The organism is Streptomyces sp. NPDC021749 (genome assembly GCF_040640655.1).
In the GTDB taxonomy this organism is placed as follows: domain Bacteria; phylum Actinomycetota; class Actinomycetes; order Streptomycetales; family Streptomycetaceae; genus Streptomyces.
In genome coordinates, this window is record NZ_JBFACE010000034.1 from 1 (window position 1) to 57,361 (window position 57,361).

49 protein-coding genes and 4 pseudogenes (1 of these 53 cut by a window edge) are annotated in these 57,361 nt (G+C 71.5%); 34 read left to right on the plus strand and 19 right to left on the minus strand.

Going from position 1 to position 57,361, the window contains the following annotated elements; all coding sequences use genetic code 11:
- Window positions 1-84: pseudogene (locus AB0G35_RS27760) on the minus strand (hydroxypyruvate isomerase); the annotation flags it as partial.
- 134 nt (window positions 85-218) lie between these two features.
- Between AB0G35_RS27760 and AB0G35_RS27765 the strand changes: the two are divergent.
- The 8 genes and pseudogenes from AB0G35_RS27765 to AB0G35_RS27800 all read left to right on the plus strand — a co-directional run bounded on the left by AB0G35_RS27765 (window position 219) and on the right by AB0G35_RS27800 (window position 6,593).
- Window positions 219-488, plus strand: a complete 270-nt coding sequence (locus AB0G35_RS27765) for a hypothetical protein (RefSeq protein ID WP_360955119.1) — start codon at window positions 219-221, stop codon at window positions 486-488.
- Complete coding sequence (locus AB0G35_RS27770; protein WP_360955122.1) at window positions 485-865, plus strand: helix-turn-helix domain-containing protein; 381 nt, start codon at window positions 485-487, stop codon at window positions 863-865. Before AB0G35_RS27765 ends, AB0G35_RS27770 begins: the two co-directional genes overlap by 4 nt.
- Window positions 866-1,036: 171 nt before the next feature.
- On the plus strand, window positions 1,037-1,561 hold the full coding sequence (gene uraD, locus AB0G35_RS27775; RefSeq protein ID WP_360955125.1) for a 2-oxo-4-hydroxy-4-carboxy-5-ureidoimidazoline decarboxylase: 525 nt from the start codon (window positions 1,037-1,039) through the stop codon (window positions 1,559-1,561).
- Window positions 1,558-1,971, plus strand: coding sequence for a hydroxyisourate hydrolase (uraH, locus tag AB0G35_RS27780; protein ID WP_360955128.1), 414 nt, complete (start codon window positions 1,558-1,560; stop codon window positions 1,969-1,971). Before uraD ends, uraH begins: the two co-directional genes overlap by 4 nt.
- Window positions 1,972-1,978: 7 nt before the next feature.
- A complete protein-coding gene (gene pucL / locus AB0G35_RS27785; protein WP_360955131.1) occupies window positions 1,979-2,911 on the plus strand; it encodes a factor-independent urate hydroxylase in 933 nt (310 codons plus the stop codon).
- 84 nt (window positions 2,912-2,995) lie between these two features.
- A pseudogene (locus AB0G35_RS27790) lies at window positions 2,996-3,299 on the plus strand (solute carrier family 23 protein); the annotation flags it as partial.
- A 151-nt stretch (window positions 3,300-3,450) separates the two neighbouring features.
- On the plus strand, window positions 3,451-4,854 hold the full coding sequence (locus AB0G35_RS27795) for an 8-oxoguanine deaminase (RefSeq protein ID WP_360955134.1): 1,404 nt from the start codon (window positions 3,451-3,453) through the stop codon (window positions 4,852-4,854).
- A gap of 287 nt (window positions 4,855-5,141) precedes the next feature.
- The gene (locus AB0G35_RS27800; RefSeq protein ID WP_360955137.1) at window positions 5,142-6,593 is read left to right on the plus strand and encodes a nucleobase:cation symporter-2 family protein; all 1,452 of its coding nucleotides are present in this window, start codon (window positions 5,142-5,144) and stop codon (window positions 6,591-6,593) included.
- A gap of 119 nt (window positions 6,594-6,712) precedes the next feature.
- Here the strand turns inward: AB0G35_RS27800 and AB0G35_RS27805 are convergent, their stop codons facing one another.
- Window positions 6,713-7,600, minus strand: coding sequence for a chitosanase (locus tag AB0G35_RS27805; protein ID WP_360955140.1), 888 nt, complete (start codon window positions 7,598-7,600; stop codon window positions 6,713-6,715).
- Between the two features lie 313 nt (window positions 7,601-7,913).
- On the opposite strand from AB0G35_RS27805, the gene AB0G35_RS27810 reads away from it, so the two are divergent.
- Entirely contained in the window at window positions 7,914-9,299 is a 1,386-nt protein-coding gene (locus AB0G35_RS27810; protein ID WP_360955143.1) for a M20/M25/M40 family metallo-hydrolase, read from the plus strand.
- Between the two features lie 9 nt (window positions 9,300-9,308).
- Here AB0G35_RS27810 and AB0G35_RS27815 read toward each other — a convergent pair whose 3' ends face one another.
- Complete coding sequence (locus AB0G35_RS27815) at window positions 9,309-9,728, minus strand: MarR family transcriptional regulator (protein WP_360955146.1); 420 nt, start codon at window positions 9,726-9,728, stop codon at window positions 9,309-9,311.
- Between AB0G35_RS27815 and AB0G35_RS27820 the strand changes: the two genes are divergently transcribed.
- Entirely contained in the window at window positions 9,703-9,936 is a 234-nt protein-coding gene (locus AB0G35_RS27820; RefSeq protein ID WP_360955149.1) for an SDR family oxidoreductase, read from the plus strand. The genes AB0G35_RS27815 and AB0G35_RS27820 overlap by 26 nt on opposite strands.
- A gap of 122 nt (window positions 9,937-10,058) precedes the next feature.
- Here AB0G35_RS27820 and AB0G35_RS27825 read toward each other — a convergent pair whose 3' ends face one another.
- Window positions 10,059-11,174 carry a M20 family metallopeptidase gene (locus AB0G35_RS27825; protein ID WP_360955152.1) on the minus strand — a complete coding sequence of 372 codons (1,116 nt, stop codon included), beginning with the start codon at window positions 11,172-11,174 and terminating at the stop codon, window positions 10,059-10,061.
- 172 nt (window positions 11,175-11,346) lie between these two features.
- Here AB0G35_RS27825 and AB0G35_RS27830 point away from each other — a divergent pair, with 172 nt between their 5' ends.
- On the plus strand, window positions 11,347-13,590 hold the full coding sequence (locus tag AB0G35_RS27830) for an AAA family ATPase (protein ID WP_360955155.1): 2,244 nt from the start codon (window positions 11,347-11,349) through the stop codon (window positions 13,588-13,590).
- Here AB0G35_RS27830 and AB0G35_RS27835 read toward each other — a convergent pair.
- The 4 genes from AB0G35_RS27835 to AB0G35_RS27850 all read right to left on the minus strand — a co-directional run bounded on the left by AB0G35_RS27835 (window position 13,578) and on the right by AB0G35_RS27850 (window position 18,368).
- Window positions 13,578-15,326 carry a translation initiation factor 2 gene (locus AB0G35_RS27835; RefSeq protein ID WP_360955158.1) on the minus strand — a complete coding sequence of 583 codons (1,749 nt, stop codon included), beginning with the start codon at window positions 15,324-15,326 and terminating at the stop codon, window positions 13,578-13,580. The two genes, AB0G35_RS27830 and AB0G35_RS27835, sit on opposite strands and share 13 nt — an antisense overlap.
- A gap of 153 nt (window positions 15,327-15,479) precedes the next feature.
- Window positions 15,480-17,108 (minus strand): malate synthase A, encoded by a 1,629-nt coding sequence (aceB, locus tag AB0G35_RS27840; RefSeq protein WP_360955161.1) that lies wholly within the window; start codon window positions 17,106-17,108, stop codon window positions 15,480-15,482.
- 284 nt (window positions 17,109-17,392) lie between these two features.
- Complete coding sequence (locus AB0G35_RS27845; protein ID WP_360955303.1) at window positions 17,393-17,971, minus strand: nucleotidyltransferase family protein; 579 nt, start codon at window positions 17,969-17,971, stop codon at window positions 17,393-17,395.
- Window positions 17,972-18,143: 172 nt separating this feature from the next.
- Complete coding sequence (locus tag AB0G35_RS27850) at window positions 18,144-18,368, minus strand: hypothetical protein (RefSeq protein WP_360955164.1); 225 nt, start codon at window positions 18,366-18,368, stop codon at window positions 18,144-18,146.
- 399 nt (window positions 18,369-18,767) lie between these two features.
- On the opposite strand from AB0G35_RS27850, the gene AB0G35_RS27855 reads away from it, so the two are divergent.
- Window positions 18,768-20,636: a serine/threonine-protein kinase gene (locus AB0G35_RS27855; RefSeq protein WP_360955167.1), complete on the plus strand. Its 1,869-nt coding sequence runs from the start codon at window positions 18,768-18,770 to the stop codon at window positions 20,634-20,636.
- Between the two features lie 442 nt (window positions 20,637-21,078).
- Window positions 21,079-21,369 (plus strand): DUF5955 family protein, encoded by a 291-nt coding sequence (locus AB0G35_RS27860; RefSeq protein ID WP_360955170.1) that lies wholly within the window; start codon window positions 21,079-21,081, stop codon window positions 21,367-21,369.
- 330 nt (window positions 21,370-21,699) lie between these two features.
- Here the strand turns inward: AB0G35_RS27860 and AB0G35_RS27865 are convergent, their stop codons facing one another.
- The gene (locus AB0G35_RS27865) at window positions 21,700-22,503 is read right to left on the minus strand and encodes an IclR family transcriptional regulator (protein ID WP_360955173.1); all 804 of its coding nucleotides are present in this window, start codon (window positions 22,501-22,503) and stop codon (window positions 21,700-21,702) included.
- 268 nt (window positions 22,504-22,771) lie between these two features.
- On the opposite strand from AB0G35_RS27865, the gene AB0G35_RS27870 reads away from it, so the two are divergent.
- From AB0G35_RS27870 to alc, 4 genes are all read left to right on the plus strand, one after another.
- On the plus strand, window positions 22,772-23,560 hold the full coding sequence (locus AB0G35_RS27870) for an aspartate/glutamate racemase family protein (RefSeq protein ID WP_360955176.1): 789 nt from the start codon (window positions 22,772-22,774) through the stop codon (window positions 23,558-23,560).
- 42 nt (window positions 23,561-23,602) lie between these two features.
- A complete protein-coding gene (locus AB0G35_RS27875; RefSeq protein WP_360955179.1) occupies window positions 23,603-25,150 on the plus strand; it encodes an NCS1 family nucleobase:cation symporter-1 in 1,548 nt (515 codons plus the stop codon).
- Window positions 25,151-25,296: 146 nt separating this feature from the next.
- A complete protein-coding gene (gene allB, locus AB0G35_RS27880; RefSeq protein ID WP_360955182.1) occupies window positions 25,297-26,640 on the plus strand; it encodes an allantoinase AllB in 1,344 nt (447 codons plus the stop codon).
- Complete coding sequence (gene alc, locus AB0G35_RS27885) at window positions 26,637-27,761, plus strand: allantoicase (RefSeq protein WP_360955185.1); 1,125 nt, start codon at window positions 26,637-26,639, stop codon at window positions 27,759-27,761. The genes allB and alc overlap by 4 nt, the downstream gene beginning before the upstream one ends.
- Window positions 27,762-27,864: 103 nt before the next feature.
- On the opposite strand, the pseudogene AB0G35_RS27890 reads toward alc, so the two are convergent.
- The 4 genes and pseudogenes from AB0G35_RS27890 to AB0G35_RS27905 form a co-directional block, all read right to left on the minus strand.
- Window positions 27,865-29,796 (minus strand): annotated as a pseudogene (locus tag AB0G35_RS27890) (beta-N-acetylglucosaminidase domain-containing protein); the annotation flags it as partial.
- A 238-nt stretch (window positions 29,797-30,034) separates the two neighbouring features.
- Window positions 30,035-30,214, minus strand: coding sequence for a DUF6126 family protein (locus AB0G35_RS27895; RefSeq protein WP_360955188.1), 180 nt, complete (start codon window positions 30,212-30,214; stop codon window positions 30,035-30,037).
- A 35-nt stretch (window positions 30,215-30,249) separates the two neighbouring features.
- The gene (locus AB0G35_RS27900; protein WP_030415135.1) at window positions 30,250-30,876 is read right to left on the minus strand and encodes an XRE family transcriptional regulator; all 627 of its coding nucleotides are present in this window, start codon (window positions 30,874-30,876) and stop codon (window positions 30,250-30,252) included.
- Between the two features lie 207 nt (window positions 30,877-31,083).
- Window positions 31,084-31,491 (minus strand): VOC family protein, encoded by a 408-nt coding sequence (locus tag AB0G35_RS27905; protein WP_360955192.1) that lies wholly within the window; start codon window positions 31,489-31,491, stop codon window positions 31,084-31,086.
- A 228-nt stretch (window positions 31,492-31,719) separates the two neighbouring features.
- Between AB0G35_RS27905 and AB0G35_RS27910 the strand changes: the two genes are divergently transcribed.
- From AB0G35_RS27910 to AB0G35_RS27930, 5 genes and pseudogenes are all read left to right on the plus strand, one after another.
- Window positions 31,720-32,157, plus strand: a complete 438-nt coding sequence (locus AB0G35_RS27910; protein WP_360955195.1) for a ribonuclease domain-containing protein — start codon at window positions 31,720-31,722, stop codon at window positions 32,155-32,157.
- A 343-nt stretch (window positions 32,158-32,500) separates the two neighbouring features.
- Entirely contained in the window at window positions 32,501-33,169 is a 669-nt protein-coding gene (eda, locus tag AB0G35_RS27915) for a bifunctional 4-hydroxy-2-oxoglutarate aldolase/2-dehydro-3-deoxy-phosphogluconate aldolase (protein WP_360955198.1), read from the plus strand.
- A 177-nt stretch (window positions 33,170-33,346) separates the two neighbouring features.
- Window positions 33,347-34,195, plus strand: a complete 849-nt coding sequence (locus AB0G35_RS27920) for a transporter substrate-binding domain-containing protein (RefSeq protein ID WP_360955201.1) — start codon at window positions 33,347-33,349, stop codon at window positions 34,193-34,195.
- Window positions 34,195-34,380, plus strand: a pseudogene (locus AB0G35_RS27925) (thioesterase); the annotation flags it as partial. The gene AB0G35_RS27920 and the pseudogene AB0G35_RS27925, both read left to right, overlap by 1 nt.
- Window positions 34,381-34,528: 148 nt before the next feature.
- Entirely contained in the window at window positions 34,529-35,710 is a 1,182-nt protein-coding gene (locus AB0G35_RS27930) for a GDSL-type esterase/lipase family protein (RefSeq protein WP_360955204.1), read from the plus strand.
- Here the strand turns inward: AB0G35_RS27930 and AB0G35_RS27935 are convergent.
- Complete coding sequence (locus AB0G35_RS27935; protein WP_360955207.1) at window positions 35,676-36,671, minus strand: LysR substrate-binding domain-containing protein; 996 nt, start codon at window positions 36,669-36,671, stop codon at window positions 35,676-35,678. The two genes, AB0G35_RS27930 and AB0G35_RS27935, sit on opposite strands and share 35 nt — an antisense overlap.
- A gap of 76 nt (window positions 36,672-36,747) precedes the next feature.
- Between AB0G35_RS27935 and AB0G35_RS27940 the strand changes: the two genes are divergently transcribed.
- The 11 genes from AB0G35_RS27940 (at window position 36,748) to AB0G35_RS27990 (ending at window position 50,055) form a co-directional block, all read left to right on the plus strand.
- Window positions 36,748-37,500, plus strand: coding sequence for an SDR family NAD(P)-dependent oxidoreductase (locus tag AB0G35_RS27940; protein ID WP_360955306.1), 753 nt, complete (start codon window positions 36,748-36,750; stop codon window positions 37,498-37,500).
- A gap of 165 nt (window positions 37,501-37,665) precedes the next feature.
- Complete coding sequence (locus tag AB0G35_RS27945) at window positions 37,666-38,442, plus strand: GntR family transcriptional regulator (RefSeq protein WP_315975438.1); 777 nt, start codon at window positions 37,666-37,668, stop codon at window positions 38,440-38,442.
- A gap of 198 nt (window positions 38,443-38,640) precedes the next feature.
- Complete coding sequence (locus tag AB0G35_RS27950; protein ID WP_360955211.1) at window positions 38,641-39,636, plus strand: sugar ABC transporter substrate-binding protein; 996 nt, start codon at window positions 38,641-38,643, stop codon at window positions 39,634-39,636.
- A gap of 224 nt (window positions 39,637-39,860) precedes the next feature.
- On the plus strand, window positions 39,861-40,835 hold the full coding sequence (locus AB0G35_RS27955; protein ID WP_360955309.1) for a sugar ABC transporter substrate-binding protein: 975 nt from the start codon (window positions 39,861-39,863) through the stop codon (window positions 40,833-40,835).
- On the plus strand, window positions 40,832-41,875 hold the full coding sequence (locus tag AB0G35_RS27960; protein ID WP_360955214.1) for an ABC transporter permease: 1,044 nt from the start codon (window positions 40,832-40,834) through the stop codon (window positions 41,873-41,875). Before AB0G35_RS27955 ends, AB0G35_RS27960 begins: the two co-directional genes overlap by 4 nt.
- Window positions 41,872-42,681 (plus strand): ATP-binding cassette domain-containing protein, encoded by an 810-nt coding sequence (locus AB0G35_RS27965; RefSeq protein ID WP_360955217.1) that lies wholly within the window; start codon window positions 41,872-41,874, stop codon window positions 42,679-42,681. The genes AB0G35_RS27960 and AB0G35_RS27965 overlap by 4 nt, the downstream gene beginning before the upstream one ends.
- A 240-nt stretch (window positions 42,682-42,921) precedes the next feature.
- Window positions 42,922-44,043: an ROK family glucokinase gene (locus tag AB0G35_RS27970; protein WP_360955220.1), complete on the plus strand. Its 1,122-nt coding sequence runs from the start codon at window positions 42,922-42,924 to the stop codon at window positions 44,041-44,043.
- Window positions 44,040-44,612, plus strand: coding sequence for a hypothetical protein (locus tag AB0G35_RS27975; protein WP_360955223.1), 573 nt, complete (start codon window positions 44,040-44,042; stop codon window positions 44,610-44,612). The genes AB0G35_RS27970 and AB0G35_RS27975 overlap by 4 nt, the downstream gene beginning before the upstream one ends.
- A gap of 1,193 nt (window positions 44,613-45,805) precedes the next feature.
- Window positions 45,806-46,291 carry a hypothetical protein gene (locus AB0G35_RS27980; protein ID WP_360955226.1) on the plus strand — a complete coding sequence of 162 codons (486 nt, stop codon included), beginning with the start codon at window positions 45,806-45,808 and terminating at the stop codon, window positions 46,289-46,291.
- Window positions 46,288-48,411 (plus strand): bifunctional polysaccharide deacetylase/glycosyltransferase family 2 protein, encoded by a 2,124-nt coding sequence (locus tag AB0G35_RS27985; protein WP_360955229.1) that lies wholly within the window; start codon window positions 46,288-46,290, stop codon window positions 48,409-48,411. The genes AB0G35_RS27980 and AB0G35_RS27985 overlap by 4 nt, the downstream gene beginning before the upstream one ends.
- Window positions 48,412-48,513: 102 nt before the next feature.
- Window positions 48,514-50,055 carry an LCP family protein gene (locus AB0G35_RS27990; protein ID WP_360955232.1) on the plus strand — a complete coding sequence of 514 codons (1,542 nt, stop codon included), beginning with the start codon at window positions 48,514-48,516 and terminating at the stop codon, window positions 50,053-50,055.
- A 349-nt stretch (window positions 50,056-50,404) separates the two neighbouring features.
- On the opposite strand, the gene AB0G35_RS27995 is transcribed toward AB0G35_RS27990, so the two are convergent.
- Window positions 50,405-50,992, minus strand: a complete 588-nt coding sequence (locus AB0G35_RS27995) for an SMI1/KNR4 family protein (protein WP_360955235.1) — start codon at window positions 50,990-50,992, stop codon at window positions 50,405-50,407.
- Between the two features lie 194 nt (window positions 50,993-51,186).
- Between AB0G35_RS27995 and AB0G35_RS28000 the strand changes: the two genes are divergently transcribed.
- Window positions 51,187-51,729, plus strand: coding sequence for a hypothetical protein (locus tag AB0G35_RS28000; protein WP_360955238.1), 543 nt, complete (start codon window positions 51,187-51,189; stop codon window positions 51,727-51,729).
- Window positions 51,730-51,923: 194 nt separating this feature from the next.
- On the opposite strand, the gene hflX is transcribed toward AB0G35_RS28000, so the two are convergent.
- The 4 genes from hflX to desII form a co-directional block, all read right to left on the minus strand.
- Window positions 51,924-53,321, minus strand: a complete 1,398-nt coding sequence (hflX, locus tag AB0G35_RS28005; RefSeq protein ID WP_360955312.1) for a GTPase HflX — start codon at window positions 53,319-53,321, stop codon at window positions 51,924-51,926.
- Window positions 53,322-53,882: 561 nt separating this feature from the next.
- Complete coding sequence (locus AB0G35_RS28010; RefSeq protein ID WP_360955241.1) at window positions 53,883-54,917, minus strand: transketolase C-terminal domain-containing protein; 1,035 nt, start codon at window positions 54,915-54,917, stop codon at window positions 53,883-53,885.
- 17 nt (window positions 54,918-54,934) lie between these two features.
- Window positions 54,935-55,897, minus strand: coding sequence for a thiamine pyrophosphate-dependent dehydrogenase E1 component subunit alpha (locus AB0G35_RS28015; RefSeq protein WP_360955244.1), 963 nt, complete (start codon window positions 55,895-55,897; stop codon window positions 54,935-54,937).
- A gap of 51 nt (window positions 55,898-55,948) precedes the next feature.
- Window positions 55,949-57,361, minus strand: partial view of a dTDP-4-amino-4,6-dideoxy-D-glucose ammonia-lyase gene (gene desII, locus AB0G35_RS28020; protein ID WP_360955247.1) — the 3' portion only. Its footprint extends 42 nt past the window's final position; the window shows 1,413 of its 1,455 coding nt (coding positions 43-1,455); its start codon lies off the right edge, out of view; the stop codon is at window positions 55,949-55,951.

Sequence of the window (57,361 nt, forward strand, 5' to 3'; positions counted from 1 at the left end):
CGCGGCCGCCGGCCGCTCCAGCAACGGAAGCTCGGTGAACAGGATCGACAGATTGACATCGAAGCGCGTGTCCGTGAAAGCCATAAGGCCGGCGCTCCTTCCGGATAGTGGAACTGTTTTTCTGCGTACTGGAACATTGCCCCTCTGCTCCGAGACTGTCAAGGGGGCCCCGAAGCAATTTCTGGTGAGTCGGGCCCGCCGCGCGTAGGTTGAGCGACGTGCGATTGAGAGTTGAGTTCACGACGGAGCCGTTCGACCTGGACGAGGCGCCGGCGCATGCGGTGGTGGCCCGCGAGATCGTCACGGGAGCCGAGCTGGACGCCGTGGACGTCGGCCCGTTCGGCAACACGGCCGAGGGTGATGCGGATCAGGTGCTCGGTGCGGTGACCGCGCTGCTGCGGGAATCCCTGCGGGCCGGGGCCACCCGGGTCTCCCTGCAGGTCAATGTGATCGGGGCTGCCCGGCAGGACGAGGGGGGTGCGTCGTGACCGGGCCCGCGGACCACCCGTTCGTCCAGGCGGTCAAGCCGCTGGTGGACGCGATGGGCGGACAGATGGTCGCGCCGGACCAGGCCCGGGGCGACGACGTCGTGCTGGCCTGGGAGGGGGAGGACCGGGTCGCCGTCCGGCTCCCGCACCTCTCGGATTCGCTCGACCACATCCTCGCCGAGCTCCAGCGCCGGCACGGCATGCCGCTCTCCGAGCTGGACCGCAAGACCAAGCAGTCGGTGGTCCGGATACTGGAATCCCGGGGCGCCTTCTCGGTCCGGCACGGCGTCGAGACCGTGGCGGGGGCGCTTGGTGTCAGCCGTTTCACCGTCTACAACTACTTGAACAGGGAGAACGCCGCGAAGGACGCCGACTGAGGTGAAGGGGGCGTACCCCCCGCCCCGGCTGCCGAAGCCGCCGTCCCGTACCGCCGGACGGCGGCTTTTGTGTCGCCGAGTTTTCAACAAAGTGTTGACGTGTTGTTGCCGGGGGTCTTAGCTGTTTCCAGCCAAGCAGAGCTGTCCAGCACCAGGCCACGGAGGCTTCCCGTGTCTTCGAGTACCACCCCGGCGGGGCTCGCCCGGTTCAACACCTCCGACGACGGTGCGGCCCGGGCCGTACTGCACGAGGTGTGCGCCAGCCGGGCATGGGGGAGCAAGATCCTCGCCCAGCGCCCCTACGCCACCACCGACGCCCTGTTCGCCGCCAGCGACGCCGCCATGGCGGAGCTGACCGCAAAGGACCTGGCCGAGGCGATGGCCGGGCACCCGCCCATCGGCCGGCCGAAGCCGGGCGATCCGACCTCGCACCGCGAGCAGAGCGGGATGGCCGGCGCCTCGGACGAGCTCAAGGCGGACATGCTCGAACTCAACCTGGCCTACCAGGAGAAGTTCGGGCACGTCTTCCTGATCTGCGCCTCCGGCCGTACCGGGGAGCAGATGCGCGACGCGCTCCGTAACCGGATGGACAACTCGCCGGAACAGGAACGGGAGATCGTTCGTGTGGAGCTCGGCAAGATCAACCGCATTCGCCTGACCCGTATCGCGGAACCCGCGGAAGGAGACGCAGCATGAGCAGCGAGACGGCTGCACAGACGTCGGTGTCCACGCACATCCTGGACACCAGCGTGGGCCGCCCCGCGGAGGGCGTCGCCCTCACGCTCTCGGTGCGCTCCGGCGGCGACGGTGCCTGGACCGCCCACGGCGCGTCCACGACCGACGCGGACGGACGCTGCAAGGACCTGCCGGCGCTGCCGGAAGGCGCCACCCATGTACGCCTCGAATTCGAGACCGAGGCGTACTTCCTTTCCCCACAGCACAGTTCCAACAAGCAAGCCGAGGAACAGCAGGACGCCCCCCGCGTAAGGGACAGCGGAGCATTCTTCCCGGAGGTGGCAATCACCTTTGCCGTCAAGCCGGGCGAGCACTACCACGTACCGCTGCTGCTCAACCCGTTCGGCTACTCCGTATACCGAGGGAGCTAGCACCGACATGCCCACGATTCTCGGCCAGAACCAGTACGGCAAGGCGGAAAACCGCGTCGTCAAGATCACCCGCGACGGCGACACGCACCACATCAAGGACCTGAACGTCTCCGTCGCGCTCTCCGGCGACCTGGAGGAGGTCCACCTCTCCGGTTCCAACGCCCACTGCCTGCCCACCGACACGACCAAGAACACCGTGTACGCCTTCGCCAAGGAGTACGGGATCGAGTCGGCCGAGCAGTTCGGCATCCACCTGGCCCGGCACTTCGTGACCAGCCAGGAGCCGATCCACCGGGCCCGGATCCGCATCGAGGAGTACGCCTGGGAGCGGATCGAGACCTCCGACGCCAACTCCAAGTTCATCGGCGCCGACGAGGTCAAGCACTCCTTCGTCCGCCAGGGCCAGGAGACCCGCCTCACCGAGATCACCTATGACGGCGAGCAGTGGCAGGTCATCTCGGGCCTGAAGGACCTCGTGGTGATGAACTCCACCAACTCGGAGTTCTGGGGCTACATCAAGGACAAGTACACGACGCTGAAGGAGGCCTACGACCGCATCCTCGCCACCCAGGTGTCCGCCCGCTGGCGGTTCAACTGGACCGACGACGAGCAGCGGATGCCCAACTGGGAGCGTTCGTACGCGCAGGTGAAGAAGCACATGCTGCACGCCTTCGCCGAGACCTACAGCCTCTCCCTGCAGCAGACCCTGTACCAAATGGGTGCGCGCATCATCAACAACCGCTCCGAGATCGACGAGGTGCGGTTCTCCCTCCCGAACAAGCACCACTTCCTGGTGGACCTGGAGCCGTTCGGGCTCAAGAACGATACCCCCGACGGAGCTGTCTACTACGCGGCGGACCGCCCGTACGGCCTGATCGAAGCCACTGTCCTGCGCGACGGTGTCGAAGCCAAGATCCCGGTGGATCTGACGAACCTCTGACGGCTTCAGACGCAGGCGCCGTGCCTCGCGTCCCCTCCTCGCCCCGCAGCGGGGAGGGGGCGCGGAACCCGAGGGGAACGACCCATGGCACAGCATTCGCACGTCCCGCACCACCCCTCGCCCCCGGTCCATCCGGTGGACGAGAAGCCGGCGGCCAGGCGGCTCGTCCCCGCCGCCCTCCAGCACATCGCCGCCATGTACGCCGGCGTCGTCACCCCTCCGCTCATCATCGGCCAGGCCGTCGGCCTGGACCCCGCGGGCCGGACCCGGCTGATCGCCGCCAGCCTTGCTCATCGCCGGGCTCGCCACGCTCCTGCAGACGCTCGGCCTCCGGACGTTCGCCGGCAACCGGCTGCCGTTCGTCAACGCGGCCAGCTCCGCCGGCATCACCCCGACTCAACCTGTTCTTCCACCATCTCGGCACCCGGAGCACCCCACGGGCGGCGGTACTGTCAGCCGCCTCGCCCGGCTCCGGCACTCAAATCCCGTAGGGCCATGCCGTGCCCAACCGCCATCACCGAAAGTACGAGGACAGCACCATGGCTGCATCGGCATCCCCTGACAGCGCGGTGAAGCAGCGCATCGTCATCGAGAACTGCGCCATCGCCACCGTCGACGCCGACGACACCGAGTACGCCAGCGGCCACGTGGTCGTCGCCGGCAACGTCATCGAGTCGCTGGGCGCCGGCAAGGCCCCCGAGGGCCTGGAGAACGTCGTCCGACGGGTCGACGGCACGGGTCACCTGGTCACGCCCGGCCTGATCAACACCCACCACCACTTCTACCAGTGGATCACCCGCGGTCTGGCCACCGACCACAACCTGTTCAACTGGCTGGTCGCGCTGTACCCGACCTGGGCCCGGATCGACGCGCAGATGCTGGCCGCGGCCACCCAGGGCTCGCTCGGCATGATGGTCAAGGGCGGCGTCACCACCGCCTCCGACCACCACTACGTCTTCCCGCACGGCTCCGGCGACCTGGTCAGCGCCGAACTCGCCGCGGCCGCCGAGATCGGCGCCCGGATCACCCTGGCCCGCGGCTCCATGGACCGCAGCGAGAAGGACGGCGGGCTGCCCCCGGACTTCGCCGTCGAGACCACCGAGGGCGCCCTGCTGGGCACCGAGGAGGCCATCGACACGCACCACGACGCGTCCTTCGGCTCGATGGTGCACATCGCCGCCGCACCCTGTTCGCCGTTCTCCATCTCCACCGAACTCCTGCGGGAGGGCGCCAAGCTGGCCCGCCGCAAGGGCGTGCGCATGCACACCCACGGCTCGGAGACCGTGGAGGAGGAGAAGTTCTGCCACGAGCTGTTCGGCATGGGCCCGACCGACTACTTCGAGTCCACCGGCTGGCTCGGCGAGGACGTGTGGATGGCGCACTGCGTCCACATGACCGACTCGGACATCGCGGCCTTCGCCCGGACGAAGACCGGCGTCGCGCACTGCCCGTCCTCCAACGCCCGCCTGGCGGCCGGTATCGCCCGGGTCCCCGACATGCTCGCGGCCGGCGTCCCGGTCGGCCTCGGCGTCGACGGCACCGCCTCCAACGAGTCCGGCGAACTCCACACCGAGCTGCGCAACGCCCTGCTGATCAACCGCCTCGGCAGCCACCGCGAGGCCGCCCTCAACGCCCGCAAGGCGCTCCGCCTGGGCACCTACGGCGGCGCGCAGGTCCTCGGCCGGACCTCCGAGATCGGCTCGCTGGAGGTCGGCAAGCTCGCCGACCTGGTGCTCTGGAAGCTCGACGGTCTCGGCCACTCCTCCATCGCCGACCCGGTCACCGCGCTGGTCTTCGGCGCCGCCGCACCGGTCACGCTCTCCCTCGTGGGCGGCAAGCCGGTCGTCGAGGACAACCACCTCACCAACGTCGACGAGGACGCCATCGCCCGCACCGCGCGGGCCGAGGCGCAGCGTCTGGCCCGGATCGCCGCCGAGGGCTGACCCCCGGCGCGGCACCCGCCGCCGACGCACACCCCGACTCGGCCGGGAGGGACGGCTCCCGGCCGGGCTTGTGGATCCGAGCGGGATCCGCAAGCGCCGGACCCCGGGGGTGCGGGACCTCCCGTACCCCCGGGCCGTCGGCCGTTTCCGCCCGTTCCTGCGCCACAAGCGCGGCCCACCACCCACGCTCACCAGGCGACTTCTCCACCCCGCACCACATGGCAAGCCCTCCGTGACAGCCTCGCCTCGCCGGCCCCGGCGACGCAGAAATCGACAGGAGGCCCGCAGTGGCCGCAACTACCGGGCAGAAGTCGGAGGAGGACCGGAAGCACCCGGTCGACCAGACCCTCCCGCCCTTCAAAATGTTCACCAGCGGCCTGCAGCACGTGGCCGCGATGTACGCGGGTGTGGTGGCCCCGCCGATGATCGTGGGGCCGGCCTGCGGGCTGAGCGCCACCGAGACCGCGTTCCTGATGGGCGCCAGCCTCTTCACCGCGGGCATCGCCACCCTCCTCCAGACCCTCGGCTTCTGGAAGGTCGGTGCCAAGCTCCCGTTCGTCAACGGCGTCTCGTTCGCCGGCGTCACACCGATGGTCGCCATCGGCAAGGCGCAGAGCCCGGAGCACGCCCTGCCGATCATCTTCGGCGCGGTGATCGTCGCCGGTGTGCTCGGCTTCGTCCTCGCCCCGTACTTCTCCAAACTGGTCCGGTTCTTCCCACCGGTCGTCACCGGCACCGTCATCACCCTGATCGGCGTCTCCCTGCTCCCGGTCGCCTTCAACTGGTCCCAAGGCGGCAACGCCAAGGCGCCCGACTACGGTTCGCTGACGAACATCGGAATGGCCGCGCTGACCTTCCTGATCGTGCTGGTACTGCGCCGGATGCTGCGCGGCTTCCTCCAGCAGATCGCCATCCTGCTCGGCCTGGTGGCCGGCACCCTGATCGCCGTCCCGGTGGGCATCACCCACTTCTCCGCGATCACCAAGGCGAGCCTGATCGGCTTCCCGACGCCGTTCCACTTCGGCGCCCCGGAGTTCGACGTCGCCGCGATCGTCTCCATGTGCATCGTGATGCTGGTCTGCATGACCGAGTCGACGGCCGACATGCTGGCCCTCGGCCGGATCGTCGACCGCCCGGCGGACGAGCGCACCATCGAGGGCGGCCTGCGCGCCGACACCCTCGGCACGGCGATCAGCCCGCTCTTCAACGGCTTCGCCAACAGCGCCTTCGCGCAGAACATCGGCCTGGTCGCGATGACGAAGGTGCGCAGCCGGTTCGTGGTGGCGACCAGCGGTCTGATCCTCATCGTCCTGGGACTGTGCCCGGTGGCCGCATCGGTCATCTCGCTGGTGCCGCTGCCGGTCCTGGGCGGCGCCGGGATCGTGCTCTTCGGCTCGGTGGCGGCCAGCGGCATCCAGACGCTGGCCTCCGCGGCGATGGAGAAGGGGGACAACGCGCTGATCGTCGCGGCCGCCGTCGGCATCGGCCTGATCCCGATCGCCGCGCCGGACTTCTACCACAACCTCCCCAAGGACCTGCTGGTCGTGCTGGACTCCGGCATCAGCACCGGCTGTCTGGTCGCCATCGTCCTCAACCTCGCCTTCAACCACTTCGGGAGGCGGGACACGGACGCGGCGGCCGCGGAGGCCGCGCACGGCGGCGATCCACAGATCCCGCAACAGCCCGACCGCGGCACGGTCGACGAGAGCGGGGAGCCGGCGACCAGCCCGGCCCACTGACGCCCGGTCCCCTGACGTCGGGTCCGGCGGCATGACGGAACCTGTACGGCAACGGCCCGTAGAGAAGCGGCAACTACCGCTCTCCTACGGGCCGTTCGGCTTTCCCCGGCCGTCGTGGCTCAGCCGATGTGGTAGCCGTCCCCGTAGACCTTCCAGTCCAGCGGGGTGTGCAGATCGAGGTTGCCGTTCTTCAGGAACACCCGCTGCTCGGTGTCCACCCGGCTGGTGTCGCTGTGCGCCTCCTCCTGCTTCATGGCCCAGACCCGGGCGTCGAGGAAGGCGTTGAGGTAGGTCTTCTCGTCGCCGCCCCGGGCCGGCGGCTTCGCCTTGGCCAGCGCTCGCTTGCGGATGCTGGAGAAGCTCGTCCGGTCGTCGCCGTCGCCGTGCATCACGATCGCGTCGTAGTACGCGAACTGGCCCAGGGCGCCGAGCCCGTCGGCCTTGCCCTGCTTGACCGCGGGGTTGAAGTACACCCGGTCCCGCTCGTCGTTCTGGGCCTGCTGGAACGCCGGGTCCTGGGCGGCCTTCTTCCAGGCCTTGGTGTAGTCGGGGTCCAGGCCCTCGTGCGAGTCGCTGCCGTCCACCTCGCGCAGCGCGGGGAGGTACTTGGCCAGGACGTTGCCGGGCTTGCGCCGGGTGTAGAGCTCGACGAGTTCGAGCATGTCGTGCGTGCCGGAGCAGAAGCCGATGATGCCGCCGGTGTAGCCGCGGCCGTCGCCGATGTCCTCGATGTACTTGTACTGGGCCTTCCAGTCCAGCGAGGAGTTCTCCGCGCTGGAGACCAGCTGCATGGCGATCTCCTTCTTCGCCGGGTCGTCCAGGCCGGTCGCGGCCCGGGCGGTCCGCGCGGCGTGGTGGGCGGCAGCCGGGCGGTGGTGCTCCGCCGGGGCCACGGTGGTGGCGACGGCGGTGGCGGGTACGGCGACGAGGGCGAGGCCCAGCGCGACCCGGGTGGTGGTCCGGGAGAACAGCGGGCGGGTCCTGTCGGCTGTCGATCGGGTGCGCATGGAGTCAGTCCTCCGGTCAGGCGAGCCGTGGGGGCGGGATTCCCCAATCGTTAGGAAGCTTTCCTACCAGACTTGGCGGGGGTCGTACACCCGTCCGGGCAGACGTAACTCCCTGCCGCCGGACCGCCGTTGCTGACCCGGGCCGCCCGTGCACCGCCCCTCGGAGGCCGGCCCGGGGGTGAACGGCCCGCGCCCGGCGCCGCCCCGCATCCCGCCCCTCACCCCGTTACGGCCGATATGATTCCTTCGCCCTGAAATGACGTCAGCCCGTACGTGCACGCACCGGTCCGGTGGCACGGAGAGGGGGTCCGCGGTGCCTCAGGAAGCCAACGATCCGCAGGTCCGGGGCTCCGGCGTCGCAGCGCTGGAGGACACCGTCGACGCCCTGATGGACGGGGTGTGCGCCGACCTCAAGCGGCTCGCCGCCATCCCCTCGATCGCCTTCCCCGGCTTCTCGCCCGAACCGGTCCTCCAGGCCCGCGACCTCGTCGTAGCCCTCCTCAGGGACGCCGGCGTGGCCGACATCGGCGAGCTCAACCTCCCGCACACCGCCCCCGTCATCACCGGCTCCGTCCCGCCGCCCACCCCCGACGCCCCCACCGTCCTGCTCTACGGCCACTACGACGTCCAGCCGCCCGGCGACGAGCGGCTCTGGTCCTCACCGCCGTTCGAGCCCACCGACATCGAGGGCGGCATCCGCGCCCGCGGCATCGCCGACGACAAGGCCAACCTCATGGTCCACATCGGCGCGCTGCGCGCCTACCGCGGCCGCCCGCCGGTCGGCATCCGGATCGTCTTCGAGGGCCAGGAGGAGTACGGCAGTGCCTTCGACGACTACCCGCCCACCGAGCCCGGCCTGTTCGCCTGCGACGCGATGATCATCGCCGACACCGGCAGCATCCGTCCCGGCACCCCCACCCTCACCACCGCCCTGCGCGGCTCGGTCGTCGTCCACGTCGAGGTCCGCACCCTCAATGCCGCCGTGCACAGCGGCGAATACGGCGGTGCCGCCCCGGACGCGCTGCTCGTCCTGCTCAAGGCCCTCGCCACCCTCCACGACGTGCACGGCGACGTCGCGGTCGAGGGCCTGCGCCGCGAACCCTGGCCCGGTACCACGTTCACCGACGACGAGTTCCGCGAACTGGCCGGCGTGCCGCACGGTATCCCGCTCATCGGCTCCGGCGGCCTGGGCGAACGCCTCTGGAGCGGCCCCGCCCTCACCGTCACCGGCCTGGACGCGCCGTCCGTCGAGCGCGGCGCCTCGGCCGTCGTCCCGTACGCCCGCGCCAAGCTCAACCTGCGCATCCATCCCCGGCAGGACCCGCACCAGGCGCAGGACGCGCTCGTCCGACACCTGACGCGCCTGCGCCCCTTCGGCATCCCGCTCACCGTCACGCCCGGCGACGCCGCCCCCGGATACGAGGCGGCCACCGATGGCCCCGCCTACCGCGCCGCCCGCACCGCCCTGCGCCGCGCCTGGGGCGCCGACCCCGTCCACACCGCCACCGGCGGCTCCGTCCCGCTCGTCAACGGCCTGGCCCGGGCCGTACCGGACGCCGAGGTCCTGCTCTTCGGCGCCGAGGACAACCTCTGCCACCTGCACGCCCCCGACGAGCGCGTGCTGCTCTCCGAACTCCGCGCCGCCCTGCTCGCCGAGGCGGCCTTCTTCGCCGAATACGCCGCCGCCCACCGCGCTTGACGGGCCGGCTCAGTCCTCGACGTGGGCCGTGCGCCGTCGGACGTCGGCCATCAGCTTGTCCAGCAACGTGATGAGTACGTCGCGTTCCCGGGCCGACAGATCGCTGACGAGGGTGGCCTCGCGGCCCAGGACGGCGTCGACGGAGCGCTCGATGAGCGCGTGGCCCTCGGGCCTCAGCGACACCAGTACGGTCCGGCGGCCGGTGGTTCCCGGTCGTCGCTGGACCAGGCCGTCCCGCTCGGCCCGGGCGACGCGCTGGGAGACGGCTCCGGCGGTCACCAGTGTCAGCTCGGCGATCTCACGGGTGCTGAGGGTGTAGGGCGGCCCGGAACGCCGGATGACGGACAGCAGGTCGAGGGTGGCCGCATCGATCCCCGCTTCGCGCAGCACCCGGTTGCGGTCGTTGGCGAACAGCTTCCCCAACGTCATCTCCGCGGGCTACATCGCCGGCACCAACTTCTTCCACGGCCGACTGGCCGACGAGCGTGCGCAGGCGCTCGTGGCGGAAACGCACAACAAGCGCCCCGGCACGGTCGAGGACATCGCCGAGACGGCGTACTTCCTCGCCTCTCCGGGCGCCCGCCACATCACCGGCCAGACCCTCCACGTCAACGGCGGAGCCTTCACCACACGCTGACGGCCGGTGGGGGAAAGCCCCGCCGGGTCATCGGACGACCCGGCGGCGGACCACGGCCCCTGGGCCGCCTGGGTCACATGGGCCGCCTGCGCCACATGGGCCGCCTGGGCTGCCTGGGCCTCTTACGCCGCCGAAATCGCCTGCACCTGAATCGCCTTCACCAGGCCGGCGACCAGGTTCGCCCGTTCCGCCATGGTGTCGACCAGCAGGTACTCATGGTCGGCGTGCGCGCCGCCGCCGACCGCTCCGAGGCCGTCGAGCGTGGGCACGCCCAGGGCGGCCGTGAAGTTGCCGTCGCTTCCGCCGCCGACCGCCGCGGCTTCGAGGCCGGGCAGCAGCCGCCGGGCCAGCGCGAAGAGCTCGGCCGACGCCGACTCGGGCATCGGCGGGCGGCCGATGCCTCCCTCCACCGTGACCTCCGCCCCGTCCAGATGCGGGGTCAGAGCCGCGAAGGCGGACTCGATGCGCTCCTTCTCGCCGGCCGACTCGACCCGGACGTCGACGATCACGGTCGCCTCCGCGGGGACGACGTTGTCGAGGGTGCCGGCGGACGCGACGGTCGGGGTGACGGTCGTGCCGAGCGCGGGCCGGCCGAGCGCCGCGATGTCCAACACCTGGTGTGCCGCCTCGACCAGGGCGTTGACCCCGGCCGCGGGCTCCAGACCGGCGTGCGACGCCCGGCCCTTGACGACGACCCGGAACGTGCCGCAGCCCTTGCGGCCGGTCTTCAGCGCCCCGCCGTCCGCCGCGCCCTCGAAGACCAGCACGGCCCCGCACGCACGCGCACGCTCTTCGATCAGAGCACGGGAGGAACGGGAGCCGACCTCCTCGTCGGCGGTCACCAGGATCTCGACGCCCGACCGGTCGTCGAGCGCCGCCAGGCCATGAACGGCCTGCACCAAACCGCCGAGCATGTCGAAGACCCCGGGCCCGGTCGCCTTCCCGCCCTCGACCCTGAACGGGCGGCGCTCCAGGGTGCCGAGCGGAAACACCGTGTCATGGTGCCCGAGGATCAGTACCTTCGGTTCGCCGCCCCCTGACCAGCGGACATGCGGTCCGGCTTCGCTCTCCACCAGGACGGCCCGCCCGCCGAGGCGGTTCTCGACGACCGCGGCGACCGCATTCGCCGATGCCCGCAACGCGTCGATATCACGCGAGGGAGACTCGATCTCGACGAGTGTCCTGAGGTCCTCAAGCATCGCGTCGACACTCACCTCGACCGCCTTGTGCATCGTCACGGCGCAAGCGTACGTGGCAGCCTCCTCACCCGGGCCCTCCGCTCCCACGAGGGCGGTCGCCATGCACCTCCGCCGGCGCCGCCGGCGCCCGCCCCCTCCGCCGGCGCCGCCGGCTCCGGACCACGCCGCCCGGCCGCGGCCCACCGCCCCTTCCCCGGCCTACAGTTGGCCCGTGGCCGAAGAGACGTGGAACAGCGTGGACGGGCAAGCACAGGTGGGAAGCCTCGTGCAGGCCGGGCACATCGGGGCGGTGCACCTGCACGGGCCGCCGTCGGCGCCACCGCGCCGTATCCCCTGTCAGTTACCGCCCGAGGTCCAGCACTTCGAGAACCGCGAGGACGAACAGGCGCGGGTCCTCCGGGCCACGGAGGAGTGGTTCGAGGGCGGTGCCGACCCGGAGCGTCCGCTGATCGTCAGCGTCAGCGGACTGACCGGCGTGGGCAAGACGGCGCTCGGCTTCCGGCTCGCCCGACGGCTCCAGGAGAGCTGCCCCGACGGAGTGCTGTACGCGGACCTCGACGAGGGGCGGCGCGACGGCACCGCGGACCTCGCCGATGTGCTGCGCCAGATGCTGCGGGCGCTCGGCGTCCCCCAGGACGAGATCGAGCGCTCGCTGACCGCACGCCACCGGCACTACCTCGACGAGACCCGGGACCGACGGCTCGTCGTCGTCCTCGACAACGTGCGGCGCTTCGAGGCGGAGGCCGAGCTGCTGATGCCCGCATCGGCCGGCAGCGCGGTGCTCCTCGTCGGCCCGCGGACACCCGCCGACCTCGACCCCGGCGTGGCGGTCGAGCTGCCGCTGCGACCGCTCACCGAGGAGCACGCGGTAAGGCTCCTGCTGCGCATCGCCGGCGATCCGGCCCCGGCCGCCGACCCGGAAGCCGTCGGTGAACTGGCCCGGTTGTGCGCCGGCCTGCCCGCCGCACTGCGCGTCGCGGGCCGGTGGGTCCGCAGGCACCGGCGGCGCGGCTGGGCGCGGCTGATCGCCGGATTGACCATCGAACTGCAGGAGAAGGGGGTGCCGGAGACGGAGCTGGTGTGGAACGCGACGTACCAGGACCTCAGCGCCCCGGCCCGTACCCTCTACCGCCTGCTCGCCGCCGACCCGGGCCCGGCCCTCACCCCGGAAGCCGCGGTCGCCCTCCTGGGCGCGGGCGAGGACACCGCCGAGGAGGCACTGGAGGAGCTGGAGGGCGCCGGACTGCTGGACCTCGTGCCGGATCTGGACGAGGACACGACGCCGGCGGCAAAGGCCCCCGGCTCCCGCGACGAGCGCGCCGGCCACAATGCCGCCGACCGGGCCGACCGGGCCGACCGGGCCGACCGGGCCGACCGGCTGCGGATGCACGCGCTCGTGCGGGCCCATGCCCGCCGCCGTGCGGCCTCCGACGCGGCGGACGGGGAGGCGGCCGGCGGTCGGCAGCGGACCGTCCGCTGGCATCTGCGCCAGGCCCAGCGCGCCGACGAGCGCGGCGCCGGGAAGCGGATGACCCTCGCCGCACCCGTACCACCCCTGCCCGGCGCCCCGGACGTCGACTTCACCGGCAAGGCGGCGGCCCTGCGCTGGCTGCACACCGAGCGGCGGGTCCTGCACTCCTGCGTCCGCCTCGCCTACGAGGCGGGCCTGTACGCCGAATCCTGGGCGCTGTGCGAACCGCTGTGGACGCATCTGCTCGACCACCCGGGCAGCGCCGACGACATCGACTCCTTCCGTACCGGCCGGGACGCCGCACTGCGCGCCGAGGACCTGCCGGCCGCGATCCGGATGCGCTGCCAGCTCGCCCGGCCGTTGTGGGAGAGCGAGCGCTACACCGAGGCCGGGCGCGAGCTGGACGCCGCGGTGAGCGCGGCCGCCCTGCTCGGCAGCGCCCCGGCGCACCGCAAGCTGTACGCCTCCGCACTCGAATTCCGCGGCCGGCTCCAGGCCGAACAGGGCGCCTGGGCCGCCGCGGTACCGGACTACGCACAATCCCTGCGCGTGCACCAGGAGATCGGGAACGTCTACGGCGAGCTGCTCCTGACCTATCTGCTCGGGCAGACGAGCGAGGGCCTGGACGAACTCGACCGCGCCGCCGAGGAGTTGGGGCGCGCTCATGTAATGGCGCGGGAGCAGGGGCGCGAGCGCATGACCGCGCGCACCGGCTTCGCGCTGGGCCGGGTGCTGCTGCGGCTGGGCCGGGCCGGGGAGGCCCGGCAGCTGTACGAGGCCGCCCTTGAAGGAGCGCGGCGGCGCGGGTCCTCCTCCGAGGAGGTGCGGGTACTGGAGGCGCTTGCCGGCCTGGCCGAGGGGGAAGGGGACACGGACGCCGCCGAACGGTGCCGCGCCGCGGCCCGCGCCCTCCGGTGCCGGGGCGGCGGCAGCCCGTCCGGTCCGTCCCGGCCGCCTCACCCGGACCGCTCTCAGAACTCCTGAGCCGCCTCGGCATCCGTTGCCGGGGCCAGGTGGACCGGGTAACTGCGCTCCCCGATACGGCAGTCGAGGGTCGTCGGCAGTGACGGTGAGCCGGTCGCGGTGAGCCAGCAGTGCACCGCGGACACCACCGCCGCCGGATCCGGCCGGAACACCCGGCCGCCCTCCGCGCACGCCCCGATCCGGGCCGACAGCAGCGGTCCGCCGCGGCGCCGCAGCACGCAGCGGGCGGCGGACAGCACGACGGCGGCGGTGCGTCGGCCCGGGTACCGGTCGAGCGTCCGCGCGGTCCAGCCGTCCACGGTCCAGCCGTCCACGGGCCCCGCGGTGGCGTCGGCCGCCGGGGCCCCGCGGGCCCGGCGGAAGAGGACCGCCGCGCCCTGCGCGTGCCGCACGCTCGCCGCGTCCTCCTCGGCGGCGAGGTGGGCGACCGGCCCGTCGTAGTGCGGCGGCCGGCGTTCGACGCGTACCCAACGGCCGTAGACGGAGGCGGACACCGCGTGGACGGCCGGCGTCCGGTCCGGGACGCGGGGTACCGGCAGCAGTCGCGGCTCGGCCGGTGTGGCGGGTGGCGGCAGGCCGAGGCGCGCGTACAGCTCCGCGCGCAGCAGCGCCAGGGCCCGGCCCTGTTCGGCGAAGGCGGGCTCGGCCAGGGCGCGTACGGCCCCCGGCCGGTGCCCTTCGACGGCACGGCCGATGGCCTCGGCGGCCCGGGCGAGATCCCCGGAGACGTCCCCCACCTTCGGCACCGAGGCGAGGAGCCCGGCCATCGGGCTGCCCGGGATCAGCTCGTCGCCGCCGTCGCAGACGGCCAGCAGCGGGCGGTCCAGGGCGGCCGCGTAGAGGGCCGTCGAGCCGTGGTCGGTGAGCACCGCGTCCGCGGCGATCAGGACCGCCGCCCACTCCTCGTACGGCCGGGGCGTCAGCAGTCCGGCGTCCAGGGCCGGGGCGAGGCGCTCGGCGAGTTCGTGTGCCCCGCTCCGGCTGTAGTCGTTCGGGTGCATGATGAGCGCCAACCGGTAGGAATCCGCCGGGAGTTCGGTGGCGAGTCGGGCGGGCAGGTCCGGGTGGCGGGCGAGCAGGGACGCCGTTCCCCAGGTCGAGGTGAGGACGACCAGCCGACGGCCGCCGGTGCCCAGCGCGGTGCGGTATCGGTCGCGCAGCCCCTGTGAGGCGAGCAGCCGGTCGAGGGTCGGATCGCCGACCACGGTGGCGCGTTCGGCCGCCGCGGGACACCGTACGGCGAGCTCGGCGACCTGGCTGCGGTGGGCGAGGGCGTGCAGCGCGGCCAGTGGGGCGCCCCGGCGCAGCAGATAGGCGGCGTCCAGACCGGATGCGGAATCGGCCGTGCCCTCGTCGGGGAGCGCCTTGCCGAAGCCCGCTCCGTGCGGCAGCAGGACGAGCGGCCCCCGGAGTCGGTCGAGATCGCCTTTCGGGCTTGCGGCGAGCGTCAGGTCGTACGGGGTGCGGACCGCCTCGTCCCAGGGGACGCAGCGGGCACCGGCGGCGTCCAGGGCGGCGAGGGCCTCGGTGGCGAACTCGGAGCCGGGGATCAGGGAGAAGCGACGATCGATGCGGTCGTCACCGGAGAAGACGGGCAGGACGTCCAGGAGCCGGTGCAGCGCGACCGCGGAACGCGCCGCGAAGAGCACCGCCCTGCGGCCACCGGACCCGCTGCCCGCTGCCCGCTGCCCGCTGCCCGCTGCCCGCTGCCCGCTGCCCGCTGCGGCAGCGTCCATCTTAGTGTCGGGGGCCGCCGCCCATGTGCCGTTTCCGCAGTTCGGAGCGGGTTCCGGCAGGGGCGTCGGCGGCATGCCAGCGATGGTACCGGGGGCGCGGTGAAGGGCCGGTACGGCGGTCCGTACCGGCCCTTCGGCGTTCCCGCGGCGCGCTCAGCCGAGCAGTTCGTACGCCGGCAGCGTCAGGAAGTCCGCGTAGTCCGCGTCCAGGGCGACCTTCAGGAGGAGGTCGTGGGCCTGCTGCCACTTGCCGGAGGTGAAGGCGTCGGCACCGATCTCGCTGCGGATGGCGGCGAGTTCCTCGTCGGCGATCTTGCGGACCAGGTCGGCGGTCACCTTCCGGCCGTCCTCGAAGGTGACGCCGGCGTCCACCCACTGCCAGATCTGCGAGCGCGAGATCTCGGCGGTGGCGGCGTCCTCCATGAGGCCGAAGATGGCGACGGCGCCCAGGCCGCGCAGCCATGCCTCGATGTAGCGGGTGCCGACCTGGACGGCGTCCACCAGGCCCTGGTAGGTCGGCTTGGCCTCCAGGGAGTCGATCGCGATGAGGTCGGCCGCCGCGACGGAGACGTCCTCGCGCAGGCGGTCCTTCTGGTTCGGCTTGTCGCCGAGGACCGCGTCGAAGGACGCCCGGGCGACCGGGACCAGGTCGGGGTGGGCGACCCAGGAGCCGTCGAAGCCGTCGCCGGCCTCGCGGTCCTTGTCGTTCTTGACCTTGGCGAGGGCCTTCTCGTTGGCCTCCGGGTCGCGCCGGTTGGGGATGAAGGCCGCCATGCCGCCGATCGCGTGCGCCCCGCGCTTGTGGCAGGTGCGGACCAGCAGTTCGGTGTAGGCGCGCATGAACGGCGCGGTCATGGTCACCGCGTTGCGGTCCGGCAGGACGAACTTCGCGCCGCCGTCACGGAAGTTCTTGACGATGGAGAAGAGGTAGTCCCAGCGGCCGGCGTTCAGCCCGGAGGCGTGGTCGCGGAGTTCGTAGAGGATCTCCTCCATCTCGTACGCCGCCGTGATGGTCTCGATGAGGACGGTGGCGCGGATGGTGCCCTGGGGGATGCCGACGTAGTCCTGCGCGAAGACGAAGATGTCGTTCCAGAGGCGGGCCTCCAGGTGGGACTCGGTCTTCGGGAGGTAGAAGTACGGGCCCTTGCCCAGGTCCAGCAGCCGCTTGGCGTTGTGGAAGAAGTACAGGCCGAAGTCGACCAGCGCGCCGGGGACCGGGCGGCCCTCGAACTGAAGGTGCCGCTCCTCCAGATGCCAGCCGCGCGGGCGCATCACGACGGTCGCGAGCTCCTCGGCGGGCTTGAGGGCGTAGGACTTGCCGGACTTCGGGTCGGTGAAGTCGATCCGGCGCTCATAGGCGTCGATCAGGTTGACCTGGCCACCGACGACGTTCTCCCAGGTGGGGGCGGAGGCGTCCTCGAAGTCGGCGAGCCAGACCCGGGCGCCCGAGTTGAGCGCGTTGATGGTCATCTTCCGGTCGGTGGGGCCGGTGATCTCCACCCGCCGGTCGCTGAGCGCGGCGGGCGCCTCGGCGACCTTCCAGCTGTCGTCGGCGCGGATGTGCGCGGTCTCCGGGAGGAAGTCCAGCGTGCTGGTCCGGGCGATCTCCGCGCGGCGCTCGGCGCGGCGGGCGAGCAGTTCGTCACGGCGCGGGGTGAACCGGCGGTGCAGCTCGGCGACGAAGGTGAGCGCGGCGTCGGTGAGGACCTCGTCCTGCCGTTCCGGGGTGCGGGCGGGGTCGACTTCGACGATGGCCAGCGGGGACGGCGCTGGTGCGGACATGAGCTGTCACTCCATTCAGCGGCGGTGCCTGGCGGCCGCCGGGACGCCGGGCGGCACGGGGTGCCGCGGGCTCCGAGATACGGTCGCGGGCGCCGTCTGGATTCAGGGCGCTTCTGACCAGTGGAGACTAGTTTCCTTATCGCGGAACTTCAATGGTTTGTTGATGTCGAGATTCTCAGAGTCGACACACGTGCTGATCGATTGGCTCTCGGTGCCACCCCGGTCACTCTCCATGACGGGCGTCCCGCATGCCTGCCGGCCCGCGGAGCCGCGCCGGCCGGGCCTCACTCCAGGCGGTGCAGGTCCTCGGGGGTGTCGATGTCGTACGGCTCGGCGATGTCCCCGCACTCGACGAGTGTGAGCGCGTTCACGTGCTGCTGGAGGTAGTCGCGGGCGCCGCGGTCGCCCTCCGCGGCCGCGGCGATCCCGGCCCAGTGCCCGGCCCCGAAGAGGACCGGATGGCCGCGCCGGCCGTCGTACGCGGCCGCCACGAGGTCTGCGCCCGCGGTGTACGCCTCGATCAGCCGGACCACCGCCGCGGCGCCGATGCCCGGCTGGTCGACGAGGGACACCACCACGGCGCCCGCCCCCTCGCCGGTCAGCGCGGCGAGCCCCACCCGGAGCGACGAGCCCATGCCCTGCGCCCAGTCGGGGTTGACCGAGATGCCGTACGCCGCGAGGTCGGCCCGGGCTCGTACGGAGTCGGCGGCCGCGCCGAGCACGATGTGCACCGGCCGGCAGCCGCCCTCCCGCAGGACCCGTGCCGCGTGCTCGACCAGCGGCCGTCCCCGGTGGTCGAGCAGTGCTTTCGGCCGTCCCCCCAGGCGCCGGCCGCCACCCGCGGCGAGCAGCAGACCGGCCACCCTCCCCTCGGGCCGGGACGTCGTCGTCTGCACCTGTGGTGCTGCGGAGGTGTCGATCGCTGTCGAGGTGTCGTCGGCTTCGGAGGTTTCGATCGGCGATGTCGGTGCCATGGGGACTGCTTACCTCATGGCACCGTACGACGTGGGCCGTTGGCCGTCGTCACCCGTGGCGTCAGGCCGCGTCGTCGGCGGCGCGCTGGCGCGGGATGTTCGGCCGGAACCGGTCCCGTAGGTGGTGTGTGCGTTCCTCCGCGCGACGGCGCTCGGCCACGTAACGGTGTATGTGCTCCAGGGTGATTTCCGATGCGTCGGAAAGGCCGTACGCACGGCAGATGAGCTGGACGACGCTGATGCCGCGACGGTTCGGTCCGGTGCCGGGTCCGGTGTGGGACTCCATGCCGTTCTCCGATCCAGTGATATGCCGGATATTTCCTCGGAAGGGAGAATGCTCCGCCTTGCCCCCCTGTACGCATCGGTTCGGCCACGCCCACGCCAACGGGTGGCATGGGGAACGCATGTACACACGGCCCATGACGCATGGTCAGTTCAATACGGGGAAGGGGCGCGTGACGGTGTGCCGGCGCACCCCGTGGCGCCCGCCGCCGAGCCCTGATCACGGCCGGAGTTGCCGTGAAATGCGGGCGCGAAACCGGCTCTTCGGACAAGGCGCCCGCCTGCCGGCCGGCGATGTCACGGTGCGCCGTGCGGCCGGATAAGGTTCTGCCCCGTTGCGGGCAATCGTGGCTGTCTGCCGGTGGGGCAGATCAGGCCTCTTTTCTGAAGTCGGGGGACGTTCGTGGTGAACAGTGTGGGCTCGTCCGGGATCTTCCAGCCGCTGGAGGGCGACGACCCGCGGGCGATCGCGGGCTACCGCCTCACGGCCAAGCTCGGCTCCGGCGGCATGGGCAAGGTCTACCTCTCGTACACGCCCGGCGGGCGCCCGGTGGCCATCAAGGTGATCCGTCCCGAGTTCAGCGAGGACGCGGAGTTCCGCCGCCGCTTCAAGCAGGAGGTGCAGTCCGCACAGCGGGTGCAGGGCCTGTTCACCGCGCCGGTCATCGACAGCGACGCGGACGGCCCGAGCCCCTGGCTCGCCACCGCCTACGTCCCCGGCCCCTCGCTCTCCGCGGCGGTCGCCGCACACGGCCGGCTCCCGGTCCCCACGGTCCTCCTGCTGGTCGCCGGCATCGCCGAGGCGCTGCAGGTCATCCACGGCGCGGGCATCGTGCACCGGGACCTCAAGCCGTCCAACGTGCTGCTGGCCGCGGACGGCCCGCGGGTGATCGACTTCGGTATCGCCCGGGCCGCCGACGCGACCTCGCTCACCAGTAGTGGCGTCACGGTCGGTACGCCCACCTTCATGGCGCCCGAGCAGGCCGCCGGCAGCACCGTCAGCCCGGCCACCGACGTCTTCGCGCTGGGCCAGGTCGCGGCCTACGCGGCGATCGGCACCCCGGCGTTCGGCGAGGGCACCTCGCACGGCGTGCTCTACCGCATCGTCCACGAGGAGCCGGACCTGACCGGACTCCCCGAGGAACTGCGGGAGTTGGTCAGCCGCTGCCTGGCCAAGGACGCCGCGGACCGGCCCTCGGTGGCCGAGGTGATCGAACTGTGCGGGGCCGCCTCCGGGCAGACGCAGCTGCGCCGTCCCGAGGACTGGCTGCCCAGCGCCGTCGCCGCCGACATCACCACGCGGACCGCGGCCCCGGCGCCCGTACAGACCCCGCCGCCCCCGCTGGAGGCCCCGACCGCGGGCGCCCCGGCCCAGCCGGCGCAGCCGCCCGCACCGCCCGCCCAGCCGGCGGCCCAGCCGGCGCCCGCCGTCCCGCCGGTGCCGACCGAGCTGAGCCACCCGCAGACCCCGCCGCCGGGCTTCGGCCCCGCGGCGTACGCGCCGACCGTCGGCGCCACCGCGCAGGGGACGCCCACCGCGCCCGTCGCGGCCGCCGCCCCGGGCGGTCCGACGGCCACCGGCCCCACCGCCGCCTATCCGGCCGCCGCCGCGCCGGCCCCGCAGCCTCCGAAGAAGAAGCGCAAGGGCCTGGTCACGGCGCTGGTGCTGGTCTGCCTGCTGGCCTTCGCCGGTGCCGGCGGCGGGGTCGTCTACGCGCTGATGAAGGACGACGGGCAGACGAAGAACAAGCAGGCCGACGGCGGCGCCAAGGCCAAGAACAGCGCCGCCTCGCCGACACCGAGCGCGGACCCGACCGCGACCCCGGGCGGGGACAGCACGGGCACGCCGGCCGCGCCCGTGCAGGACCCGACGCCGACCGACTACAAGAACGTCAACCTGTCGGACGACTACCACCTGTCGATGGCCGACGAGTCGATGAAGCCGACGAACTCGGACAACGACACCGACGTCGACTTCTCCTACCAGGACAACAGCTACTCGGACGACCAGGTCACCACTGAGAACGGCAAGCTGGTGCTGCTGAACCAGGGTGAGGAGGGCTCGCTGGAGACCTGCCGCAACGAGACCCGGTACACCGAGACGATCCTGACCAAGCAGCTCACCAAGGGCGCGCAGATCTGCCTCACCACGGACTACGGCCATGTCGCACTGATCACCTTCAAGGGCTTCGCACCCAAGTCCGACCCCAGCAGCTACATGACCATCGACGTCCGCGTCTGGCGCAACGCGGTCCAGCCGAAGCAGGACTGACTCGGACTCACCCGCCCACCCCCCGAAGGGGGGTGGGCGGCGGGGAAAACAAACAAAGAGGAGCAGCGGGTGGGCGGCGGGGAAACAGAGGAGCCGCGGAACCCCGACGCCCCAGTGGGAGCCGCGGCATCGCAATGCGCCCACCGGGCCCCGCGACATCGCGACGCGCCCACCAGGCCCTGCGGCATCGCGACGCGCCCACCACGCCCCGCGCGACGCCCCACTACGCCCCGCGGAATCCCGACGCGCCTACGAGAGATGCCGGACGGGTGTTCGGGAGCGGTAGGGCGGCCGGCGGTGGCGGAAGTTCGGGTCCGGCGATTTTTTCGCGTTCCGTGTGGCGCAGGTAGCACACAGTGGCGTTAACTGTCCCGCACTGTGGGACGGGTAAGCGGCCTGGGAGGGCGCCGTCGTTGTGGAACAACTGCAAGGGGACGTACGGGTGAGCAGGGCCGACGGGGACCCGCGGGTGGCGGAGCTGCGTGGGGCGGTGGCCCGGCTGCGGCGTCAACTGGCCGTGCTGCCGGGGGAGTTACCGGATCGGGCGGCCGCCGACGAGGAGTTGGCCGCGCTGGATGCGATGGTCAGTCACGGGATGCCGGAGGTGCCCCGGCTGCGCCGCTCGTTACTGCTGATCGCCGGGGCGGTCGGTTCGGTGAGCGCGCTGTCGCCCGCGCTGAGCGAGGTGCGTGTGGGCATCGACCGGTTCGGCCCGCTGCCGGGCGGTCGGTGACCAGGGCGATCAGAGCTCAGTAAGGCTGGTGACCAGGGCGATCAGAGCTCAGTGGGTCCGGTGTGCAGAGCGACCAGCGCTCAGTAAGGCCGGTGAGCACGGCGATTCATCGCTCAGTAGGTCCGGTGAGCAGGGCGAGCAGCGCTCAGTAAGGCCAGGGGCGAGGACAGTCGCAAGGTCGGAAGGCCGTGCCGCCGGCCGGACAGCCGCGTAGCCCCGGCCGGACAGTCGAGTAGCCCCGACCGGACAGCCGCGTAGTCCCGGCCAGAACAGCCGCACCGCCCCGGCCGGACAGCCGCGCCGCCCCGGCCGGGGAGCTGTCCGGGGCGGTTACGCCGGGGTCTGGTTGGCCAGCGCGACCGACAGCTGGGCCGCGACGTCCTGCAGGACCGGCACGATCTTGTCCGTTGCCGCCTCCGTCACCCGGCCGGTCGGGCCGGAGATCGAGATGGCCGCGGAGGTGGGGGAGTTGGGCACCGGCACCGCGAGGCAGCGGACGCCGATCTCCTGCTCGTTGTCGTCGACCGCGTAGCCGAGCCGGCGGACGTCGGCGAGGGCCTCCAGGAAGCGGTCCGGCTCGGTGATCGTCTTCTCGGTCGCGGCGGGCATGCCCGTACGGCCGAGCAGCGCGCGGACCTCCTCCGGCGGGTGGTTGGCCAGCAGGGCCTTGCCGACGCCGGTGGAGTGCGGCAGGACGCGGCGGCCGACCTCGGTGAACATCCGGACCGCGTGCCGGGACGGCACCTGGGCGACGTAGACGATCTCGTCACCGTCGAGCAGCGCCATGTTGGCGGTCTCGCCGGTCTCCTCGACCAGGCGGGCCAGGTACGGCCGGGCCCAGGTGCCGAGGAGGCGGGAGGCGCTCTCGCCGAGCCGGATCAGCCGGGGGCCGAGCGCGTACCGGCGGTTGGGCTGCTGACGGACGTAGCCGCAGGCGACGAGCGTGCGCATCAGGCGGTGGATGGTGGGGAGCGGCAGTCCGCTGCTGCCGGACAGCTCGCTCAGGCCGACCTCGCCACCGGCGTCGGCCATCCGCTCCAGCAGGTCGAAGGCGCGCTCAAGGGACTGGACGCCGCCGCTGGCGCCTGCGGGCTTGGCTTCGGCGGCGGAGGTGCTGGCGCTGGACGGCGGCACGTCGCGTTCCTTTCGGGGCGGGTCAGATCGGTCTCGGCTGGGACTTGCGGGCGCCGGGCCCGACCGCAGCAGCCTACCGGTCCCCCTACGTTGACACATCGCCCTTCGCACACTCGTTCTCGCCGGTCAGGCCCTCTTTGTCCCGCGGTAGGGGCTGTCGGGCAGGCCGGTAGCCGCGATCCCTTGACGGTGCCAGTGGCCGTAGCTACGTTCTGCTGCGCGAAACCTACTGTCCATTCTATGGAATCCTCCAAATCGTGGGAGTGTCATGCGCCTACTCGTCATGAACCCGAACACCACGGCTTCCATGACCGCTTCGATCCGCGCCACCGCCCTCGCGGCCGCCGCCCCGGGCACCGAGATCCTCGCCACCGAACCTCTGTGGGGACCCGTGTCGATCGAGGGACATTTCGAGGGTTACCTCAGTGCGGCGGCCGTCCTCGACCGGCTCGCCACCCTCGACACGCCCTTCGACGCCCTGGTCATGGCCGGGTTCGGCGAACCCGGCCGGGAGGGCGCCCAGGAGCTGCTCGACGTCCCCGTACTGGACATCACCGAGAGCGCCGCCCAGATGGCGATGATGCTCGGCCACGCATACGGCATCGTCACGACCCTCGACCGCGCCGTACCGCAGATCCAGGACCGGCTGCTGACCGCCGGGCTGCTCCAGCGCTGCGCCGCCGTCCGGGGCGCCGGGCTCGGGGTGCTGGAGCTGGAGGAGGACCCGGAGCGCACCGTCGCCGTGATCATCGAGACCGCCCGTGCGGTCGTCCGGGCCGGCGCCGAGGTCATCTGCCTCGGGTGCGGCGGGATGGCCGGACTGGACGAGAAGGTCGCGGCGGAGCTCGGGGTGCCGGTCGTCGACGGGGTCGCGGCGGCGGTGAAGTTCGCCGAGGCGGTCGTCGGACTCGGACTGGTCACCAGCACGGCGCGCAGTTTCGCCCCGCCCCGGCCCAAGGCCATCGGCTCCTGGCCGCTGAGCACCCACCTCGGTCTGGGGCGCGCCCCGGGCCCCTCGTGTCACACCGTTTTTTCCGCACAGACATCAGACATCTGACAACCACCCCCTAAGCTCCACCCAACCTGCCTGGGAGGACACATGGCCACACCCCCGCAGCACCCGCAGCCGGATCCGCGGCTCTTCAACGCCGACCTCGCGCCGGCCCCCGAGCGCACCTGGGGCACGTACAGCATCTTCGCGCTCTGGATGTCCGACACCCACGCGATCAGCAACTACGCCTTCGCCGCCAGCCTCTTCGTGCTGGGCCTGCCGGCCTGGGAGGTGTTCCTGGCCCTGCTGGTCGGCATCACGATCGTCCACTGGCTGATGAACCGCATGGGCCACGCCGGCCACCGGACCGGCGTGCCCTATCCCGTGCTCGCCCGCGCGAGCTGGGGTGTCTACGGCGCCAACGTCCCGGCCCTCCTCCGGGCGGTGATGGCCGTGGCCTGGTACGGCATCCAGACCTGGCTCGCCTCGACCGCCGTGGTCCTGCTGACGCTGCAGATCGCGCCGGGCCTGGACGCCTACCACCACAACTCGGTGCTGGGCCTGTCCACCCTGGGCTGGGTCGCGTTCCTGCTGATGTGGGGGCTGCAGGCCGTACTGCTGACCCGGGGCATGGAGTTCATCCGCAAGGTGCAGGACTTCGCGACCGGACCGGTGGTCTGGCTCGTGGTGCTGGCGCTCGCCGTGTACCTGGTGGTCAAGGCGCACGGGGACATCTCGCTGACCCGCAGCCTCACCGGCCTCAGCGGTTCCGCGCAGCTCCGGCAGAGCCTGATCGCGGTCAGCCTGACCGTCGCCACCTTCCTCACCCTGGTCCTCAACTACGCCGACTTCGCCCGCTTCACGCCCGACCACCGCTCCTACCGCCGCGGCAACCTGATCGGGCTGCCGGTGAACTTCACCGCCTTCGCGGTGGTCGCCGTCCTGGTCACCGCGGGCACCATCGCGGTCTTCGGGGAGGCGATCCACGACCCGGTGAAGGTGATCCAGAAGATCGACGACCCGGTGGTCACCGTCATCGGCGCACTGGCCTTCATCGTCGCCACCATCGGTATCAACGTCGTCGCCAACTTCGTCTCGCCCGCCTACGACTTCGCCAACCTCGCGCCGAAGTACCTCGACTTCAAGCGCGGCGGCATGATCACCGCGGTGCTGGCCGTCGTCGTCCTGCCCTGGAAGCTGTACTCCTCGGCGCTGGTGATCCAGTACTTCCTCGGCGCGCTGGGCGCCTTCCTCGGTCCCCTGGTGGCGATCCTGCTCGTCGACTACTACCTGGTGCGCCGGGGCCGGATCGATGTCGACGCGCTCTTCTCGGCCGACGCCGCGGGTGCGTACTACTACCGCCGGGGCTACAACCCGAAGGCCGTGATCGCCTTCCTCCCCGCCGCCGTGGTCTCGGCCGCGCTCGCCCTGGTGCCGGCCTTCGACGCGGTCGCACCGTTCTCCTGGGTCTTCGGCATGGCGCTGTCCGGCGGGATCTACGCCGCGGTCTCCCGGCGGGGACGAGTGCCGGCCGGGGCCGGCCCGATCCCGGACGGGATCATCCCCGCGCAGGCCGTCCCGGCAGTGGCGGGGCGGACGGACGGCCCGCGGGGCGCCGGCCCGGCGGTCGCACCGGTGGCCGCGGAAGGGTCTTGACGGGCCGGGGTCCGGAGTGAAGACTCATTCAACAGACTGTTGAATCCTGAATTCCAGATTCCGAATTCCGGATCCCGCTGCGCCGCCGGCGACCGTCCGCCGCGCCGCCACGCGACCATGAAGACACGATACGAGGAGGGGACCGGGTGTCCGAGATCGAGCTGGTGCTGCGCTCCACGCGCGTCGTGACGCCGGAGGGCACACGCGCCGCGTCCGTCGCCGTCACGGACGGCAGGATCGCCGCGGTGCTGCCGCACGACGCCGAGGTACCGGCCGGAGCCAGGCTCACGGACTTCGGCGACGACGTCCTGCTGCCCGGCCTCGTCGACACCCACGTCCACGTCAACGACCCCGGCCGCACCGAGTGGGAGGGCTTCTGGACGGCCACCCGCGCGGCCGCGGCCGGCGGTATCACCACCCTCGTCGACATGCCGCTCAACAGCCTGCCGCCGACGACCACCACCGCCCACCTCGACACCAAGCGCGAGGTCGCCCGCAGCAAGGCCCACATCGACGTCGGCTTCTGGGGCGGCGCCATCCCCGGCAACGTCAAGGACCTCCGCCCGCTGCACGACGCCGGCGTCTTCGGCTTCAAGTGCTTCCTGTCACCCTCCGGCGTGGACGAGTTCCCCGAGGTCGACCAGGAGCAGCTGGCCGCCGCCCTCGGGGAGATCGCCGGCTTCGACGGACTGCTGATCGTGCACGCCGAGGACCCCGGCCACCTCGACGACGCCCCCCGGCCGCACGGCCCCAAGTACGCCGACTTCCTCGCCTCCCGCCCCCGCGTCTCCGAGAACGAGGCGATCGCCGGGCTCATCGTGCTCGCCAAGCAGCTCGACGCCCGGGTCCACGTGCTGCACCTGTCCTCCAGCGACGCGCTGCCGCTGATCGCCGCCGCCAAGCGCGAGGGCATCAAGGTCACCGTCGAGACCTGTCCGCACTTCCTCACCCTGACCGCCGAGGAAGTCCCGGACGGCGCCACCGAGTTCAAGTGCTGCCCGCCCATCCGCGAGGCCGCCAACCAGGACGCCCTGTGGGAGGGCCTGGCCGACGGCACCATCGACTGCATCGTCTCCGACCACTCACCCTCCACCGCCGACCTCAAGACCGCCGACTTCGGCGCGGCCTGGGGCGGCATCTCCTCCCTCCAGCTCGGCCTGCCCGCCATCTGGACCGCGGCCCGCGCGCGCGGCCACCGCCTCGACGACGTCGTGCGCTGGATGTCCACCGCCCCCGCCGCCCTCGTCGGCCTCGACCGGAAGGGCGCCATCGAGCCCGGCCGGGACGCCGACTTCGCGGTGCTCGCCCCCGACGAGACCTTCACCGTCGACCCGCAGGCCCTCCAGCACCGCAACAAGATCACCGCGTACGCCGGCAAGACCCTCTACGGCGTCGTCCGGTCCACCTGGCTGCGCGGCCGGCAGATCAACGACGGCACCACCCTCGCCGAGCCCACCGGCGAACTGCTCGAAAGGCCGCACCGCGCATGACCACCGACGGCATACCCCGCTACACCGGCGACGCCGGCCCCTACCAGGGCGGCGACCCGTACGCCGACTACCGCACCCCCGGCGCGGCCGGCTTCCCCTTCACCCACCTCCCCGACCTCGCCGACCGCCGGCTCGGCGCCGGTGTGCTCGCGGCCAACGACGAGTTCTTCGCCGAGCGGGAGAACCTCCTCAAGCCCGAGCCCGCCCACTTCGACCCCGAACTGTTCGGCCACAAGGGCAAGATCATGGACGGCTGGGAGACCAGGCGCCGCCGCGGCACCGACGGCGCGCACCCGTTCCCGGCGGACGAGGACCACGACTGGGCGCTGATCCGGCTCGGCGCGCCCGGCGTGATCCACGGCATCGTCGTCGACACCGCCCACTTCCGCGGCAACTACCCGCAGTCCGTCAGCATCGAGGGCACCTGCGTCGAGGGCACGCCCTCGCCCGAGGAACTGCTCGCCGCCGACGTGACCTGGACGCCGCTCGTCCCGCGCACCGCCATCGCCGGCCACGCCGCCAACGGCTTCGCCGTGGACACCCCCCGGCGCTTCACCCACCTCCGGCTCAACCAGCACCCCGACGGCGGCGTCGCCCGCCTGCGGGTGTACGGCGAGGTCGTCCCGTCCCCCGACTGGCTCGCCGCGCTGGGCACCTTCGACCTCGTCGCGCTGGAGAACGGCGGCCGGGTCGAGGACGCCTCGGACCGCTTCTACTCCTCGCCCACCCACACCATCCAGCCGGGCCGCTCCCGCAAGATGGACGACGGCTGGGAGACCCGGCGCCGCCGCGGCACCGGCAACGACTGGGTCCGCTACCGGCTCACGGAACAGTCCGTGATCCGCGCGGTGGAGATCGACACCGGCTACCTCAAGGGAAACGCGGCCGGCTGGGCGGCCCTGTACGGACGCGACGGAGAGCACGGCGACTGGACCGAACTCCTGCCCCGCACCCGGCTCCAGCCCGACTCCGTGCACCGCTTCCTTCTCGACGGCGCACCCGCCGTCACGCATGTCCGGCTCGACATCTTCCCGAACGGCGGGATCGCCCGGTTGCGCTTGCACGGCTCCCTGACGGAAGACGGCGTTCGCCGCCTGGCTGCCTCCCACGTGGCCGGCTGACCGGCGGCGGGCTGCGCTTTGCGGGGCCTTCCACGCTGTCTGCGGCGCCGCACTGCGCGCAACGGCACCACTACGGCGCCGCAGCCGAGGACGTGGGGCGCACGGCGGAATCGACGAACGCGTCCAGTACCTTGTCCGCCACCACCACCGGAACCCGCTTCCCCTTCAGGTCCACGTACACGAAGGACTTGGCGGTCTTCACCTGCTCCGGGATCCGCTGCCGCAGTTCCTCGGCCCGGGCCTCGTCGCCCGCCTTCCTCGCCTCGATCAGCTCCAACGCGGTGCGCCCCGCGACCCCCCAGGCGTGCGTCGCGTCCAGCCACGGCCCGCTGTCGGCGAGGAAGCCGCGGTCCGCCAGCCGGCCGCGCAGCACCGCGGGGGCGTCCCGGAGGGTCCGCAGCACCGCGTCCAGCCGCCCGGCGTCCCCGTCCTCGCGGAACTGTCCGAGGGCGGCGGCCAGTTCGGGTGCCTGCTGCGGATTGAGCGCCGAGGCGTAGCTCGCATCGGCGAAGGCCCGTAGTGCCCGTCGGGTCGCCGTGTCGCCGCCGGCCAGCTCGTCGAGCGCGGCACCCCATGACGTACGGGCGTCATAGGCCCGGTCGTTCCACGCGTAGTCCGCCACCGTGTACAGCGCGATCTTGGACGCCGCGGGCTGGATCATCGGGTTGGCGGTGATCCCCGCCAGCTTCCCGGGCAGCCCCTTCTCCCGGCCGTTGAACGGGCCGAGCAGCAGTCGGCTGGTCACGTAGTCGTTGACCGGATAGTTGTCCCAGGTCAGGATCGGGTGGCCGAAGACCTCCCGGGCCTGCTCGGCCTGCGCGACGGTCATCGTGGGCGCTATCACCCCGACGCCCGTCCACTCCACCACCACGTTCTCGTCCAGCTGGGTGGCGAGCGCCTTCTTGTACGGCGTGGGCTTCACGTCGTAGTACTCGGTCGGCACCATCTCCAGTGGGCGGGCACCGGGATGACCGGCGATGAAGTCCTGGTTGACGCGGTTGAGCAGATGGGCCTGCGCCGCGCCGGCCGCCCCGCCGCCGGTGCCGAACCTCTCCTGATCGGCCGCGCAGTTCCAGTGCGTGTAGCTGATGTCGTCCAGCGGCACGGCGAAGTCACGCACGCCGATGTCCCACAGTGTCTGGAACTTGGCGGTCAGCGCCTTGAGGTCGGTGTCCGAGCTGTAGCAGACGGAGAGGCCGGGGGAGAGGGCGTAGGTGAAGTCCACATGGCGGGCCCGGGCCCGGTCCACCAGCTCCTTGAGCTGCCCGAGCCGGTCCGTGGGGTAGGGATCACGCCACTTCTCCCGCAGATAGGCGTCGTCCTTCGGCGAGTAGACGTAGGTGTTCAGCTTGTGCGCGCCGTAGAAGTCGAGCTGGTCGAGGCGGGCGCGGTGCGACCACGGCGTGCCGTAGAAGCCCTCGATGACACCGCGCCGCGGGGTGGCCGGCCAGTCCCGTACGGCGGTGCCCGGCACCTGCCCGCCAGGGTGGTCGCGGTGCGGCAGCAGCTGCCGGAGCGACTGCGCGGCGTAGTACGTGCCGGTGGCGTCCTTGCCCGCCAGGGCGATCCGGCCGGTGCCGACGGCCAGTGCGTAGCCCTCGGCGGGCAGTCCGCCGGTGCCTTGCGCGCCCAGCTCGCCAAGCGCCCGGGAGGCCTCCGGTCCGTCCACGTAGACCGTCAACTGCCCGCCCGCGGGCGCCTGTCCGGTACGTACGACTCCGGTACGCACGACTCCGGTACGTACGACGCGGTCGGCGCCGGCGGCCTTGAGGGACCGCTCGACCAGCTCCAGCGCCGCGGGATCGGCCTTCGGCCCGGCGACGACGGCAGTGGTCGGGGTGATGACCGCCCGGCCGGGCAGGCGGTGGACGGACTGCGGGACGGGGGTGAGGGCGCCGGTCGCCGCGGGCCGGTCGCCGGCGCTCTCCCGGTCCGCACTCCGGCCGCCGCCCGGCTGCCCGGCCATGCCCGTGAGGGGCAGGACGGCCAGTGCCGTGGCCAGCGCGGTGGCCGCCGCGGTGCGCGTACGGTGCATCCTTCGGTCCTCCTCGGTGCGACGAGGTACGGGGACGAGGTACGGGACGAGGTACGGGACGAGGTACGGGACGAGGTACGGGCACGAGTCTGGTGCCAGGACTTCGCGGCAGCAGGCTTCACCCGCGGGGCGCGCCGGGGCAATGGACTTTCGGACGGAAGGGATGGACGTTGCCGGACGTCGCCGCGCGTTACCGGGCGTTGTCGGGCCGGGGACGCGGCGGTCGGCGGTCGGCGGGTCAGCGTGACTTGGCGATGATGACGAGCAGGCTCATGAAGGCCAGCAGTACGTGCGTGGCAACCACGTAGATGAACACCCGCACATACAGGCCGCGGGGTGGCTTGTTCTCGCTGTAGTGGGACGGGGCAGGGGCGGCGGAGGGGCCGGAGGGGAGGTCGGCCGGGGTCTGGTCGGGCACGGCGTACGGTCCTTTCGTTCGGGCGGCGCGCGGGCTCACACCCCGCGGTACCTCGCGTCGTCGCCCAGGCACAGCTCGGCGGCGCCGCTCTGCAGCAGCGTGTGGACGAACAGGAGCTCCGTGCCGCCCCGGGAGTCGGCGGCGATCCGGTGCGGGGTGAGCGAGTCGAAGTGCGCCGCGTCCCCCGGGGCGAGGACGTGCGCCGCCGCACCGAGCGTCAGCCGCAGCCGCCCCTTGAGGACGTAGAGCCACTCCTCGCCGGGATGCACCCGCACCAGCTCGCCCTGCGCGCGTTGCGGCACATGCACCCGGAGCGCCTGCATGGCGCGGCCGGCGCCGCCCACCGTCCAGTACGTCCAGCCGCCGGCCTCCGAGGGCTCGGCGCGGTCCGCCCGGACGATCGGGTCCCGCTCCGGGGCGGTCTCGCCCAGCAGGTCGGATACCGTGGTGCCGTACGTCCGCGCGAGCGCCAGCAGCATCGGCAGCGAGGGCTGCCGCCGGCCGGTCTCCAGACGGGACAGGTGCGCGGGCGACAGCCCCACCAGCCGGGCCGCCGTCTCCAGCGTGAGACCACTGCGTCGCCGCAGGTCACGCAGGCGCGGCGCGACGGTGGGGAGCTCGGCCGGCGGGACGCCGGGAGGCTCGTCGGGGAGCTCGGACATATCCCTGGTATAGCGAGATACGGCCTGGCGGGCAAAAGTTTTGCCTCAGAGGCAAAGACCCGCATCGCCCCGAGCCCCCGCCCTTTCGAGCCCCCGGTTCGGCATCCCGCGCCCGGGCACTCGGCGGTCCCGGCCGCGGGGTGTCCGGTCCCGGTCGGGGTGCCCGGTCCTGGCCGGGATCCGGTCCCGGCCAGGTCCCGGCCCCGGTCAGGACTGCTCGGCGTCCTCCGGGTACCACCGCAGCTCGACGGTGTTACCGTCCGGGTCCCGTACGTAGATCGACTGGGCATCGCCGCGCGCGCCGTAGCGGCCGACCGGGCCCTCCAGGACGGTGAAGGCGCCGGAGTCGATGACCTCCTGCCAGTCCAGCGGGTCCACGACCAGGCAGATATGGTCCACGTTGGTGGCCGGTGCCGCGTCCGACCCGTCCTCGGGGCGGGTGATCAGATCGATGATCGTGACGGGATTGATCCGCACCGACGGGAACGGGGCCTCGCCGGCCCGCCACTCCTCGACCCGCACCGGCTCCAGTCCGAGCGGACCGCAGTAGAAGTCCAGCGCCCGCTCGATGTCCCGCACCTTGAGCACCAGGTGGTCGAAGTCCTTGACCCGCATGGGAAATACCCTCCCGTTCGTCGCACACGGTGCTCCGGACCGTCCATGGCACCGACGGTCCGCCCACATCCTTCGGTGATCGTCCGCGCGCTCATCATGCCTGGTGGGTGGTCAACGGGTACATCCGGATTTTTCCGGCCTCCAGTTGGGGTGACCGTGTGAACTCCGGGGAAACTTCGCCCGCTTGGGATTGACAGGGCCATGTCTACGCGCGTCATTCTGGGAGGCATGAGAATCCCCCCACGGATTACCAGGATCGGCGCCGCGGGCGCCCTCGCATCGGCCCTTCTCCTCGGCGGGACCGCGGTCGCCGCCACCCCCTCCACCACGGCCGCCCCGCACGCCACGACGGCGTACGCAACGGCCGTCCACGTCAAGGACGTCGGCAGCGTCTGCTACTCCAAGCTGCCCTCGCAGGCCCATGACACCCTCGACCTGATCGCCAAGGGCGGCCCCTTCCCGTATCCGAAGGACGGGACGGTCTTCGACAACCGCGAGGGCATCCTGCCGAAGCAGAGCACCGGCTATTACCACGAGTACACGGTCATCACCCCGGGCTCGCCCGACCGCGGTGCCCGACGCATCGTGGCCGGTGAGAAGAAGGACGAGGACTACTACACCGCCGACCACTACTCCACGTTCGACCTGGTCGACCGCAACTGCTGAGACCGGCTCAACCGGCGCACAGGGTCGGCCGAACGACCCGGACACCATCCGCCGCGGCGGTCGGGGTGCCTTTCGCACCCCGGCCGCCGCTTTGCCGTGCGCCCCCTCTGGCCTGGCTCTTCTCGCATTTCTTGGCAGAAGGGGCGCGCGGGGCGCACCCCCCGAGAGAGGATTGTCGGTGGCTCCCGGTAGCGTTTCGGTGGAAACGAGGAGCGGGCGGGCATCGGCGGACAAGGGACCATGTGGGGTCAGCTGCTGCGGCGCGCCCGGGAAAGTGCCGTATCCGCCACGGCCGGGCGGTCCGGCATGGCGCGTCGCAGACAAGGAAGGACGGCGAACTGCCGTGTATCGCTGGGAGATCACCCGGGCCGCACTGGCGCAGCGCGTATTCGCCATCGTTCGCAGCAAGACCTACGACGAGGCGAGCGCCACCGCCGACACCCTGCTGTCGGCCGGCATCACGACCCTGGAGATATCCATGACCACCCCCTTCGCGCTGGAGGCGGTCACGACGCTGACGCGCGAGCTGGGTGAGGACGCGGTCATCGGCGCGGGCACGGTCCTTGACGCGATGTCGGCCCGGATGGCGGTCGACGCCGGCGCCCGCTTCCTGGTCTCGCCCAGCCTCGACCCCGAGGTCATCCGCACCGCCCACCGCTACGGCGTCCCGGTCTTCCCCGGCGTCTCGACGCCTGCCGAAATGGTCCGCGCCCTGGAGCTGGGCGCGGACGCCCTCAAGCTCTTCCCCGCCTCGACGCACGACCCGTCCTGGCTCAGGGAGGTCCGGGCGGCACTGCCGCAGGCGCCGGTGCTGCCGACCGGTGGGGTGACGGTCGACAGCGCGCCCGAGTGGATCGCCGCCGGCGCGGTCGCCGTCGGCATGGGTGCCGCCCTCTCCGAAGGCGACCGCGACACCGTCGCCAAGCGCGCCGCCGAGCTCCTCGCCCGTCTCGCCGAAGCCACCGCGGACGGGGCAGCGGGCGATGACGAGGACGGCGTGTACGGCGACTGACGGGCCGGCACACGGTCACGACGCCGTCTCCGCCGGGGCTGTCCCCACGGCCCCGGCCCTCCGTCCCGGTCCCCGGGCAGGGGCTTCACGTCGATCACCGGCTCTGCCAGGCTGAGCGCGCGCTCACCCGATGAGGCGTCAGCGCCGCGTCCAGCCCAAGGAGCCACAGGAGACCCGATGAAGCGTGCCGTCACCCTCTCCGCCCTCGCCTGTCTGCTCACCGTCACGGCAGCCGCCCCGGCGGCGTCCGGAGCCTCCGCCCCAGCGGCATCCGGAGCCTCCGCCCCTGCGCGGCAACCCGCCCACGGACACCAGGCGTCGGCGCTCGACACCGTTCCACGGCGCGGGGAGTTGCGGGTGTGCACCACCGGCGACTACCGCCCCTTCAGCTACCGCGACCCCGGGACCGGCACCTACCGCGGGGTGGACATCGACATGGCCCGGAACCTCGCCCGGAGCCTGGACGCCAAGCCCCGTTACGTCCCGACCACCTGGGCCGGGCTGATCGGCGACCTCTCGGCCGGGCGCTGCGACATCGCCATGGGCGGCATCTCGATCACCCTGGCGCGGGCCCGTTCGGTCGCGTTCAGCGAGCCCACCCGCACGGACGGCAAGACCCCGATCGTGCGCTGCGCGGACAAGGACGAGTACGGCACGCTGCAGCAGATCGACCGCCCCGGCACGACCGTCATCGTCAACCCGGGCGGCACGAACGAGGAGTTCGCCCGCGCCCACATCAAACACGCGACCCTGAAGGTCCATCCGGACAACACCACGATCTTCGACGAGATCATCGCGGGCCGCGCCGACGTGATGATGACCGACGCCAGCGAGACCCGCTACCAGGCCAAGGTCCACCCCGAACTCTGCTCGCTCCACCCGGAGAAGCCCTTCACCTTCTCCGAGAAGGCCTACGCGCTGCCCCGGGGCGACCACGACTTCACGGCCTATGTGAACCAGTGGGTGCATCTGGCCACGCACGACGGAACGTACCGGACGTACGAGAACGCCTGGATGGGGAAGTGATGACGGACATCGAACGGGGCGGCGACGAGGTCGGTACCGCGGCGGCCTTCGATCTCGCGCTGGCCCAAAAGGCCCTGGACCAGCAGCCGTTCAGCAGGCTGCTGCGGGCGCGGCTCACCGCCTTCGGGGACGGCGGGGCGACGCTGGAACTGGACATCCGCGAGGAACTGCTGCAGCAGTACGGGTAGGCGGGGGGCCGGTCGGCGACGGTCCGACAGGCGGCGGCTGAGAAATGCGGGTGCGGAACGGGCAGGCGGCGGGCAGGCTGATGGTCATGATCCTCGCGTTCGACGGCGTCCCCGGGACGCTCCCGATCCCCGCAGGCAGGCGCGCATGACCGACTGGATCACCACCCCCGTCGAACCGCACCTCCTGCGCGGCGCCCTGGAGCTGGAACGCACCGCGCGCGGCGTGCTGCCGCACCGGCTGCCGACCTGGGCCCGCAAGCAGTGGCCCGACGACTACTTGGCCATGGTCGAGTCCCAGCCGTCCGGCGTCCGGCTGGTGTTCCGCACCCGCGCCACCGCCGTCGAGCTGGACACGCTCCCCACCAAGACGGTCTACGAGGGCGCCCCGCCACAGCCGGACGGCGTGTACGACCTGGTCGTGGACGGCCGGCTCACCGCCCGGGCCGGCGTCCCGGCCGGCAACGTCCGCACCATCGACCTGACCACCCAGTCGATGGTCACCCGCCCCGGCCCGCCCGGCACCCTGCGGTTCACGGAGCTGCCCGCGGGTGCCAAGGACGTCGAGATCTGGCTGCCGCAGACGGAGACCACCGAGCTGATCGCGCTGCGCACCGACGCACCGGTCGAGGCGGCCCCGGACCGCGGCCGCCGGGTCTGGCTGCACCACGGCAGTTCGATCAGCCACGGCTCCTCGGCCGAGGGCCCGACGGCGACCTGGCCGGCGCTGGCCGCCGCCCGCGGCGGGGTGGAGCTGATCAACCTTGGATTCGGCGGCAACGCCCTGCTGGACCCGTTCACCGCGCGCGCCATGCGGGACACCCCCGCGGACCTGATCAGCGTCAAGATCGGCATCAATCTGGTCGGCCACGACCTGATGCGGATGCGCGCCTTCGGGCCGGCGGTGCACGGCTTCCTCGACACGATCCGCGAGGGGCATCCGACCGCCCCGCTGCTGGTCGTCTCCGCCGTCCTGTGCCCCGTCCACGAGGACACCCCCGGGCCCGGCGCGCCCGACTTCAGCTCCGGGACACTGCGCTTCACGGCCCTTGGCGACCCCAAGGACCCCGGGCGCCTCACGCTGAACCGCATCCGGGACGAGCTGGCCCGGATCACCGCCGCACGGGCCGCCGACGACCCGAACCTGCACTACCTCGACGGCCGGGTGCTCTACGGCGAGGCGGACCACGCCGAACTGCCGCTGCCCGACGCGCTCCACCCGGACGCGGCGGGTCACCGCCGTATCGGCGAGCGGTTCGCCGAGCGGGTCTTCGGGGACGGCGGTCCGTTCGCCGTCAGGGACGACCGGCCGTGTGCCCGAGGACGTTGACGACCCGTCCGTCCGGGTCCCGGACGAAGAAGCGGCGTACGCCCCACTCCTCGTCCGCGAGGGGCCGGACGATCGCGGCGCCCGCGGCCCGCAGGGTGGCGTAGACGTCGCGCAGCACGGCGCGGTGGTCGTCCGGGCGGCGGACCAATGCGAGCCGGGTGGGGGAGAGGCCGGTGACCGGGCGGGCGACGACGCCGGGCCGCTGGTAGATCGCGGCGTTCCCGGCCGCCAGCAGGACCACCCCGAGGCCCTCGGCCACCGCCTCGAAGGTCTCGTCCGCGTTGGCGACCACCCCGCCGATGCGCACCGGCCGGCCGCCCCGTTCGTCCAGCGCGAGCCAGTGGTCCCGTAGGGCCCCCGCGGATTCCGGCAGTGCCAGGAACGGTTCGTCGAGCAGCGCGGCGAACGGGATCTCGGCGGCCTCCGCGAGCCGGTGGCCGACCGGCAGCACCACCCACCGCGGTTCGGTGGCCACGACCTGCACGGCGAACCCCTCCTGCCCGGGAAACGGCAGCCACAGCAGCGCCAGGTCCGTCTCGCCGCCCGCGAGTCCGGCGGTGGCGTCCGCCCAGTCGATCTGCCGTACCCGGATGCGCCAGTCGGGGCGGCGTTCGGCGAGCCGGGCGCGGATCGCGGGGAGCAGTCCGCGGCCTATGCTCGTGGAGATGCCCAGGGCCAGCACGGCGGCCTCCGCGGCGGCCGCGTCGCTGACCGCGCGTTGCGCCTCGTCCCAGAGCCGGACCAGCTCCCGCGCTCTGGGCAGCAGCGCGGCGCCGGACGCGGTCAGCACCACCGCCCGCCGGTCGCGGTCGAACAGCTTCACCCGCAGTCCGGCCTCCAACTGCCGGATCTGCTTGCTCAGCCCCGGCTGGGAGATGAACAGCCGCTCGGCGGCCCGGGTGAAGCTCAACTCCTCGGCCGTGGCGACGAAGTAGCGCAGGTCCCGCAGACGAGCGTCCATAGCCATGGGTTATCAGAAATGACCTTGGACGCGCAGGAATCCCGCGACGGAACATGGTCCTATGGACGCCGACCCTATGGACGCCGACCCGGTGGACGCCGACCCGGTGGACGCCCACCCTCCCGCCGGACCCGTCGCCCTGGTCACCGGCGCCACCCGCGGTATCGGCCGCGAGGTGTGCCGACAGCTGGCGGCGCGCGGGTACACGGTGCTGCTGACCGGGCGCTCGCCGGACGCCGTGCGGCGGGCGGCCGGGGAACTGCGCGGCTCCCCCGGTGCGGGCCGGGACGTCCGGCCGCTGTGCATGGACGTCACCGACGACGCCGCGGTGGCGGCGGCCGCCGCCGAGGTCGCCGAGCGCTTCGGCCGGCTGGACGTGCTGGTCAACAACGCCGCCATCGGCTACGACACCGGGCAGCGGGCCGTCACCGCGGATCTCGCGCGGGTGCGTGAGGTGGCCGAGACCAACCTCTACGGGCCGTGGCGCACCGCGATCGCGTTCGCCCCGCTGCTGCGCGCCTCGGACCATCCGCGGCTGGTCAACGTCTCCAGCGAGGCCGGCTCGCTGACCAACATGGGCGGCGGCACCCCCGCGTACTCCGCGTCCAAGGCGGCGCTCAATGCGCTCACCCGGATGCTGGCCGCCGAGCTGCGGGCCGACGGTGTGCTGGCCAACGCGGTCTGCCCGGGCTGGGTGGCCACCGACATGGGCGGGCCGGGCGGCCGGCCGGTCGTCGAGGGCGCGGCCGGCGTGGTGCACGCGGCGACCCTGCCGGACGACGGTCCCACGGGCGGCTTCTTCCGGGACGGCCGCCCGCTGCCCTGGTAGCCTGCCGCGGCGCGAACCGCCCCCGGCCGGCGCTCGTCCGCATCACGCCTGTCCGTCGCACCGCTGCCCCCCATGTCCGGACACCGCCGCACCGCTGCCCCCCATGTCCGGACAATGTGACCTCCGGACTTCCCGTCATCTGTGCGGGCGGATACGCTCGCGAACGTGGGGAAACGCGATACGGAACAAGCCCTGGGCGCCGAGAGCCCCGTTCAGTTCAGCGTGGACCGGAGCAGTCCGGTCCCGTTGTATTTCCAGCTGTCGCAGCAGCTGGAGGCGGCGATCGAGACCGGCAAACTGGCGCCCGGCAGCCTGCTGGGCAACGAGATCGAGCTGGCCGGCCGGCTCGGGCTGTCCCGGCCCACGGTCCGCCAGGCCATCCAGTCGCTGGTCGACAAGGGACTGCTGGTGCGCCGCCGCGGCATCGGCACCCAGGTCGTGCACAGCCAGGTCAAGCGCCCGCTGGAGCTGAGCAGCCTCTACGACGACCTGGAGGCGGCCGGGCAGAAGCCGGCCACCCGGGTCCTGCTCAACACCACCATCGAGGCCGACGCCGAGGTCGCCGCCGCGCTGGGCATCGCCGAGGGCGCGGAGGTCGCGCTGGTCGAGCGGCTCCGGCTGACCCACGGCGAACCGGTCGCCCATCTGCGCAACCACCTCCCCGCCGGCCTGCTGAGGCTGGACACCGCCGAACTGGAGGAGACCGGGTTGTATCGCCTGATGCGGTCGGCCGGGATCACCCTGCACAGTGCCCGCCAGGCCGTCGGCGCCCGGGCGGCCACCGCGGAGGAGGGGCAGCGGCTCGACGAGCCCGAGGGCGCCCCGCTGCTCACGATGCAGCGGACGACCTTCGACGACACCGGACGCGCCGTGGAGTTCGGCTCGCACGTCTACCGGGCGTCGCGCTACGCCTTCGAGTTCCAGCTGCTCGTACGGCCGTGAGGGCGCCCGGCGGCTTCCCGGAGCCGCGCGAGGCGCCGGGCGGCCCCGGGAGCCGCGTCGCGGCCGCGCCCTGCCCACGTTCACCCAGCCATGTGCTTTCGTCAGAATGTTCTGACAAAGCATTGACGTGGCTCCGCGCAGGCCGTTACAACTCCTCCAGCCGCATTCCGGCGGCCGTGGAGAAAAGGCGGTTCCACGATGATCAGCGTGCGTACGACCGGCGTCCGGCGGCTCACCCTCCGCAGCGCCGCCGCTTTACTGACCACCGTCGCACTGGTCTCCGGGTGCAGCGCCACCGGCGGCCAGGACGCCAAGGACGAGGGGGCCGGCGGCACCCGCATGACCATCGGCATGGTCAGCCACGCCGGCGACGGCGACACCTTCTGGGACATCGTCCAGAACGGCGCCCAGCAGGCCGCCGCCAAGGACCACGTGAAGTTCCTCTACGCCCACGACAAGGAGGGCGGCCAGCAGGCCGAGCTGATCCAGTCCTACATCGACCAGAAGGTCGACGGGCTGATCGTCACCCTCGCCAAACCGCAGGCCGTCAAGGCCGCGGTCCGTAAGGCCGAGGCCGCGGGCATCCCGGTGATCACCATCAACTCCGGCGGTGAGTTCTCCCGGGCGTACGGGGCGCTCACCCACATCGGGCAGGACGAGACGGTGGCCGGCCGCGCGGTCGGCGAGGAGCTGAACCACCGGGGGGCGAAGAAGGCCCTCTGCGTCCTCCACGAGCAGGGCAACGTGTCCCTGGAGGACCGCTGCGCGGGTGTGAAGAAGGGCTTCCACGGGACCGTCGAGAACCTCAACGTCGACGGCACCAACGCCCCCGCCGCCCAGTCCTCGATCGAGGCCAAGCTGCAGTCCGACACGTCGCTGGACGCGATCGTGACGCTCGGCGCCCCGATCGCGGCGCTCTCGGTCAAGGCCAAGCAGGACGCCGGCAGCAGCGCGCAGATCGCGACCTTCGACCTCAACGCGGCGGTGGTCAAGCTGCTCAAGGCCAAGGACGTCACCTTCGCCGTCGATCAGCAGCCCTACCTCCAGGGCTACGAGGCGGTCGACCTGCTCTGGCTGCACAAGACCAACGCCGACGTCCTGGGCGGCGGGAAGCCGGTGCTCACCGGGCCCGCGCTGGTGACGCAGAAGGACGTACCCCAGCTGACCGAGTACACCGGGCGAGGCACCAGGTGAGAGCAGAGGGAAGACGGGACGACCCCATGAACCGGGACAGATCACCGGTAACGGATACTTGGCCGGTTGGCCCCGGCCGGCCGGCGCCGGAGTGCGGCACCGCACCCGCCCGGACCGGGCGGCCCACACAGCGAATACGACCGACGCAGCCGACACGGCGAGATCAGCGGGAAGGGCGAGTCCTCGTGGCAAGGGTTCAAAGAAGGGGACGCGTCATCAGCGCCGTGCTGGCGGCGACGCTCGGCGCCTCCCTGGCGGGGTGCAGCGCCACCGGCGGCCTGCGCGCCGAGGAAGAGCGCGCCGCCAAGGCCGCCGGGGGCAAGGCCGCGGTGAACACGCCCAGGTGGACGTTTGCGATGGTCACCCACTCGGGAGACGGCGACACCTTCTGGGACATCGTGCAGAACGGCGCCCAGCAGGCCGCCCTCAAGGACAACATCAAGTTCGTCTACGGGCACGACGAGGAGGCCCAGCGGCAGAGCCAGCTGGTGCAGTCCTACATCGACCAGAAGGTCGACGGGCTGATCGTCTCCCTCGCCAAGCCCAACGCCATGAAGGACGTCGTCGAAAAGGCCGAGAAGGCCGGCATACCGGTGATCACCGTGAATTCCGGCGCCGAGGAGTCCAAGGCGTTCGGCGCGCTCACCCACATCGGGCAGGACGAGACGGTGGCCGGCGAGGCGGTCGGCGACGCACTGAACCAGCGCGGCCGCAAGAAGGCCCTGTGCGTCCTGCACGAACAGGGCAACGTCGGCCACGAACAGCGCTGCGACGGCGCCGCCAAGACCTTCAAGGGCAAGCTGGAGAAGCTCTACGTCGAGGGCACCAACATGCCCGACGTGCAGTCCTCCATCGAGTCCAAGCTCCAGGCCGACCCGTCCATCGACGCCGTGGTCACCCTCGGCGCACCCTTCGCGCCCACCGCCGTCAAGGCCAGGGAACAGGCCGGCAGCAAGGCCGAGATCGACACCTTCGACCTCAACGCCCAGGTCGCCGCCGGCCTCAAGGACGGCACCCTCGGCTTCGCCGTCGACCAGCAGCCCTACCTCCAGGGCTACGAGGCGGTCGACCTGCTCTGGCTGTACAAGTACAACTCCGACACCCTCGGCGGCGGGAAACCGGTGCTCACCGGGCCCCAGGTGATCACCAAGAAGGACGCCGGCGCCCTGCAGGACTACACGAAGCGGGGTACCCGATGACCACCACCCTCAAGGCACCCGTCCAGGACGAACGGCTGCTGCACCGCTCCCTGGCCCGCCGGCTGATGGGCCGCCCCGAACTGGGCTCCGTCGTGGGCGCCGCCGCGGTCTTCGTCTTCTTCTCGATCGTCGCCGAGCCCTTCCTGCGGGCGTCCAGCCTCTCCACCGTGCTCTACGCCTCCTCGACCATCGGGATCATGGCCGTACCGGTGGCACTGCTGATGATCGGCGGGGAATTCGACCTCTCGGCCGGCGTCATGGTCGTCAGCTCGGCGCTGATCTCGTCGATGTTCAGCTACCAGATGACCGCCAACACCTGGGTCGGCGTCGGGGTGTCCCTGCTGGTCACCCTCGCCATCGGGGCGTTCAACGGGTTCCTGCTGACCCGCACCAAACTTCCCAGCTTCATCATCACGCTCGGCACCTTCTTCATGCTGACCGGCCTCAACCTCGGCTTCACCAAGCTGATCAGCGGCACCGTCTCGACGAAGTCCATCTCCGACATGGAGGGCTTCGAGTCGGCCCGTACGCTCTTCGCCTCGCACCTGACCGTCGGCAGCGTCGACATCCAGATCACCATCGTGTGGTGGATCGCACTGGTCGCCCTGGCCACCTGGATCCTGCTGCGCACCCGCGTCGGCAACTGGATCTTCGCGGTGGGCGGCAACGCCGACGCCGCGCGGGCGGTCGGCGTCCCGGTCACCAAGACCAAGATCGGCCTCTACATGGGCGTCGCGTTCGCCGCCTGGATCTCCGGCCAGCACCTGCTGTTCTCGTACGACGCGATCCAGTCCGGCGACGGCGTCGGCAACGAATTCCTCTACATCATCGCCGCGGCGGTCGGCGGCTGTCTGATGACCGGCGGCTTCGGCTCGGCGATCGGCGCCGCCGTCGGCGCCTTCATCTTCGGCATGGCCAGCAAGGGCATCGTCTACGCGCAGTGGAATCCGGACTGGTACAAGTTCTTCCTCGGCGCGATGCTGCTGCTCGCCACACTCCTGAACGCATGGGTCCGCAAGCGGGCGGAGGACAAGGCATGACAGCGCTGGTCGAGCTGACCGACGTCAGCAAGTACTACGGCAACGTCCGGGCACTGGAGGGCGTGTCCCTGGAGGTGCACGCGGGGGAGATCACCTGCGTGCTCGGCGACAACGGCGCCGGCAAGTCCACCCTCATCAAGATCATCGCGGGGCTGCACCGGCACGACCGCGGCACCTTCACCATCGAGGGCGAGGAGACCGCCCTGGCCTCCCCGCGCGAGGCCCTGGACCGCGGGATCGCCACCGTCTACCAGGACCTCGCCGTCGTCCCCCTCATGCCGGTCTGGCGGAACTTCTTCCTCGGCTCCGAGCCGACCACCGGATTCGGCCCCTTCAAGCGCCTCGACGTTCCCACCATGCGGGAGACCACCCGCAGCGAGCTGCTGCGGATGGGCATCGACCTGCGCGACGTCGACCAGCCCATCGGCACCCTCTCGGGCGGCGAACGGCAGTGCGTGGCCATCGCCCGCGCCGTCTACTTCGGCGCCAAGGTCCTCGTCCTGGACGAGCCGACGGCGGCGCTCGGCGTCAAGCAGTCCGGCGTGGTCCTCAAGTACGTCGCGGCCGCCCGGGACGCCGGCCTCGGCGTGGTGTTGATCACGCACAACCCGCACCACGCCTACCTCGTCGGCGACCGCTTCGTCCTCCTCAAGCGCGGCACGATGGCCGGCAGCCACACCAAGAAGGAGATCGCCCTGGAGGAGCTGACCCGTCAAATGGCGGGCGGCAGCGAACTGGAACAACTCAGCCACGAGCTGGCCCGCACCGCCACCCCGGAATTCCCCGGCGGCCACCGGCCCGACTGAGCAGGTCAGAACGGTGCCGCGCCCCGCACCGGCCGCCCGGCCGTGCGGGGCGCGGCACTGCCGGTCGCGGTGCGCCGGACGCCGCCGGTGATGCACAATCGCACCGAACCCGCACGCCGAGGCCCCGGCCTCCCGAGACCCCCTAGGGACGAGACGACTCTTGCGAGCACGCAGCCACCGCATGGGGGAACCACCCACGCCCGTCAGGCACCGGGGGAGCTACGGCGAAGAGGTGGGCCGATGAGCATGTACCGGGACCGGGTGCACCGGGGATCGGCCAGGGCCACCGTGCTGCGCACGGTCGGCACCCGCGAGCGGCGCAACCACCTGACCGCCCCGCGCGTGCCCACGGTGGGCATCGACATCGGCGGCACCAAGGTCATGGCGGGCGTGGTGGACGCGGACGGCACCATCCTGGAGAAGGTCCGCACCGAGACCCCGGACAAGTCCAAGAGCCCCAAGGTCGTCGAGGACACCATCACCGAGCTGGTGCTCGACCTCTCCGACCGGCACGATGTGCACGCGGTCGGCATCGGGGCGGCCGGCTGGGTCGACGCGGACCGTTCCAAGGTCCTCTTCGCCCCGCATCTGAACTGGCGCAACGAGCCGCTGCGCGACCGCCTCGCGGGCCGCCTCGCGGTCCCCGTCATGGTCGACAACGACGCCAACACCGCCGCCTGGGCGGAATGGCGGTTCGGCGCCGGCCGCGGCGAGGACCACCTCGTCATGATCACGCTCGGCACCGGTATCGGCGGCGCGATCCTGGAGGACGGCGCCGTCAAGCGCGGCAAATACGGAGTGGCGGGCGAATTCGGCCATATGCAGGTCGTGCCCGGCGGCCACCGCTGCCCGTGCGGCAACCGCGGCTGCTGGGAGCAGTACAGCTCCGGGAACGCCCTGGTGCGCGAGGCGCGCGAGCTGGCCGCGGCCGACTCCCCGGTCGCGTACAACATCATCGAGCGGGTCGGCGGCCGGGTCGGCGACATCACCGGACCGCTGATCACCGAGCTCGCCCGCGAGGGCGACGCGATGTGCGTCGAGCTCCTGCAGGACATCGGCCAGTGGCTCGGCGTCGGCATCGCCAACCTCGCCGCCGCCCTCGACCCGTCCTGCTTCGTCATCGGCGGCGGGGTCAGCGCCGCCGACGACCTGCTGATCGCCCCGGCCCGGGACGCCTTCCGGCGCCACCTCACCGGCCGCGGCTACCGCCCCGAAGCCACCATCGCCAAGGCCCAGCTGGGCCCCGAGGCGGGCATGGTGGGCGCCGCGGACCTCGCCCGCCTGGTCGCCCGCCGCTTCCGCCGTGCCAACCGCCGCCGGGTCGAGCGTTACGAGCGCTATGAACGGGCCGGCCGCCGATGACCGAAACCGAAGCCCCCACCATGCGCGACGACCACCACACCGCCCTGCCGCCCCAGGCCAAGCGCCGCCGCCCCGTGCTGATGGCGCTGATCGTCTTCCTGCTGATCGCGATCCCGGCCGGCTACATCGTCATCTCCGCCGAGCAGAGCCGCGACAGCGGCGAGGGCAAGGAGGCCGAGGCCGCCGCCACCGGCCTGACCAACGCCTTCCCCTCCAAGGTCCAGCAGCGGATCTACAACGTCCCGGTACCCATCGGCTCGACCCCGGTCTACTACTACGAGACCAACTCCTGGGAATCCAGCTCGCTGTTCGTCCAGTTCCGGACCAACGAGTGGGGCCTGGAGCACTACCTCGCGGCCGTCGGCACCAGCACCGCCGCCCTCAAGAAGGACCGCAAGACCATCCCGCCGGACCAGGCGGCGAAGGTCGGCTGGGACTTCAGTGTCGACTGGCCCTGGGCGGGCACCACGACCACCAGCCGCGCACCGCATCCGTCCCAGCGCATCATGGTCAGCTACGACGAGCCGGGGCACCCCGTGGTGTACACGGTCTCGACGGTCACGTTCTGACGGCCACGGTCGCGGCGCCCCACCGCTGACCGCGCCCGGACACCGTGGTGACGTCCTCGTTCCTCGCTGCTCGCACGCTTCGGACATGCCGGCCGACCCGTCCACCGTGCGGACCGTCCAGGTCACCGTCGATGCCCTCGCCGGTCCTTGGGGTGGCTTTCCGGCGTGCACTGCTGGGAACCCCTTGCGCCACTGCTCGGCTGGTCCGTCCACAGTCGTCCGATGCCTCAAGGATGCAGCTATCGTCCGCCGCGGGACCGGCCGATGGCGTGGTCGTCAGGCTCGCGGACCGGCGCTCGGTTCGGCGAGGCGACCGGCGAACTGCCGGGCGTCCGGGGCCCAGGACGTCAAGCTGCGGCACGAGGGAAGCGGACGTCTCGCGGTCGGTTTGTTTCCGGCTCGTTGTGGCTTTGAGGCCCTGGATGGTGCATTCCACCCTGGACTTCATCGGACCGCGTTGCTCAAGGGAAGCGTCTTCGGCTTCATCGGAACCGGGGCCGCGTGTCCAGAAGGTTACTGGCGAGTTGAGATTGCCCACACCTGTGGCCTGCTGCAGGCCCTTGACGAGTCGTCAGGGGAGCCTTCCGGGAGTTCGGGAAGCCGCGGTCGGGTCGGCGCCGGGGCGGCGCTGACAGGGTGCCGCGGTCTGGAAGTTCCCTGGTCAGCAGGGGGGATGGAGACGCGGTGGGGGGTCAGGCGCCAGGCGAGGAGGGAGGGGGCGCGGCGTCGAGGGGGAGCGTGATGTCGACGCCGTGGGTGTCGTTCAGCGCGGTGTCGAAGGCCAGGACGGGCTGTTGCCGTGCCACCCGGGTGCCCGAGTAGGGTCGGGGGCTGCGTGATGGCTGAGGGCTGCACCCTGGCCTCCCGGCCCTGTGAGGGCACATGCGTACGTGTGTGAGGGCACATGCGTACGTGGCCTTCCCGGCCCCACCCGGGAAGGGCGCATGGCATGCGCACGTACGGGAACAGTCCGTACGTGCCGGGCACCGGGATGCGGATCCGACGTCTCACGGGCAGTACAGCGGACCCCCGGGTCCGTCCCCCCACACAAAGAGTCGCGCGTGCGCGGCCGCAGATCAGGAGCACCAGTGCAGGGCATCCCCCACATAGCCAGCACACCGCACGACGGGCGATTGTCGTCCGTGCCCCCTGCCCGCAGGGAGCAGTACCCGGCGCAGCACACCGGGTGGGACATGACGCAGCCCATGCCGTACCGGGTCGCGGCGCCGCGCGTGACCCCGGCGGCACGGCGTTCCCAGCAGGCCCCCCAACTCCCCGTCTTCATCGGCAAGTCGGGCTGGCGCAGGCGGACGCTGCAAGGCCTGGCGCTGGCCCTGGGATGCGCCTGCCTCGGGTATCTGCTGTTCGTCGGGACGCTGATCAGCGGACTCCGGCAGTCCGTCGGCACGCACCCGCCGAGTATGAACGGACCGGTACCTTCCGGCCCGGGCACCGGCACGTCGCAGCACGGCCACGGCGCACCGGCCCGAGCCGAGGCACACCAGCCACCGGCCAGGGCCCGCGCGAACGGCGACGCCCGCCGTCGCCCGCAGGCCGGGGCCCGCGCGAACGGCGACGCCCGCCGTCGCCCGCAGGCCGGGGCCCGCGCGAACGGCGACGCCCGCCGCCGCCCGCCGGCCGGTAGATCCGCGCCGTCGGCCGGAGGCCCGGAGCGGTGAGCCGGCACTCCGCCGCCGTTCGGCGCCCGCCGCGCGGACACTGGCTCGTCCTCCTGCTGGCCCTCCTGGTGGTCGCCGTCACCCTCCTCTTCGAGGGCTGGACGACCCATCAGGTCGACGCCGCGCGCAGCAAGCCGCTGTGCTACCGGCCGATCCCGCGCGAGGCGGACGACGGGAAGCCGCTGCTGCGGTTCGGCCCGAACGGGGTCACCACCGCGGCCATGCCGCCGGGGACCGTCGCGCTCACCTTCGACGGCGGGTTCGACCCGGTGTGGACGCCGCGCCTGCTCGACCTGCTGCGCAGGCACCACGCGCGGGCGACCTTCTTCGTCTACGGGAAGGACGCGGCCCAGCACCCGAAGCTGATGCGGCGCATTCTGCGCGAGGGGCACGAGATCGGCTCGTACACCTACAGCGGCGGCGACCTCGGTGTCGCCTCGCCGCTGCGCGCACGTCTTGAACTGCCGTTGACCCAGGCCGCTTTCGCGGGTGCAGCCGGCATCAACACCACCCTGCTGCGGCTGCCGCACACCACGGCCGCGGACACGCTCTGCGGCCCCGAGTGGCCGGCCGCGAAGCGCGCGGCAGCGCAGGGGTACCTGGTGGTCGCCTCGGACCACAAGGACCGCAAGCCGTGGCGGGGAGTGGTGACACAGCACAGCCAGACCGACCTCGGTTACCACGAGGCCGAGGACCTGCTGCAGGACCGCAGGGTGAAGCGGTTCACCACCATCAGCGGCGGCCTCGGCCGTCCCTCCTTCCTCGAACACGTCCCGGTCGCCCAGAAGATCAACGGGGAGGGCCTGATCTGGTCGCAGCGGCTCGGGCACGCCTTCCTCACCGTGATGGTGTGGGCGCTGACCCTCACGGGTGTGCTCGGCGTCCTGCGGATGCTCCTGTTCGCGGTGTTCGCCCGGCTCCACGTGCGCAGGCTGCACCGGTACCGGCCCGGCGCCCCACGGCTGCGCGCGGTGCAGGACCCGGTGACGGTCCTGGTGCCCGCGTACAACGAGGAGGCCGGCATCGCCTCCACCGTGTACTCGCTGCTCGCCTCCACCTACCCGCACGTGCAGATCATCGTGATCGACGACGGCTCGACCGATGCCACCGCCGACATCGCCGAGGGCATCGACGACCCGCGGGTGACGGTGATCCGGCAGCCCAACGGCGGCAAGCCCAGTGCCCTCAACACCGGCCTGGCGCACGCCCGGCACGACATCGTCGTCATGGTCGATGCGGACACCATCTTCGAACCCGCGGCACTGGCCCGGCTGGTCCAGCCGCTCGCCCACCCGGCGGTCGGTGCGGTCAGCGGCAACACCAAGGTCGGCAACCGGCGCCGCCTGCTGGGCAAATGGCAGCACCTGGAGTACGTCCTCGGCTTCAACCTCGACCGGCGGATGTTCGAGGTCCTGGAGTGCATGCCGACCGTGCCGGGGGCGATCGGTGCGTTCCGCAGGGACGCGCTGATGGGCGTCGGCGGCGTCAGCGACGAGACGCTGGCCGAGGACACCGATCTCACGATGGCGCTCTGGCGGGCCGGCTGGCGCGTCGTCTACGAGGAATCGGCGGTCGCCTGGACCGAAGTGCCCAGCACCGTCCGGCAGTTGTGGCGCCAGCGCTACCGCTGGTGCTACGGCACCCTCCAGTCGATGTGGAAGCACCGCCACGCGGTCACGGAGGTCGGCCCCGCCGGACGCTTCGGCCGTCGGGTGATGCTCTACGTCACGCTGTTCCAGATCGTGCTGCCGCTGTGCGCACCGGTCGTGGACCTGTTCGCCCTCTTCGGGGCGCTGTTCCGCGACCCCATGGAGGCCGCCCTCGTCTGGTTCGGGTTCCTCGCCGTCCAGTTGGTCACCGCCGCGTACGCGCTGCGGCTCGACCGCGAACGGCTGCGGGTGCTGTGGGTGCTGCCGCTCCAGCAGTTCGTCTACCGGCAGTTGATGTACCTGGTGGTCATCCACTCCGTGATCACGGCGCTGCTCGGCACCCGCCTGAAGTGGCACAGCATGAAGCGCACCGGAACCGCCGATCCGTATCTGCTCGAAGCGCCGTCCGCAGGGACGTCCGGAGACCCGCCCGAGGAGCTGCCCCCGCGGCGGAGCCTGTCCTCGCATTGAGGGGACGGAGGGGCGGAGGGGACGGAAGGGGCGGGGGGACGGGAGGGGAACCGGCGAGCGGCCGCGCGAGTCGGACCTGGGACGTGACCAAGGGAGTTGACCATGACAGACCCGCTTGACCAGCGGGCCGGACACACCACACCCACGGGGGAGCAGGGCGGGCACGGCGACGCCGGGAGCCGTCCCGGGGGCCGGGGGCCGGTGCGGGTGACGGGCGAGCTGTGGCGCCCGGAGCCGGGGGCCGACCGGGGGCCGTACGCCGAGCCGGAGCTGCACGCCGATCCGGGTCCGTACGCCGATGCAGGTCCGTACTCCGCTCCAGATCCGCACGCCGATCGGGCCCCGCACGCCGGCCCGGCCCCGCACGCCGGCCCGGCCCCGCACGCCGGCCCGGCCCCGTACGCCGGTCCGGCCCCGCACGCGGCTCCGGAAGGCGCCGCCGCGCGTGAGCGGTTCGCCGAACGCCCCAGCTCGCACTACGGGCCCCGGCGCGCCCACGCCCGGCAGCCGAAGAAGCGCAGGAGGCTGCGGCGGGCGGTGCTCGTCGTGCTGGCCGTTGTGGTCGTCGCGGCGGGCGGCACGTACGGCTGGGCCGAGACCCGGCTCCAACGTGATGTCGACCTCGGCGCGTACGGGGACCGTCCGCCGCCCGGCGAGGGCACCAATTACCTCATCGTGGGCTCGGACAGCCGCGACGGGCTCTCCGAGGGCGACGTGAAGGACCTGCACGCCGGCGGGGGCGGCGGGCGGCGCACCGACTCGATGATGTTGCTGCACACCGGGGCCCACGGGACCAGCATGGTCAGCCTGCCGCGCGACTCCTGGATCACCGTGCCCGGCCGCCTCGACACGACGACGGGCAAGACCAAGCGGCCCGAGGGGGACAAGCTGAACGCCGCCTTCTCCTACGGCGGCCCCGAACTGCTCGTGCACACCATCGAGAAGAACACCGGGCTGCGCATCGACCACTATGCGGAGATCGGCTTCGCCGGGTTCGTGAACATCGTCGATGCCATCGGCGGCGTTCGGATGTGCCTGGACCGGGACATCAAGGACGAGAAGTCGGGCGCCGATCTGCGCAAGGGCTGTCACACCCTGAACGGCAAGCAGGCGCTCGCCTTCGTCCGCGAGCGGCACCAGGAGAAGGAGGGCGACCTGGGCCGGTCGAGGAACCAGCAGAAGTTCCTGTCGACCCTCGCCCACCAGGCCGCCCGGCCCGACACCCTCTTCGACCCGATGGTGATGGGACCGGCCGTGCAGGCCGGGCTCGACACGCTCATCGTCGACAAGGACATGAGCCTGCGCGATCTCAGCAGGCTGTTCCGCGCCGTGCAGAGTGTCACGGGCGGACACGGCAAGCAGATCCACGTGCCCGTGTCCGGAATCGGTGTTCCCACGTCCAAGGGCAACGTACTGAAGTGGGACCCCAGGAGGTCGGCCCGGCTCTTCGACGACCTGCGGTACGACCGGCCGGTGACGGAGACGGGGAAGACGTCCCGGCACCGGGGCGGCGCCGTCAGCGGCGCGCCGTCACGTGACCACCGCCCACGGCAGAAGGACCACCGCCCGCAGCAGCGGGGCGACCGCCCGCAGCAGCAGGACCACCGCCCACAGCAGCAGAAAGAGCAGCAGGCCGAACGGTGACAGCAGGATCGTGAGGACGTGAGGACGTGAGGACCAGGAGCGGCCCCACCCTCAGTGGGTGGGCGCCGCGCCGCCGCGCCTCGTGGTGCAGGGACGGCCGCGCCGTCAGCTCGTGGAATCCGTACGAGGAAGCCGAGGCGGCGCGCGGTGTGAGAGCGGCGCGCTCGATGGTGCGGATGACGCGGGCGGTACGGAGAGCCACATGCGGGCGCGCGCGGGTCACACGGCGCAGCCCCGCCGGGGGACGCTCGGCTGGGACACCCCAGCCGAGCTCTTTACCGGGCTGTGCCGCGGCCGGCGGCTCACCTGCCTTACTGCGGCTGCGACTGCGGTTCGGCTCTGGCTCTGCTCAGGACCCGTTCTCGCCCTCCGGACGGCGGAGCTTGTGGAACGAGGTGTACTGCTTGTGCATCAGGTCGTAGAAGGAATCGAAGCGTTCCGGCCCCCTCCCTGACCACGAGGCGAGCCAGTATCCGGCCCATTCACCGCGCTCATCGACGTCCTCGGGGTCGAGGAACATGACCGCGGCGTCGCCGTCGAGCGAGAGGCACAGGGAACGGGCCAGGATGTCGCCTTCAGGCTCTTCGTCTTCGTCCTCGTCAGCGAACTCGGTGTCGCTATAGGCATCGATCCAGCTGGAGCCCTCGTCGGTATCGGCCAGCCAGGCGAGCTCGGAGGTGCCCGCGAGCCGGTAAATGAAGTTCCCCGCGTCCCGCCACCCGTTGGTCGTCAGCAGGAACCCGCGGAGCGAGGGCGGCAACGTCCGGCCCAGGCGTGCCTCGGCTGCCGCCACCTCATCCGCGCTCGCCGGGGCGAACCCCAGCCAGCCGTCCCGTACGACCTCGTCAGGCAAGGGTGCGTCCCGCTCGGGGTCGTGCCCAACGATCCACTCCTCACTCCAGAGTTTCAGGAACGGTCGCCACTCTTCGTGCTCCATGAACTGCCCTTTCACATCGAATACGTCGCCGGACATCACTGCGTCAACGACAGCACACAGGTCTGACATCCATCGCCTGACCGCATGGCGTTCCTCGGCCGGCACGGCTGCAACGCCGCAGGTCAAGACACCCAACCACGGTGTCCGGTTGCCATCGGCTCGCATAAGGTTGCGGAAGCAGGGGGAGGAAGGTCATGAAGCTGTCATTCGAGCCGCCGCAGCCGTACGACCTGGGGGCCGATGCGGACCTCGGTATGTGGCTGGCCGAGTGGGCTGAGTACGCGGATCGGATCGTCCACCACGGGCCGGACGACGGCCGCAACCATGGACAGCTGTGCTGGGACGTCCTGGCGTCCACCGGGTTGCTCGCGCCGCACTGCGGGCACTGCAAACACGGGCACCGCGGCCCACGGAATCCGCAGAAGATGGAGTCCGCCCTGCGCCTCCGGATCCCCCCGGACCACCTGTCGCCATGGATAGCGGCCACACTCATCCGCAAGCTCGTCCACCCGGGCCACGACGGCCCGATGCGTCCCGTGGCCGACGCCCTCGCCAACGGGCTGATCGCACTGCTCGGCCCGGACGCTGACTGGCGCGCCAACGGCTACGCCGCCTACCAGGAGGGCGCCAGCGGCAACGTCTCGTGGGCGCCGGTCACGGAGGCCACCCTCGACGCGGCGGTCGTCGGCATCGGCAACGGCCATGCCGTGGTCATCGTCGTCACCGGCGAGGACTGAGGGTGCTGAAGCTGTGGCGGCCACCACCGACCCGGCCACGCTGCGCACAAGAACACCTGGTATCCGACCACCGGCCTGCCCCGACCCGTGTCACCCCACGCGGCCGAAGCCGCTACCCGGTTGCCGGCCTGCGGCCCGGACCCGGCGCGGTCCGGCGGGAGGGCCGGGTGGTTGACCGGCCCTCCCGTCCCGGTTCACGGCTGCGGGTAGGCCCGTAGCGCGGACGCCAGCTCCGGGGTCACCCGCGCCTTGAGCCGGGTGCCCTGCTCGGTGTGCTCGGCGGAGAGCACCTCGCCCTCCCGGTGGACCCGCGAGAGCAGGTCGCCCGAGGTGTAGGGGAGCAAGGCCGCCACCTCCACGTCAGGGCGGGGCAGCAGGGAGTCGATGAGGTCCCGCAGTTCCTCGATGCCCTGTCCGGAACGCGCGGACACAGCGATCGATCCCGGCTCCGCCGCCAGCAGGCGGGCCACGACGTCGGGGTCGGCGGCGTCCGACTTGTTGACGACCACGACCTCCTTGACGTCGTCCGCCCCGACCGCGCGCAAAGTCTCCCGCACGGAGGCGAGTTGGGCCTCCGGCTCCGGATGCGATCCGTCCACCACGTGCAGCACCACGTTCGCGTCCGCGACCTCGTCGATGGTGGAGCGGAACGCCTCCACGAGGTGGTGCGGAAGGTGCCGTACAAAACCGACGGTGTCGGTGATGGTGTACGTGCGGCCGGTCGGTGTCTCCGCCCGGCGCACGGTCGTGTCCAGGGTCGCGAACAGCGCGTTCTCCACCAGAACTCCGGCCCCGGTGAGCCGGTTAAGCAGGGAGGACTTTCCTGCGTTGGTGTATCCCGCGAGGGCAACCGACAGCACCCGGTTGCGCCGCCGTTCCTCGCGCTTGACCTCCCGTCCAGTTTTCAACTGGTCGATCTCGCGGCGGAGTTTGGCCATCCGCTCGTGAATCTGTCGCCGGTCGGTCTCGATCTTCGTCTCACCGGGGCCGCGGGTCGCCATGCCACCCCCGCCCCCGCCGCCCATCTGCCGGGACAACGACTGGCCCCAGCCGCGCAGCCGCGGAAGCATGTACTGCATCTGGGCCAGCGCCACCTGAGCCTTGCCTTCCCGGGACTTGGCGTGCTGCGCGAAGATGTCCAGGATCAGCGCCGTACGGTCCACGACCTTGACGCCCACGACGTCCTCCAGGTGGACCAGCTGGCTGGGGCTGAGTTCCCCGTCGCAGACCACGGTGTCGGCGCCGGTCTCCGCCACGATCTCCCGCAGCTCGGCGGCCTTGCCCGATCCGATGTAGGTCGCCGGGTCGGGCTTCTGCCGCCGCTGGATGACCCCGTCGCACACCATGGCGCCGGCCGTCTCCGCGAGTGCGGCCAACTCGGCGAGGGAGCTCTCGGCCTCGTCGGCAGTGCCAGAAGTCCAGACACCGACGAGTACGACGCGCTCCAGGCGGAGTTTCCGGTACTCCACCTCGGTGACGTCGGAGAGTTCGGTGGACAGCCCGGCGACCCGGCGCAGCGCGGCCCGGTCGTCACGGTCGTACTGCTCGCCGTCCAGAACCTCGCTGTCCGCCGGCGTCAGGCGTTCGTCCATCAGGGCATGAGCACGCTGCTGCTGGGCGGTGGAACCTTCGGAATGAGTCATGTGGATCCTTTCGCGGGAGGGGACCGTGGGCGGGGCGCCGGCAGGGTCCCGGGGCGACCGGGTGGAACGAACACAGCCGGAGGCGCGGGAAGCCCGCCGAAGAGACGGACACGGCACAACGGGGGAGGGCCGAAGGCAAAGGAGGGTGCCAAGGCCGGAGGGCATCTCGTCGACGAATGACGGGGCGGGCATGCTAACGACACGGCCGTCGAGCCCTGCCCGAAGGCTTTATCCCACCGGACAGCTCAACAGAAGGCCGCTATGAGCGTCGCGCTCAGCGCCGCGTCACAAGGTCGATGCCGAATCTCACACGCTGTCCACCATAGAGGAATCTCCGGCCGATCACATCCGACTATCACCGGCCGCGGCGCGTCCTGCGGTACTCGCCACCCGCCCGCCGCCGCACGGCTGACCGGGCGCCTTGAGGGGAGGACGTGAGTGGGGGACTTGAGTGGGGCCCGCCGGTCGTGACGGTCCCGTGCCGGGCGAGGCGTGGTCAGCGGACAGCCTTCAGTACGGCCCGGTGAACCCCGACATGACGTCACGCATTCTCGGTACGGAGCGCTGACCGCTGTGCAGCGTTTCGAGGCAGGCGTGCGCCACGGCTTCTGCATTCGGGTTGAACGCCTCCTCCAACGGCCATGACACGGGGGCGGGGCAGTCGGGCAGGGTTACTCGGCGGACCGGTGCCCGGAGTGAGTCGTAGACGTTCTCGGCCACTACGGCGGCGACTTCCGCGGCGAATCCGTAACGGGCCCAGCTGGTGTCGGCCACGACCAGGCGTCCCGTCTTCGCCACTGATGCACAGATGAGGGCGTCGTCCAAGGGACGGATGCTTCGTACGTCGATCACCTCGACGCCGATGCCCTGTTCCCGCAGGGCGTCGGCCGCGCGTTCCGCCTCGTGGACCATGAGGGACGCGGCGACCACGGTGATGTCACCCCCCGTGCGCGCGATTCTTCCGGCTCCGAACGGGACCGCAACGGGTTGTTCGGGTACTTCCCCTTCGATTCCGTACAGGCCGCGGTTCTCCAGGAGGACGACCGGCGTTTCGGCCTGCAGGGCGCTGACGAGGAGGCCCTTCGCGTCGGCGGGCGAGGCGGGGGTGGCGACGTAGAGCCCGGGGAAGTGTCCGAACAGTGACTGAAGGCTCTGCGAGTGGGTAGCGCCCTGTCCCCAGCCGCGGCCGACCAGACCGCGCATCACGACCGGCGCACTGCCCTGGTTGCCGTACATGTAGCGCCACTTGGCGGCGAGGTTGAAGATGGCGTCCATGGCCAGGAACATGAAGTCGTCCCGGGTGTGGACGACTATGGGCCGTATGCCCATCGAAGCGGCGCCGACGGCTATGCCCGCGAAGGCGTTCTCGCCGTTGGGGATGTCCATCACACGAGAGGGGCCGAATTTTCGGAAGGCGTCTGTGGTGGTCCCGTAGATGCCCTTGTAGTCGTCGACGCCTTGCCCCGCGAGAATGATGTCGGGGTCGGCTGTCATGCACTGCACCGTGGCTTCACTTATCGCCTGGCAATAGGTGATCTTCCGCATGTCGCTGTCTTCTCCACTCAGCTCTCGTACGTGCCCGTGAGCAGGTCCGCCACGGCGGGGAACGGACTCGACCTGGCCGCGGTCACGGCTGCGTGCAACTCGGCGCGGAATTCGGTCTCCCAGCCCGCGAGTTCTGCCGTGATGTCCGGGTCCGCGACGCTGAGGGTTTCCAGCGCGCGGCGGATCGGGCAGCGTGCGACCCAGGATTCGACGTCGGCCTTCGAACGGCCGCTGACGTCGTAGTCCCAGTGGGGGCCGACGTGCTCGCGCCAGCGGTAGGTGTCGAGTTCCAGGAAATACGGTCCGTTCCCTTGGCGGCACTGCCGTACGGCTTTTTGCGCTGCCTCGAAGACGGCAAACACATCGTTTCCATCGACTCGTTGTGTCGAGATCCCGTAGCCCTGCGCGCGCCCGCTGATGCTGGTTCCCGCCGGCTGGCGAGCGTTGATCGGAGAGGAGAGGGAGTACTGGTTGTTCTCGCACACGAAGACGACGGGGAGACGGTGCAGAGCGGCGAAGTTCAGCGACTCGTGAAAGACCCCCTCTTCGGAGGCGCCGTCGCCGAAGAACGTGGCCGCGACCCGAGGTTCACCGCGCAGGGCGAAGGACCAGGCCGCCCCGACGGCGACCGAGATCATTTCTCCGAGGATGGCGGACGACGCGCCGAATCCGGCGGCCTCGTCGGTGAGGTGCACGGATCCGCCGCGGCCTGCTGCGCAGCCGCTCTGCTTCCCGTACAGTTCCGCGACCATGGCGGTGAGATCACCTCCCTTGGCGAGGTACTGAGCGTGGCACCTGTGCCCGCCGTAGACCACGTCCTTACGGAGCATGGCCGCACACACACCGACCGCCGTCGCCTCCTGGCCGATGGAGAAGTGGACGGGCGTCCGCATCTCCTGTTCGTCGCGGTAGAGATCGCCGAGTTCCTCCTCCACACACCGAATGCGCACCATGTCGCGCAGCAGCCGCCGTTGCGTCATTTTTCCTCCGAGCAGCGAGAAGAGAGGCAGCACCACCAGGCAGGGGCAGGCCTATCGAAGAAAGCCGCGCTGGTCCGCCCACCCGTCGGCGGTATCGGCTTCGAGCTGGTTCAGCCGCGCGGTGACGACCTGGTCGAACCCGTCCATGAAGTACTCGTCGCCCTCCGCCGGAGGAATCTGCCCACCGCTGGTCACAAAGCGCTCCACCACCTGGGCCAGGGGTGTTCCGGGGGAGACCTTGCCGATGCTGTAGCGGTCCGCTCCGGGCAGCCCCGGAAAGCCGGCCTCGCGGTAGAGGTAGACGTCGCCCAGCAGATCGACCTGGACTGCCACCTGTGGGTGCGCGGTCGGCCGCATGGTTTCCGGTCTGATGCGCACGAGTTCGGCGTCGGCTCCGGCTGAGAGGCCGTTCAGCGCGTACCCGTAGTCGACGTGCAGGGTGGGTGTCATGGCCGCGACTTTCTCTCGAAAGCCGGTCAGCGCTTCCTGGAGGTCCGCGCGCTCGGCACCGGACAGCAGGCCGTCGGGCCGGCCGCTGTAGTCCTCACGGAGGGTGACGAAGTCCAGTGGCCGGTCCGGCGCCGCGCTGTTCAACTCGGCGATGAAGTCGACGAGATCGAGCAGGCGCCGGGCCCGCCCCGGCAGGACGATGTAGTTGAGGCCGAGTTTCACCGGCTCGGCGCGTGCGGAACGCAGCCGCTGGAAGCGTTCCAGGTTGGCTTTCACCCGTCCGAACGCGGCCTTTTTTCCGGTGGTTGCCGCGTATTCGGCATCGTTCAACCCGTACAGCGAGGTCCGCACCGCGTGCAGGTTCCATAGGCCGTCCTGCCTTTCCAGCGTCCGGTCGGTAAGTGCGAACGCGTTGGTGTACAGGGTGAGGCGGAATCCGCGGCCGGCGGCCCTCTGAACGAGGGAGCCCAGCCCGGGATTGGTGAGCGGCTCCAGACCGCCCGACACGTACATGGCGTCGGCGTCATCCGTCGGCATGTCGTCGATGAGCGCGGCGAACATCTTGTTGCCGTCGTCCAGGGCGGAGTGCTCGTAGCGGGCACCGGTGACCCGTACGCAGAAGTGGCAGCGGAACATGCAGGTCGGGCCCGGATACAACCCGACCGAATACGGGAACACCGGCTTGTGGTGCAAAGCGGCGTCGAAAACCCCCTTGCGTTCCAGTGGAAGCAGGGTGTTCGTCCAGTACTTGCCGGAGGGGCCGTTCTCAACGGCCGAGCGCAACTGCGGGACTCTGCCGAACACGTCCAGCAGACGGCGGAAGGCAGATCGGTCGACTCCTAGTTCACGACGGGCCTTTTCCAGCGGAGTGAAGGGGCTGGCACCGTAGATCCGGGCCAGCCGCACCAAATGGCCCGCGGCCTCGCACGCATCCGCGTCCGTCATATGGCCGACACTGACCAGTTCGTGCCGGAGAACCGCGGAAGCGGCCGCCGGATCGCTGTCGGGAAGGGT

Bases quoted from the DNA above. Each gene is read 5' to 3' on its own strand.
- uraH (WP_360955128.1), top strand. From the start codon at position 1,558: ATGAGCAGCGAGACGGCTGCACAGACGTCGGTGTCCACGCACATCCTG.
- pucL (WP_360955131.1), top strand. From the start codon at position 1,979: ATGCCCACGATTCTCGGCCAGAACCAGTACGGCAAGGCGGAAAACCGC.
- AB0G35_RS27795 (WP_360955134.1), top strand. From the start codon at position 3,451: ATGGCTGCATCGGCATCCCCTGACAGCGCGGTGAAGCAGCGCATCGTC.
- AB0G35_RS27805 (WP_360955140.1), bottom strand. From the start codon at position 7,600: ATGCGCACCCGATCGACAGCCGACAGGACCCGCCCGCTGTTCTCCCGG.
- AB0G35_RS27815 (WP_360955146.1), bottom strand. From the start codon at position 9,728: ATGACGTTGGGGAAGCTGTTCGCCAACGACCGCAACCGGGTGCTGCGC.
- AB0G35_RS27835 (WP_360955158.1), bottom strand. From the start codon at position 15,326: ATGGACGCTGCCGCAGCGGGCAGCGGGCAGCGGGCAGCGGGCAGCGGG.
- aceB (WP_360955161.1), bottom strand. From the start codon at position 17,108: ATGTCCGCACCAGCGCCGTCCCCGCTGGCCATCGTCGAAGTCGACCCC.
- AB0G35_RS27850 (WP_360955164.1), bottom strand. From the start codon at position 18,368: ATGGAGTCCCACACCGGACCCGGCACCGGACCGAACCGTCGCGGCATC.
- AB0G35_RS27870 (WP_360955176.1), top strand. From the start codon at position 22,772: ATGCGCCTACTCGTCATGAACCCGAACACCACGGCTTCCATGACCGCT.
- AB0G35_RS27875 (WP_360955179.1), top strand. From the start codon at position 23,603: ATGGCCACACCCCCGCAGCACCCGCAGCCGGATCCGCGGCTCTTCAAC.
- alc (WP_360955185.1), top strand. From the start codon at position 26,637: ATGACCACCGACGGCATACCCCGCTACACCGGCGACGCCGGCCCCTAC.
- AB0G35_RS27900 (WP_030415135.1), bottom strand. From the start codon at position 30,876: ATGTCCGAGCTCCCCGACGAGCCTCCCGGCGTCCCGCCGGCCGAGCTC.
- AB0G35_RS27905 (WP_360955192.1), bottom strand. From the start codon at position 31,491: ATGCGGGTCAAGGACTTCGACCACCTGGTGCTCAAGGTGCGGGACATC.
- AB0G35_RS27910 (WP_360955195.1), top strand. From the start codon at position 31,720: ATGAGAATCCCCCCACGGATTACCAGGATCGGCGCCGCGGGCGCCCTC.
- AB0G35_RS27920 (WP_360955201.1), top strand. From the start codon at position 33,347: ATGAAGCGTGCCGTCACCCTCTCCGCCCTCGCCTGTCTGCTCACCGTC.
- AB0G35_RS27930 (WP_360955204.1), top strand. From the start codon at position 34,529: ATGACCGACTGGATCACCACCCCCGTCGAACCGCACCTCCTGCGCGGC.
- AB0G35_RS27935 (WP_360955207.1), bottom strand. From the start codon at position 36,671: ATGGACGCTCGTCTGCGGGACCTGCGCTACTTCGTCGCCACGGCCGAG.
- AB0G35_RS27940 (WP_360955306.1), top strand. From the start codon at position 36,748: ATGGACGCCGACCCGGTGGACGCCGACCCGGTGGACGCCCACCCTCCC.
- AB0G35_RS27950 (WP_360955211.1), top strand. From the start codon at position 38,641: ATGATCAGCGTGCGTACGACCGGCGTCCGGCGGCTCACCCTCCGCAGC.
- AB0G35_RS27960 (WP_360955214.1), top strand. From the start codon at position 40,832: ATGACCACCACCCTCAAGGCACCCGTCCAGGACGAACGGCTGCTGCAC.
- AB0G35_RS27965 (WP_360955217.1), top strand. From the start codon at position 41,872: ATGACAGCGCTGGTCGAGCTGACCGACGTCAGCAAGTACTACGGCAAC.
- AB0G35_RS27970 (WP_360955220.1), top strand. From the start codon at position 42,922: ATGAGCATGTACCGGGACCGGGTGCACCGGGGATCGGCCAGGGCCACC.
- AB0G35_RS27975 (WP_360955223.1), top strand. From the start codon at position 44,040: ATGACCGAAACCGAAGCCCCCACCATGCGCGACGACCACCACACCGCC.
- AB0G35_RS27980 (WP_360955226.1), top strand. From the start codon at position 45,806: ATGACGCAGCCCATGCCGTACCGGGTCGCGGCGCCGCGCGTGACCCCG.
- AB0G35_RS27990 (WP_360955232.1), top strand. From the start codon at position 48,514: ATGACAGACCCGCTTGACCAGCGGGCCGGACACACCACACCCACGGGG.
- AB0G35_RS27995 (WP_360955235.1), bottom strand. From the start codon at position 50,992: ATGGAGCACGAAGAGTGGCGACCGTTCCTGAAACTCTGGAGTGAGGAG.
- AB0G35_RS28000 (WP_360955238.1), top strand. From the start codon at position 51,187: ATGAAGCTGTCATTCGAGCCGCCGCAGCCGTACGACCTGGGGGCCGAT.
- hflX (WP_360955312.1), bottom strand. From the start codon at position 53,321: ATGGACGAACGCCTGACGCCGGCGGACAGCGAGGTTCTGGACGGCGAG.
- AB0G35_RS28010 (WP_360955241.1), bottom strand. From the start codon at position 54,917: ATGCGGAAGATCACCTATTGCCAGGCGATAAGTGAAGCCACGGTGCAG.
- AB0G35_RS28015 (WP_360955244.1), bottom strand. From the start codon at position 55,897: ATGACGCAACGGCGGCTGCTGCGCGACATGGTGCGCATTCGGTGTGTG.